A 57,671-nucleotide genomic window follows, 5' to 3' on the forward strand; every position below is an offset into this window, starting at 1 on the left:
GAGCCGTGGGGGTGAGCGGCGCGCCCCCTCACCGGGCGCGGTATCTGCCGCGGCAGTCGCCGGTGACGCCTCCCCTCCGGCGGCTCGCCCGGACGTACGAGCGGCTGCGTACGGTACTCCTGTCCTGCCTTCACTGACCCGGACGGGGCTCGGACGCCGCCCCTTCGGGGGTCAGTGCGTCGGGGTCGTCCTGACGTGTGCGGTAGCCGTTGTGGAAGACGATGGTGTAGACGTCGTCGCCCAGAGCCCGACGGGCCTGCTCCTCGCAGCTCTTTCGGGTGGCGATCCACTCCGAGACGCCGATCTGTGGTGCGCCGAGGGTGTCCCACATCTGCTGGGCGAGGCCGAGCAGATGGGCGGTCCGCCGGGCGTCCTCGGCCGCGGACGCGGCGGCGGCGAGGACGTCCAGGGCGACGGCCATCCCGAGCGAGTCGTCGAGGCGACGCTTGGTGAGCCACGAGGCCCGGCCGTGTTCGAACGCGGCCTCCACCCGGCCGCGGGCCAGCTCGGCCCGCGCGCACATGTAGTCGGCGAAGGCGCGCGACCACTGCTCGCCGTGCCGATCGCAGTCGGCCATGACGTGGTTCAGTACGGCGACGGCCTCGTCGATGCGGCCCTCCCCGATGTACACCAGGCTGCGCACACACGCGGCCGACTGGGTGGGTTGAGCCATCGGGCTGCACCGGTGCCTGTCCAGGACCGCCTGGGACAGGGTGGCGGCGCGTGCGTGGTCGCCGAGCATCACCGCCTCGATCGACGCGAGGGCGTCGGCACGGTCGGCCGCCGCGTCGCAGCCGAACCGGGCGGCCGCCGAAGCAATCTCGGTGACCCGTACCCCGAGCGCCTCCGGGTCTCCCAGCGTCACCAGCACCATGCCCTCGGCCCACAGCGCCTTGCCCCGCTCCGGGCACAGCACGCGGTCCGTGGCGAGGGCCTGGGCCAGGTAGTACTGGCCCTCCCTCGGGAACCCGCAGGCGTGCCAGAAGAACCAGAGATTGCCGACGAGTTCCAGTGCGGCGTGTCCCTCGGGCCGCCGCAGGCTCAGGTCCAGGGCAGCGCGCAGGTTGGTGTACTCCGCGGCCGTACGCGCGTACCAGGCAAGCTGCTCCGGGCCGAGCCACCCGGCGTCCGCCCGGTGGGCGAACGCGCGGTAGTAGGCCAGATGCCGACGGCCCAGGCACTCCTCCTCGCCCAGTGCGCGCAGCCAGTGCGCGCCGTACTCCCGAAGGGTGTCCAGCATCCGGAACCGCTCCGCACCCTCGGAACTGGGCAGCCAGTTGACGATGGAGTTGTCCACGAGCACACCGAGCAGCCGGGGGATGTCCTCCTCGGGCAGGTGCTCGTCGGCGCAGACCGCTACAGCCGCCTCGGTGTCGAAGGAACCCGCGAAGACCGAAAGCCGTGCCCACAGCAGCCGCTCGGTCGGCGTGCACAGTTCGTGACTCCAGCCGATCGTGGTGCGCAGCGCCCGATGCCAGGGTGGGGCCTCCCTGTCCGGGCGCGACCGGGAGGCCGCGCGTGAGCCGCCGTCCGGCGCCGCTTCCGTGTCGTGGAGGACGTCGAAGCGGTCCGGCAGCCGCTTGACCAGTTCACCGACGGGGATCTCGCCCAGCCGGGCCGCAGCGAGTTCGATGGCCAGGGGCAACCCTTCGAGGAGCTGGGAAAGGCGTACGACATCGGCCGTGTCGGCAGCGGACACGGTGAAGCCGGGCACCGTCTCGGAGGCCCGTTCGACCAGCAGCGCCACGGCCTCCGAGTCGTCCATGTCCTCTCGGCCCCGCGGCACCGGCAGCGGCTCCAGGGTGAGCACCTCCTCCGCCATGAGCCCGAGGCGGCGGCGGCTGGTGGCCATGATCCGCAGTCCCGGCGCAGCCCGCAGCAGTGCCTCGGCGACCATCGCGCACGCGTCGGTCAGGTGCTCGCAGGTGTCGAGAACCAGCAACAGTTCCCGGTCGGCCAGATAGTCGGCCACCACGTCGAGCATGGGCCGGGTGGACTGATCGGCCAGGGGCAGCGCCTCCGCGATCGAGTGGGCCAGCAGCGCGCCCTCGTTCAGCCCGGTCAGCTCCACCCACCACACACCGTCCGCGAACCGGCGCCGCAGACAGGCGGCCGCCCGCCGGGCGAGTCGGCTCTTGCCCACGCCGCCCACTCCGGTCACCGTGACCAGCCGGGACCGGCCGCACAGCCGTTCCAGCTCCCGCAGTTCGAGGCCGCGGCCGACCATGCTGGTGGTCTCCGGCGTCAGGTTTCCCGGCCGCCGCTCACTGGGCTCCATCGATGTGCCTTTCTGGCCGCGAGGACGTGACCTGCTCACGGTGACGGTCACCGGCATCGGCCCCGGACGACAGAGGGATCGTGAGTCCTGTCCCGTCGCCCGTGGGCGTCGCGCAGCGCGGTTCACACATGATCAGGGCGAGGTCGTCCTGGAGCGCGCCGCCGGCGTGGGCGGTCGCCAGGGAGAGCAGGGCGTCGAGACACTCCCGCAGAAGGGGCAGGCACGCGGCCTCCCTGACCCGGTCGTCCAGGGGAAGCATCGTCCCTTGCGCGTCACGTGCCTCGCTCAGACCGTCGGTGTAGAGCAGTAGCCGCTCGCCCACGCCCAGCCGGGCCCGCTGCAGCTGGGGGCGGGGGTCGAGCCCCAGCGGAGCCGATGGCCGACTCGGCGCCAGCGGCTCGGCTCGCAGGCCGACGCGCAGCGGTGCCGGATGCCCGCAGTTCACCAGCCTCACCTCGCCCGGCGCGAACTCGGCGAGCAACACGGTGACGAAGTCCTCCGGCCCGAGATCCCCGCTGATCCGGGCGTCGAGATGGGCGGCCAGGTCCACCAGTGCGGGTGAGCGGCAGGCGCCCTCACGGAACGCGCCCACCGTCGCCGCGCACAGCATGGCGGCTTCCGGCCCGTGACCTCGCACGTCTCCGATCAACAGTCGTGGCCCGTGAGGAGTGTGGGCCAGGTCGTACAGATCACCGCCGAGGCCGAATTCCGAGGCGGAGCGGTAAAGGGAGGAGAAGACGACCCCGTCGACCTCCGCTGCCAGGGGGCGCAGTACCGCGTCGCGCGAGCGTTGTGCGACACGGCGCAGCTCGGCTTCCCGTTCGACGCGGCGGCGGGCACCGTAGGCGGCCGCGCCTCCACCGATGACCAGGACGAGGCAGTCGAAGACGACGGCGGCCGGGGAGAGTTCGCTGCTGTGCCTGTCCGCGACGGACAGGGCTACGGACCACGTGACGGACAGCGCGACGGACCAGATCACGACACCCGCGGTGACCCTTGGCCCCTTGCGGGCACTGACCAGAACGGGGCCGATGAGCAGCACACCGGGCGTCAGCCGCCACTCGTTGACGGCGACGTGAGCCGTCAGGACTCCGCCGGTCGCCAGGGCTCCGACGACAGGGAACACCCGAACCTGCGGAGCCCATCGCCCCCTTAACCCTTTCCGCCGAGCCGCGATAGCTTCCGCCCCCCTCGCCCTTTCGCGTGCTGTGAGCGGGACAGTAGCCCTGATCGCCCCCGTTGCCGCGGGCGTTGGCCGCAGATGCCGCGAAATGACAGATCAAGACCGGAAGGTGTCGCCACTTGTCATTGGGATATGCCGGAGGCGACAGAGGGCTCTGGACCTTGGTGACGCCGGTCTCGAAGCCGCTGTCTGCGCTCCGGGGAGTCTGTGCAGGACGAAGAGGATCCCGCACAGGGCTTGCCGGTCCGGCACCCGCGGTCTGCCCTCGACCTGCTTCGGAGCGGGCTTGGGCAGTAACGGCTCGATGAGCGACCACAGTTCGTCCGACACGATCCATGGTCGCGGCTAACGGCTCGCCACAATCAGACCAACAAGCCAACAAGCCAACAGTCACATGATCAACCGCTCTTGTTAGAGCCAGTTAGCGGACCAGCCCATGTCGGACATAATCCTGATGGGCCGTGCCGACCTCGATGCTGTTCTCGTCGAGGCCATTGACGATCCGCAGGCAGCCGCTGGCGAAGACGAACTCCACCGCCACCGTTCCAGCCGCCAGGTCGCGATCTGACGGCCGCCATTCGAGGAGTGCGACCTCGCGCAACTCCACACCGACGAACGGTTCCAGGCGTTCGTCACTGTGAGACCACTCGGGCGTGAACTCGGACTCCTCCCACCCGGTGAGGGTCGCCGCGGTGTCGATCGTGTCCCAGCCGATGGAGAGTTCGTCGAACTTCCAATGGCAGACCTCCACCTGAACACCGTCGAAGTCCAGCACCACCGGGCAGTCGGCGTACCAGTCCCCGTCTTCGGCGAAACGCACGAGTGCGAGCCCCGTCAACCGCCTACCGGCGAGCGCCGCCAGGCGTGGTCCGTGCGCCTGCCGAATCGCGCCGATGCCGCTCAGGAAGCACGGCTCGAAACCAGAGATCCCCATGAGCCTCAGTCCTTATGGGCGACCGGCTCGCGATGGGCGTCGAGCGCATCGAGTACTGCGTCGCCGTTCGTCCTCGCCCACTCGGTCAGCATGTGGATCGGATCGATCAGGGTCTCCCCGAGCGGCGTGAGCTCGTACTCGACGCGGGGCGGCACCGTGACGTAGGCGTGGCGCCGGACGAGTCCGTGCGCCTGGAGCCGTCGGAGCGTCTGGGTGAGCATCTTGCGGGAGATACCGCCGATCAGCTCGATCAGTTCGCCATGGCGCACCGGGCCCTTGCTGAGGCCGTAGAGCACGACGACCGTCCACTTGTCGGCGATCAGATCGACCGCCAGACGCGCTGGACAGTCGGCAAGAAAGGGATCGCCGGGACCGAAACCGCTCATGGCACCCAACGTACCCGCGCTGCAGGTACCTGCTGGTTCCTATCGGAAACCTAGCCTGGGTTCTCTCCCCCCTGCCAAAGCCAGGAGAGTCATGTCCGAAGCCAGGAGAGTCATGCGAGTTGTTACGCAGCAGACGTTCGGCGGTCCCGAAGTGCTCACCATCGTGAACGCGCCCGAGCCCCGGCCCCTCCCGACCGAGGTGCTCGTCCGCGTCAAGGCGATCGGGCTGAACCCGCTGGAGGCGCGCCTGCGTGCCGGCGAGTTCCCGCTGCTCGGCCCGCCGCCGTTCGTCCTCGGCTGGGACATCAGCGGCGTGGTCGAGGAAGGGCCGCAGACGTGGCGGTTCAGGCCCGGGGACGAGGTGTTCGGGATGCCGCTGTTCCCGCGGGCGGCGAGCGCGTACGCCGAGGTCGTGTCGGCGCCCGCGTTGCATCTGGCGCGCAAGCCTGCGTCACTCTCGCACGTCGAGGCGTCGGCGCTGCCGCTCGTCGGGCTGACGGCGTGGCAGGGTCTCGTCGACCTCGGTGGTGTGGGCGAGGGCGACCGTGTCCTGGTCCATGGCGGTGGTGGCGGGGTCGGCCACGTCGCGATCCAGATCGCGAAAGCGTTCGGCGCGCACGTGATCGCGACCGCCAGCGGGAGCAAGCGGGAGTTCGTCGAAGAGCTCGGCGCCGACGAGGTGATCGACTACACGGCGGGCGACTTCACTGCGGCGGTCCGCGACATCGACGTCGTGCTGGACACGATCGGCGGCGACACCGTCGAGCGGTCGCTCGAAGTGCTCCGCCCGGGCGGTCACTTGGTGACGGCGGTCGCCGAGGAGGATCTGGAGCTCATCGCGAAGTTCGAGGCTGCTGGCATGCGCTTCAGCGGCATCGCGGTCGACCCCGATCCTGTCGGCCTGCGAGGTCTCGTCGAACTCGTCGAACAGGGCAGGCTCCGGGTCCACGTGCAGGAGACGCTCCCCTTCGAGCGCGTCGCCGACGCACACCGGCTTCTCGAGAGCGGTCACCTCCAGGGCAAACTCGTCCTCACCCTCTGAACGTCGTGAGGCCTTTCGCGTGACCTTCGCCTGAGCAAGGCAGCGCGGTGACCCGTGCGTCATAAGAACGGGCTCACTCGGATGTACCGAGGGAACGGTCACTCCGGCGATCTGAGGTTTTTGCGCTGGTTGGCATTGAAGCGCGCCTTCTTCTGACGGTTCCCGCACGTGTTCATGTCGCACCATTTGCGGGTGCGGCTCTGGCTGGTGTCGAAGAAGGCGGCTTGGCACGTCGGTGATGCGCACAGGGCCAGTTTTCCGTCGCGTTCGCCCGCGATGATGCTGACCGCGTCGGCGGCGATCACGCTGAGGGCGTCTTCCACGCAGGAAGCGGAGCCGAGCTGCCATCGCCGCTCGCCCTCGGGCGTCAGGATCGCCGCGGCCCGCCCCTGAGCGCTGCGGTCATTGATGACTTGGACGGCAGACGTGGGGAGAGCGTCCTGGATTGCGGCCGCTGTCGCGGCGGCATGAATCGACTCCCTCAGTTCCCGGGCGAGGTCGAGCTGGGCAACGGTGCAGGAGTCCACGGCGAGGCCGTTCACTGCCAGCCAGTCGACCAGTCGGTGCGGCACGGGAATGCGCTCCACGGCATCGCCAAGACGCTCCGACAGAGTCCCCGTGAAGCTGGTCGCCAGCACATTGCCGAGGCGGAAGTCAGGGAACGCAGCACGCATGGAACCACCTTAGCGGGTTGCGGCGCGACTCGAAGGACTGCTAGAACCGCCTTAGCCGGTTCACGATGGATCGTAGCCGGTTCCACGACGGCCAGGAGGTCTCATGTCCCGTCCGCCCAGCGACGTACAAGCGTTTGAAGCCCGCGCAACCGACGCCGACCTCGACGATCTGCGCGCGCGGCTGGCCGCGGCGCGACTGCCGGAGGCCGAGACGGTCCATCGCGCCGCGCCCGGTCCTCGCCGATGGGAACAGGGCGTTCCGCTCGCCGACCTCGTCGATGTCGTGAACTACTGGCGTACCGGGTACGACTGGCGGTCGTTCGAGGAGCGCCTCAATCGCATCGGCCAGTTCCGCACGACCATCGACGATCTGGGAATCCACTTCCTGCACCGCCGGTCCGCGCGTGCGGATGCCACTCCTCTGGTCATGACGCACGGCTGGCCCGGCAGCATTGCCGAGTTCATCGATGTGGTGGACGAGCTGGCAGATCCGAAAGATGCCGACGCGCCCGCGTTCCACGTCGTGGTCCCGTCGCTGCCAGGCTTCGGTTACAGCGACAAGCCGACCGCCACCGGGTGGGGAACCGAAAAGATCGCGGCCGCATGGGTCGAGCTGATGGGAAGGCTCGGCTACAGCAAGTTCGTAGCCCACGGCGGCGACTGGGGAGGCAACATCACCACGGTCCTCGGCGGCAGGTTCCCGGCACACGTTCTCGGCGTCCACACCCTGTTCGCGGAGGCGCCGCCCGGGCTGACGACGGACGGGCTGACGGCGGTCGAACGCAAGTGGACCGAGGAAACCCGCGACTTCTGGCGCCATCGCGCGGCGTACGCGAAGCAGCAGGCGACCCGACCGCAGACCATCGGCTACGCGCTCGTCGACTCGCCTGTCGGGCTTCTTGCCTGGATCCTCGACAAGTTCGCCGAGTGGTCAGACACCGAGGACAGCCCGTTCGAGACGATTTCCATCGACAGGATTCTTGACGACGTCACCCTGTACTGGCTGACGCGGACCGGCGCGTCGGCGGCCCGCATCTACTACGAAAGCCACAATTCTCTCGACCCGGAACTTCGCGTCGACGTGCCGTCGGCAATCAGCATGTATCCCCGCGACATCGAGAAGAGCCCGCGCCCCTGGGCACAGGAGCGGTACCGGCAGATCGTCCGCTGGAGGTCGCCCGAGGCCGGGGGACATTTCCCGTCGCTGGAGTGTCCCGAGTATTTCGTCAAAGATCTGCAAGAGGGGCTCGCGGCAGTACTGGCCGCCAGTCGGTGAACGCGGTTGGGTGACGACACGGTTGATCATGTCCTGCCCCCCCCCCCCCCTCGCCAGAACGAGTAGTGCGTAGTTGATGCCGCGGCGCTCCTGCTGGGCGCCGGGAGGGAACTTGAGCGGGCTGTGCGCAACGATCCGCACCAGCTCTTGGGCGTCCAGCGGTCGTGGCGGTGCCGAAGGACGGCCTCCGGGGTGCTGGGGTCCGGCAGTCCCTGATGATCGGGCAGTCCGCTCGCGTGAGGGGACGTCGGGAGAGCGAAGTCCTGGTCCGTCATCCTGCCGACGGCGTGCGCGACGGGCCAGGTGCCAGTCCGCCGAGCAGTGCCGTGAGCGTGAACTCGAATCGCTCGTGCCCCTCGCCGGAGGTCAGCTCGCGAATGTGGGCGACCGTGCTCGGGAACGTGTCGCCGGGCAACATCCGGTACCGCTCCACGAGAGCGTCCCGGTCCAGGACACGCTGGTCGACTCCACTGCCGGGGTCGTGCCGCAACGACACCTCGAAGCAGTACGCCGATACGTAGAGGAACGCCGCGTCGATCGCCCACGCGGCGGACTGCGGCGGCACCCCGGCCGCCAGCAGGATCGTCAGCATGCCCTCGCTCAGCCGCAGCGCGTCCAGGCTGTTCGGGGCGGCGGCCAGTGCGGCGCGTGAGATGCCGGGGTAGCGCAGGTACTCGTCGCGCAGCGCGCGGCAGATCGCCAGCATCTGCTCCGTCCACTGCGCCGGGTCCGGCTCCGGCACCGGCACCCTGGCGCACAGGTCGCTGATCAGCAGCTCGTCCAGCTCGGCTTTGTTGCGTACGTGCGCGTACAGCGACGCCGGACCGGTCTGGAGCGCGGCGGCGACCCGGCGCATCGTCAGGGCCTCGAAGCCCTCGGTCTCGACGAGCCCGAACGCCGCGTCCATGATCCGCGCGACCGTGATGGGGGCCTTGCCGGACCGGTCACCCCTGCCCGGCTCGCCGCTCAGAGCCGCAACCTTCGCGGCCCACTCGTCACGCATCCCGGCTCGATCCGAAGCCCGCCTGTTGCCCATGGCGACAAGCATAGCTTGACCCGAACACTGTTCCTAGGTAGAACAGTGTTCGTTCAGCGAACGGTGTTCGTGTCGCTCTCCGAGAGGAACTCCATGCCGCCCCCACGCGTGACCCAGGAGCGCCCTGCAGCAGCCGGGCCATCCGGATCGTTCCGTTCCCTGCGCGAGGCGTGGGTGGCCCTGACCGGCCTTTCGGCGATCTTCCTGTTCGAGATGATGAGCACCACCGTCCTCAACGTCGCCCTGCCGACCATCGGCCGCGAGCTCGCGGCCCCGACGGTCGCCCTGCAATGGGTCACGAACAGCTACTCAGTCGTGTTCGGCGCACTGATGCTGGTGTTCGGCGTGGTCGCCGACCGGCTCGGTCGCCGCCGCGTGATGCTCGCCGGGCTGGCCCTGCTCGGCGTCGCGAGCCTGGCGGCGGTGGCCGTCACCGACACGAGCGAGCTGATCGCCGTCCGCGCGGTGATGGGTTTCGCGGCCGCGATGACCACACCGGGGACGATGGCCATGGCCTACCGGCTGTTCGAGGAGGAGGGCCTGCGGGTCCGGGCGATCACCTTGATCTCCACCGTGGGCATGGCCGGTCTCGCGATCGGCCCGACCGTGGGCGGCTTCGTGCTCTCCTTCGCCCCGTGGCAGGTCCTGCTGCTGGTCAACGTGCCGATCGTGGCGCTCGCGATCGTCGGTATACGGAGCGGCGTCCCGGCCGATGACCCCGCCGACCTGCACCGGGCGCCCGCGGATCTGACCGGCGGCGTGCTGGGCACCGCGACGATCGTGCTCGCTCTCGTCGCACCCACCCTGTTCGAGGACCTGGGCGCCGGATCGTGGGCACCGTGGGCCGCTGTCGCCGGGGTCGTCGTGGCGGCGGCCCTGTTCGTCGTACGCGAGCGATCGATTCGGCACCCGCTGCTCGACCTCGCGCTCGTCGCCCGGCCCCAGGTGTCCGGCGGTCTGGCCTACAAGGCGGCAGCGGGCCTTGCGAACGCCGGGCTCGCCTACCTGGTGACGCTGCAACTGCAGCTGGACTGGGGCTGGTCGGCCACGCTCGCGTCCGTCGGCATGCTGCCCCAGGTCGTCGTGCTGATCGCGGGTGGCCCGTTCGTCCACCGGTTCGTCGAGTGGGTCGGCATCGACCGTGCCGCCTGGATCAGCGCAGGCTCGGTCGTGGCCGGGCTCGCGGTCTACACCCTGTTCGGCAACCTCGGCTATCCGTGGGTGGCGGTGGCGCTGGTGTTCGTGGCCGCCGGGATGCGGGTCGTCGGTGCCGCCGCCGCGGTCAACGTGCTCAACGGCCTGCCCCGCAACCGCACCTCCACCGGCGCGGCACTGGTCGACACCGCCACCGAGGTCACCGCCGCGGTCGGGGTCGCCGTGGTCGGCACCGTGCTCGCCGCCGTGTTCGTCGGGAACGTCGCCGCGGGCCACTGGAGCGCGCAGCAGACCGGGCAGTTCCGGGAGGCGGTCACCATCTCGGGGGCAGTCCTCACCCTCGTATCCGCGGCTTTGGTCGGCTGGGCGATGCGCCGCACCCGCCCTGCCGCGGCTGTCCGGGGCGACCAGCCCGACCCCGTGCCCGCCGAGACCCCGGCGACCCACGCCTGACCGAGAACCGGCCGCGCCGCATCACCCGTCCCGTCACCCCTGTTGTCCCGTCACCGCCGTGAGGAGATCCCATGAGCAACCACGTACCGACCCACCCTCGCGATGGCGAGAGCGAAGCCGTGACCCATATGGCCGGGATGGGGAGCGAACTGCCGGTCGAATCCTCGGAGATCGACGTCGACGGGGTGCGCGTGTACGTCGCGCGTGACTCCACCGCGGACGACGATGGCGGCAGAGCGGTCCAGCTGTACTTCCACGGCGGGGCGCTGATCTTCGGTTCGGGCGAGATGTGCCGCTTCGCAGGCGCCATCGCCGCCACGAGCAGCGGACTTCGGACCTACGCCGTCGACTACCGGATGCCGCCCGAGCACCCCTTCCCCGCCGCCCTCGACGACGCGATCACCGTCTACCGCCGCCTCCTCGACGAGGGTCTGCCGATGCCCGCCGCAGCCGCACTGCTCACTCCGGAGGTCGGCCTCCCCGAGTCCGGCGACACGCTGCTCTACGCGGCGGGCCGCCCGCTGGACGAGCCTTACCTGTCACGGCTGTTCGCCGATCTGAGGTACTTCCCGCCCACCTACCCGCAGTCGGGGACGCGGGACATGTCTCTCTCCAGCACGGTACGGATGCACCGCCGACTGCGCGCCGCCGGTGTGCCTGCCGAACTGCACGTGGGAGAGGCGATGCCGCACGGTGGCTTCGGGCAGGCTCCGGAGGACCGGGAACTCGAAGTGGAGGCACGGAGGTTCATCGCCGCGTACCTGCGCCGTTGATGCCGCCAGCCTCGTTCGGGCGCCGCATGGCCGAGGTGACCGATAGCGTTGCTTCGCTCGTGTTAACCCTCACCTCACCGGAGACCTCTGTGAACCGCCCGACCCGGCTCGCGGCGGCCGCGCTCGCGACCTCCGCCGCCCTGTTGTCGACCGCCTGCGGCGGCTCGGACGACGACAAGGACGACAAGAAGACCGCCGGGGCGGACACACGACCGAGTACCAGCCCGTCGGCCTCCGCCTCGCCACCCCGACACCGGAGCGGGCCGCCCCGAGATCACTCTGCCCAAGCACTTCCACGCCGACTTCCAGGGGTGGACGGACTCTGACCCCGAGAAGCAGGCGATCATGAGTGACGGCAGGCAGGAGCTGCTGGCCGAGTACGCCGCGATCATCGAGGGCAACCCGGGCTCCAAGGCAGTCGCCTTCTACACCCGTGAGCCCGCCGGACAATCCGCCCGCAAGTGGATCAAGGGCTTCGTCGACGACGACCTGGTTCTGATCGGCAGCACCACCGTGTCGAAGCCGCAGGTGAGCATCGCCGATGACGGCAGCGGCGTGTTGTCCTACTGCGTCGACGAGAGCAAGGGCTCCACCAAGAACACCAAGACCGGCGAGGTCGAGCGCACGCCCCAGGACTCCAAGGCGCGCGTCCAGTACCGCAATCGGCTCGACAAGACGTCACAGGGCGTGTGGAAGACGCGTTACTCGGAGACCGAGCGGGGAGGCTGCTGAACGCGTCGCAGCGACCGTCGACGGCCCCGGGCATCGACGGCCCTCGTCGTAGATGAGCACGGCAGCCCCTCTCCTTCGAGCTGCCATGCCCACCCCGATCACGGTCGACGACCGTCCCCCAAGCGCCCGATCAGCTCGACCACGCGGCGCGCAGCGCCTTCTTGTCCACCTTGCCGACCTTCGTCGTCGGCAGCTGTTCGAGCAGGATCGTCTTCCGGGGCGTGTACAGGTCTCCCAGCTCGGCGGTGACCGCCGCGCCCACCGCGGCCGGGTCGACGTCCGCGCCCTCGGCGGTGGCCAGGAAGATCTGTACGGCCTCCCCGAACTCCTCGTCCGGCATGCCGAGTGCCGCCGCGTTGCGCACGCCGGGCAGCGTGAGCAGGAAGTCCTCCAGGACGCGTGAGTAGACGTTGTCGCTGGTGCTGCCGGTGACGATGATGTCCTTGGCCCGGTCGACGAGATAGAGGTAGCCCTCGGCGTCGAGGTAGCCCACGTCACCGGTGCGCAGCCAGCCGTCCTGCAGCGCCTCCGCGGTGCGCTCCGGGTCCTCGTAGTAGCCGAGCATCACCGTCTCGCCGCGGACGCACACCTCGCCGACCTGCCTGGCGGGCAGTGCCACCGTGCTGTCCTCGCCGCGGATCTCGATCTCGGTGTCGGTAATCGCGCGACCGCAGCTGCGCCAGAGCTCCGGCCGCCGGGTCCCCTCCGACGCGAGGTCGTCCGCGCCGAACGCGGCGATGCCGAGCGCCTCCGACTGGCCGTAGCCCTGGCTGAGCACGGGCCCGAGGACATCGACCGTCTGCTGCAGCCGACTGGGCGACGAGGCCGCGCCGCCCACGACGACACGCCTCAGCTCGGGGAGGGCGCCGGGCACGCACTCGGGGTGGTCGAGAAGCGCGTACAGCATGGGCGGTACGAACATGGTGGCGGTGATCCGCTCCTCGCGCAGCACCTTCAGCGCCGCGCCCGCCTCAAACTCGGGCAGTACGACGAGGGGTGCCCCGGTCACCAAGGCCTGGATCGAGACGAGGTGGCCGCTGCCGTGGGTGAGCAGTGTGGAGACGAGCACCCGGTCCGCGCTCGGGGCCATCGCCGGGAAGAGCCCTCGGTTGGGGTCCAGCGGGTCGTCGTCCACCAGGCCCACCAGCGCGTCGTAGAGCCGGTTGCTGTGCGCGGCGAGCTTGGGGCGGCCCAGGGTGCCGCCGGTGTAGAGGACGGTGACGGCCTCGTCCGCTGCCGGGGCGCGGATGCCTTCGGGGCGTACCGTCGGGCACTCGGCCTCCAGGGCCAGCAGGTCGGCGCAGTGCTCCTCGCAGGGCCCGAGGCTGAGCAGCACGGGGGCATGGACGCTGCGCCCGGCCGCGTCGGCGGCCCGCTCCGCGAAGAGCGGGTCGGTGACCACGGCACGCGCCTTCGACTGCTCGACCAGCGCGGCGAGTTCGCCGGGCCCCGGCTCCGGCGGCAGGAACACCACGCGGCAGCCGATGAGGTGGACCGCGAGCTGCACCAGCACGGAGTCCACGCGGTTGGCCAGGAACAGTCCGACTCCGTCGCCGGGTTCGAGCCCTTGCCGACGCAGTGCCTGCCCCAGACCGAACAGCCGTCGCCGAGCCTCTCCCCGGGTCAGTCGCTGCGCACCCTGGACGAGCGCCTCGGCGTCCTCGTCCTTGTGCCACTGCTCCAGGATGCGGTCCACGTACGTCCGCGGCTCGGATGTTTGCTGCGCATTAACGATCATGGACATATGCAAACACGGGACTCGGCGGCCGCGGCTGCGCAGGGGGCGCCTTCGGCCATTACCGGGTGTCACACTATGACCCGCTTTGTGTCGGTCATCAGCTCTCGATGCTCTATGTGCGCAGTGCGAGGTGACCCGGGAGGCAAGGAATACTGCCCCTCCGGACCTCACTGAACCCGACCCGAGAGCGCAAGATTCCTTGCATTCCGCTGCGCACAGACACGTGTCCCTGCGTATGAAAGGTTCTCGCCGCAGGTCAGGCCTCTGGGCTCGCCATTCGTCCGAGTCTTCGCGTGTGCACTTTGAGCTGTGCTTTCGCGGGTGCGCTGCGAGCTCTTCCCTCATTCGCGCACTCTGACCGGTTCGATGCGCCGCCCCGGCGCTCCGCGGGCACGAGGGGGCAAGCCGATCGCGCGAACGGGGCCGCCGCCCATGGCGATTCACGTCGCGGTCACCTCACCCCCCTTGCGTCGGATGGTGCCCATGTAGTGCGCTGATCCGCATGGGGAAGAGAAGCATTGCCACGATGACCGCCGCCCTTGTCGCGGGGTCCCTTCTGACGGGCGTACCGAGTGCGGGTGCGCAAGGCGCCGACCGCGGCGCCGACAACGCGTCGCCGCCCGGGTCGATTCGTCTGCCCGGGGTCGACCTCGACACCGTGACCATTCCGCAGTTACAGGCACGCATGGCCAAGGGGGCGCTGACCTCAGAGGCGCTGACCCGGACCTACCTCCGGCGGATCGAGAAGGTGGACCCCAAGATCCACGCGGTCCTGCGCACCAGTCCGACGGCCCTGCGCGAGGCGGCCGCCAGTGATGCCAGACACCGGCAAGGGAAGACTCTCGGGCCGTTGGACGGCATTCCCGTCCTACTCAAGGACAACGTGAACACCCGTGACATGCCGACGACGGGCGGGTCGCTCGCGCTCGCAGGGAGCCCGCCCGACACCGACGCCGCGCTGGTGACTCGCCTGCGCAGGGCGGGGGCGGTGATCCTCGGCAAGACCAACCTGTCCGAGTGGGCCAACTTCCGTTCGGCGAAGCCCACTTCGGGATGGTCGGCGGTGGGCGGCCAGACCAACAACCCCTACGTCCTCGACCGGAATCCGTGCGGATCGTCGTCCGGATCCGCGGCCGCGCTGGCCGCCTCGCTGGCGCAGGTGGCGGTCGGCACCGAGACGGACGGCTCCATCGTGTGCCCGGCCGGGATGAACGGCGTCGTCGGCCACAAGCCCAGCCTCGGTCTGGTCAGCCAGTCGGGCGTGGTCCCGATCTCCGCCGAGCAGGACACCGCCGGGCCCATGGCCCGCAACGTGACCGACACCGCGCTCACGCTGTCCGTGCTGAGCGAGGGAAGGAGCGAGAGCAACGGCCTCGGCTACGGCAGTACGGGCTCGCGCAACGCCGGTACCCAGCCGGGCGACCGCCCCTCCGGGCTGCACGGCAAGCGGATCGGCCTGTGGCGACTGCCCTCGCTCGGAACCGACGTGGACGCACTGATGACGCGCACGGCCGCTAAGCTCCGTAAGGCCGGAGCCGAAGTCGTCGAAGTGACTCCCCCATATCAGGCGCGGCTCGCCGAGCTCGAATTCCCGGCGCTGCTCAGCGAGTTCCACCGGGACATCGACGCGTACCTCGCGACGCGCAAGGGTCCGCGGAACCTCGCCGAACTGATCGAGTTCAACCGTACCCACCCCGAGGAGCAGAGCTGCTTCGCCGGTCAGGAGCTCTTCGAGCAGGCGCTCGCCGCGCCGCCCACCACTGACCCCAAGTACCGAGCGATGCGGGCCGAGTTGAAGGACCTCTCCCAGCGTTCCCTGGACGAGACGATGGCCACCCACCACCTGGACGCCATCGCCGCGCCGACGAACCCGCCCGCCTGGACGACGGACTGCGCACGCGGCGACAACGACGTCATCCCCTCCTCCACCCCCGCGGCGGTCGCCGGATACCCCTCTCTCTCGGTTCCCGCAGGCTCCGTGGGCGAGCTGCCCGTCGGCCTGCTCCTGATGGCCGGTAACCACGAGGACGCCCAGCTGCTGTCCCTGGGGGCCTCGGTGGAGCAGCGGCTGAAGGCCTGGCGAGCCCCGCGCTACCTGCCGACGACGGGGACCGGCACGACACGGTGAGCACGGGTAGCTGAAGTTGTAGGCGGGTGGTGCCGGTGGAGACGTGCCGGTAGGGCGGACGATCCGGCACCCTCGCCTACCACCTCACCCAGGTGAGGCATCGAGCGGGACGACGTACTGCTCGTCAGCAGTTGGACACCGACCGGCCTGCTCGCCCTGCGGGCCGGAGGCAGGCAGCCGCACGCCACCACCGCCGCCTGTCCGATGCCCCCGAAGGCGAAGCGTTCCGGCGGATCTCCCCTCCCCGTCGACACATGCCCCTAGCATCGGCCCATGAGGAACCCCGGGGCGGACGCCTACTTACTCGTGTGGATGTATGAGCGCGGTCGGCAGGGGCATGGTGATCCGGTCAGCCCGAACGACTTCCCTGAGGAATGGAGACACAGCGCCCGCTTCAGACTCCGCAGCGACCTGAACGAGCTGGTCCGCCGGGACCAGCTGAAGCGGGTATTCGCCTTCGGCAAGGGCCACTTGTACTGCCTCACGCACGCAGGCGAGCTGGAAGCGCAGCGGCTCCTGCACCTGCGACGCGATACCGATGGGCGCCAGCAGCACGCCCGCAACGGCCTGGTGGCCACGGCCGCCCAGGCGTCGTTCAGCCCCACGGTCGTCCTGGAAGCGTTCCTCGCGATGCCCCAGTCGTTCACGTACGGCTCCCCTCTCACTCTCGACGAAGTGCGGGCGGCGGCGGTCTACTTGGCGGAACAGGGTCTCGCCACCCTCCATGAAGGGGATGCACAGCATCCGCTCCAAGCCCTCCTGACGCTGACTCAGGTGGGAATCCAGTGCGCCGGCAGTTCACTCTCCGTGAAGGACTTCCTCATGCAGAACGGCCATCACCCGACGTACACCACGAACATCCACGGCGGCACGGCCCAGGTCGGCTCCGGCAACACGCAGAACAACACCTTCGGCTTCGATCCCGCCCAGTTCACGGACTTCGCCCGCCAGGTCCTCGCGGCCGCACCCCGGGTCGGCACCACCGATGAGCTCCGGGACCAGATCGTCCGCGACGCCTCCTCGCTCGAAGCGGAGAGCACCAGCCCCGCCGCCGAACCCGGCCGGGTGCGGCGGGCCCTGGAAGGGCTGATGGGGACCCTGGAGCGGCATGCCACCGACAGCCTCGCGCAGTACCTCTACGACGCGGGCCGCAACCTCCTGCCCTGACCGCCCGAGCACACCGGCGCATCCCGCCCCACCCATGAACTTGTCGATTATCGATATGGCCCCCTAGTGTGAGGCATATCGATAATCGATGGGAAGGGATGCAGTGAACACGCGACTTACGAGGACCTTGGCGACAGTGACCTCCGCTCTGGCCTTGCTCTGCGGGCTCGCCTTCGCCGGTAAGGCGGTCACGCACATGCTCGACGACGGGGCGGTCTGTGCGGAGACGGGCTTCTGGAGCAACGCCTCGCTGGCGGACCCCCTGCTGAACAGCAAGAGCGTGGACGTCTCCAGCAGCGCCGCGCGCCTCTGCCAGGACAGCCCCTCCGTGGCACAGCGCGCCGCCGACCTCGGCGGCGGACTGCCCTGGCTGCTGTTCGGCGCCCTCGCCCTGCTGCTCTTCTCCCGGCTGCTCAATGCCGTCGTACTGCAGGGGCCCTTCACCGACGCGGTGTCGCGACGGCTCACCACCCTCGGCTGGTTCGTCACCGTGGGCACACCGCTCGCCGGTCTCGTCGTCGGCTGGTCGCACTCCTGGCTCGTCTCGAGCATGGCGCCGATCGTGGGTTCGGGGCCGACGGTCTCCGGGCCGCAGGCGCTCATCCTCGCCGGTCTCGCCGCGGTGATCATGGGGAAGATCATGCGTGAGGGCGTACGCATGCGAGAGGATCTCGAAGGGACCATCTGATGCCCGAAGAGGAACTTCACTCGATCCGGATCCACCTCGACCGGCTCCTGGCCGAGCGCGGCATGACGCTCACCGAGCTGTCGGAGAAGGTGGGGATCACCGTCGTCAATCTGTCCGTGCTCAAGAACGGGCGGGCCAAGGCCATCCGCTTCTCGACCCTGTCACGGATCTGCGAGATCCTTGGATGCCAGCCGGGGGACCTGATCACACACGACGGCGAAGAGCGGGCCTGACCACGGGACGTCCGACGGCGACGGGCTCGTCGGCGGCCACCAGGAGGACACGAGCACCGGCCGGGGGCAGGGTGGGCGGGGCGGGCCGGGCCGCCTGCCGACGGTTCCACACCTCGTTCGTCAGGAAGTGCAGGACGTTGACGGTGACGACGGCGGGCGCGACGATCGCCACCGTGCGCGGGAAGGCCGGTTGGAGGGAGAGCGCGAGGACCACCGCCGTCACGCCGTTCTGCTGACCCAGCGCCAAGGACACCCGGTCGGAGCGGTCCAGGTTCCGGGCGATGAACCATCCGACGACCATCTGCGCGCCGAAGGCGGCCGCCCCCAGGGCGATCCCGGGCCCGAGCTCGACACCGTCGACGAGCAGCAGCCCCAACGCGACCAGCGCCAGGTAGTACGCGGTGGCAAGGGCCGGGCCGAGCAGCGGCAGCAGCAGGGGCGGCCGGTAGAACAGGCCGACGATCGCCACACCGAGCATCAGGCCGTACGCGGTGGCCGCGGCGAGGACACCGCCGAGCACCAGCAGGCAGACGACGGCACGCAGCAGTTCCGCTCCCCCGCCCTCCCACCGCTGCGCATGCGGCCGCGGCCGCAGCAGGAGCCAGGCGAGCGCGGCCACGGCGACCAGGACCACGTTCCCCAGCATCGTGAGGACGTACGCGTCCGGGGTGACGGGCAGTGCGGAGGAGTCCGCCGCGCCGTTCAGCGCGCTCAGCGCCACCGGGGCCAGATAGGCCGTGAGCAGGACGGTGACCGGGTCGTCGAAGGACGACCAGACGGACAGCACGGTCTTGCCGCGCTCCGACATACGACTGCGCGAGCGCAGGGCCGCCACCGAGAGCGGGTCGATCTGGGCGACCGCGATCGCCAGAATCAGATACGCCGGTTCCCGGACCGCGAGCCACAGCACCGGCACGATCAGTGCGGCCTTGGCGAGCACCCCGACGGTGACCGCGAGGAGCAGCGTGCGCAGATCGCCGCGCGCCTCGGCGAGGTCGATGCCTGAGGTCGAGCCGTACAGTCCGACGGCGAGGAGCAGCGACACGATCACCGGGTAGGCCGCGGAGTCGGTCAGGAGGTCGGTGCCCGTGAGGGTCGAGAGCGCCCAGCCGAAACCCAGGACGGCCAGCATGATCCATAAGTGACACGCCGCTCTCAGCGTCCTTGCCATGACCCGCTCCCGTCCGGCCGACTGCCTACGCCGACGAGCATCCCAGCAGTGGAGCGCGCGCCGGGACCGAATGCCCGCGGTTCGTACCTGCGCTGTACCCGTGTGAGTGAATGGTCACCCGCCTGTCGCGGCGGAGACGAGGTGCACCAGTTGGTTCATCCGCCGGTCGGCCCGGGCCACTTGGCTCTGGTCGAGGGTGACGCCGAGCAGGAAGTGGTCCTCGGGCCGGTCGACATAGAACAGGGCGCCTTCCTCGACGTCAAGGACCACCCGTGAGAGTCGGCCCGGCATCACCGCGCGCAAGGACTGATTGAGCCGTGCCACGACGTAGTGCAGACGCTCACCGAGCTCGGTGTAGCGGGTGCGCCGCTCGTCCCGGGTGAGGCCGCCGCCGAAGAAGCGGGACAGTTCCGGGTCGTTGAAGACGTCCGCGCTGAGCCGTCCGGTGCCCGGAGCGACGTATCCGGCGTAGTGCAGCCCGTGCGGCGAGACCGCCTCGGCGCAGCGTTCGAGAAGCTCGGGTTCCGTCGTCCCCCAGTGCCCCTCCACGACGCGGTGGGGCTCCTTCCCACTCGACCGCTCCACCACCGGCAGCGACGATTCCGATTCGAAGCCGCCCGGATTCATCAGGGGCAGGCCGATCTCACGGCGGAACGCCCCCACCAGTTCGGCCATGGCGCGGTCGCCCGCGTCCACCGTGTCGGCGCCCAGGGAGACCCCGGTGAGGCAGTCGTCCGTGCGGAAGTAGTAGTGGAAGACGGCGCCGTCGCCGACCTGGAGCACGCTGCGGATCAGCTTGCCGCTGTCGACCGAGCGCAGCACGTGGTCCATCCGGCCCAGGACGTAGTGGAGTTGACGTCCGAGGCGCACGAACCGTTCGCGCCTGGCCTCCTGTTCCTTGCCGCCGGCCCCGCCGAACCCGCCGCCCTGGGCCTCGGGAAGCCGGTCCAGGATGTCCGCCGAGTAGCCGAAGACGCCCCAGCGGTACTGGGCCACGTGATGGAGCCCGGTCTCGCTGAGCGCGTTCGCGCACAGGTCCACGAACGCGTCGCTGTCGTCCGTCACGTGTGTGGCGCGGCGCACCTCCGGCGGCCGGTCGGGTAGCACGGTCCTGTCATCGCTCATCTCGCCCCCATGGCCCCGTCGTTGAGGACGTCCGGCCACAGCGCCAGCATCTGCTCGCACAGTGCCCGGACCAGCGGACTGCCGGGGCCCGGCAGTCGTCCCAGGGCGATCGTGGCCGCGCCGCCCCGGTCGTACGGCAGTCGCATCAGCGCGGGAGGGACCCCCGTGGGTTCGGCCGCCCCGGACCGCGCTCCGTTCGGGGCGTTGCACACCCAGCCAAGGACCTTCTCGCTCAGGTCCCGCTCCGTCAGCCACGTCATGAACTCGGCGGTCTCCACATCGCTCGTCGGCTCCGACTGCCCGACCAGAATGATGTGCTGGACCCGTCGGCACACCTCGAGTGTGACCGGAGTACGGACGACACCGCAGTCGACGAACAGACAGCCCTGAAGTTCCATCAGCCGCTCGACCGCGGCACCGACGGTCTCCTGGAGCGTCCCGTTGGTCGGCAGGTGCTCGCCGGGCTTGTCCCCGGGGCCGAGGGGGAACACGGCCATGTCCTGGCGCCGCGCGTCTCCGGTGTGCACGTGCCGCAGATAGCCGTGCACGGAGCGGTTGGCCAGCTCGATGGGGTCCGTGGCGAACCCGAGGAGGCCGTCGACCCCGGCCTCGGAGGTGGCGTTCCAGTACCGGGTCAGGTCGGTCAGCCCGCCGCCGTCGGTGTCGGCGTCCATCAGGACCACGGTCTGCCCGACGCGGCCGACCTCGTTGTCGACGATCAGACCGGCCGCGGCCGTCAGCAGCGTCGCGCCGCAGCCGCGTGCCGTGGAGAGCACCGCCACCGCGTGCGGGACGCCGATCGACCCCGTCCACGGATACGCCATCGGATCCTCCTTGCTCCGTGCTGTTCGCTCAGATCTTCGGTACGTCCAGTTCGATGCTGATCCGGTGGTCCGGACTCGCGTGGTCCCCGGCGTCGCCCCGCAGCCCCAGATGCGCGGCCACGGTCAGCGTGAGGGGGTGGTCGGGGCCGAACTTCTCCAACAGACCCTGGTGCGTCACCTCGTCGAGCTCCCGTGCCGCCCGTGAATCGCCCGCGAAGACGAGCATGTTGGCGTGGCACAGGGACGCGGTCAGGATCAGCGGATGGTGCGGGTCCACGTAGAGGTTCTCCTTGAGGCCGCGCAGGCCCCTCTCGCTGAGTTCGGCGGCGGTCTCGTCCTCCATGTCGCGAAGCACCAGGGCGAGGTTCACCTCACAGATCCGGGTGAAGAGATGGTCCTCCCCCCACTCACGGAACGCCGCCAGGTGCTCCTCGGCCAGCGCCCTCGCCCCTTGGGGCCCGTCGATCCGGCCCAGGAAGCGCAGGTCGGCCGCGAGTCCCACGCCCGAGACGAGGGCTTCGGGGTGCCGGGGACCGCCGTACACCACGAAGGCGTCCCTCGCCCGTGCGTTCAGCATGCGGGCGGAGTCCGCCTTCGCCCGCCGCGTCTGCAGGGACAGCCCCGGGGACAGCGTGGCGATGTGCCGCAGCGTCGAGGCCAGCGAGCAGGCCGCGAGGAGGGTCGTCATATGGGCCCGGCCGAGCCCGTCGCTCCCCTGGGTGTGCCGGTAGATCTCCTGCAGCCGGGTCAGCGAGTCGTCGTAGCGGCCGATCTCGCGCAGCCTGCTGGCCACGTGCACCGAGCTGCGCAGGGTCAGCTCGTGATGCTCGCCGAGCACCCGCACCCGCCGCTCGTGCACCTCCTGGTGCTGCTCCAGGGAGTCGTTCGGCAGACCGACCATGTCCAGCGAGAGCCCGAGGTTGCTGCCCGCCATGAGGGTGAAGTGGTTCTCCGGGCCGTACTTGGAGCGCAGGATGTCCCGGGTGGACTGGTCCTCGGCGAGCGCGTCCTGAGGACGACCCAGGGCCCGCAGCTCTCCGCCGCGCCCGAGCGCGCTGCGCAACGCGAACTCACCGTCCAGATCCTGCAGCCTGCGCAGCTCCCCCAGCGCCGCGCCGTTGACCCGGTTGGCCTCCGGGTACCGTCCGGCGTCGGTGTGGATGTTGGCCAGTTCCACCCTCAGGCGCAGCAGGAGGAGCTGGCGCTCGTCGTCGGTGGCCGCCCCTGCGGTCCACGCCTGCTCCAGCCGCTGGGCCAGGGTGAACGCGGCTTCCAGGCACTGGGTGCGGCGCCGGTAGCGCACCTGGTTGACCAGCCAGCGGCGCACCTCCGGACTGTCGTCCCGCATCGCTCCCGAGGACTCGACGTGGAGGTCCAGCTCCGCGTAGCGCGGGTACATGTCCTGGTCGTCGACCCGGTCGTCCGGGGGCGCGAACGCGGCAAGGACGCGGCGGACCCCGGCGGCGATCTCCGCCGCCTCCGTCGGCTCCAGCTCCCTGAGCTGCGCCGCGAGGATCATCCGGGACGCCGTCAGCTGCCTGCCGTCCTGACCGCGGCGCGCCTGGGACCTGCTGAGCAGTCCGCGGGCCGCATAGCCGAGCTGTCGCCGCCCCTCCACGCCCGGGGGCAGCCCGAGGAACTCCAGGGAGGCCTGCGACTCCAGCAGGTCCCAGCCCACGCCTTCCGGCGACAGGGCCGTCAGCATCCTCAGGAGATCGAGCGAGGCCGGGCGCTCCTTGCCGAGGTCCTCGACGACGCTCTGCCACACCGCCGAGGGGAGCTCGAGACCCAGGGCCTGCCGGTTGCCGACCTCTTGCACGAACTCGGCCACCGCGGCCTCCGGCGGGCGCGCGGTGCTCTGCAGGTACGCGGCCATCTGGTCGAGGAGTTGCGGCAGGGGATCCCCCAACTCCACCAGCTGTTCGGCGAGTTCACGGGTCAGCTGGGGTGCCTTGCGCCGCAGGTACCGCACGGCTTCCTCGGCGGAGGGCGGCTCGATGCAGATGGGGTGGGCCAGCGTGCCCCAGTCCGGGTTCTCGGACGTGATCAGTACGTGCACCTGGTTGCTGGCGAAGAGCAGGCTCTCGATCTCATCGGGGTGCCGGGCGTCCTCGTAGACGAGAAGGAGCCGCTCGGGTCCGCCGCGCCTGCCCTCAAGGAGCTCGCGGAGCGCGTCCACGGCCCGGGGCGACGCGCGCCGGGAGGCCCCCACTTCCTCGCTCAGAAGCACCAGTTCGCGCACGACGCTCTCGGAGCTGTCTGCGGGCATCCACCACACGATGTCGTAGTCGGCACGGAACCGGTTCAGATACTCCAGGGCGTAGGTCCGCTTGCCCACCCCTGGCGGGCCGTACAGCACGACCGGCTTCCTCGCCGCCTGGCCGGGGGGCAGCGCGTTCCGCACCTCCTGCAGACAGTCCTCCCTGCCGAGGAACTCGCCCTGGCGCAGCGGTGGGACGTGCGAGATCCGGGGGTGCCGGCCGGGGAAGCGCGGCCCGTGGGCGGACCGGTCCGCCCACGGGACACCGCGGCGGTCCCCCGGGAGGAAGTGCGCCAGGAGGGCGTTGCGCGCCGGTTCCTCCTCCAGCGTGTACAGCCGGGGCCCTGGCCGGTCCCGGAACGGCGGATGCACCTCGACGTCCTCGAGCCACGCCACGTCGACCTTCGGCTGACCGACGAGCCCGTCCGGATTCAGGTGTGCCGTCAGACCGGCGAGGCGGGGGGAGCCGACCATGACGGAGGACATCAGGACCAGGTAGGTGACCGTCGTGTCGCCCCGGGCGGCCCGCTCGCCGGATCCGCGGTCGAACTCGCACATCACGCCGTTCGCGAAGAGCTCGGCACGGATCCAGTCCGCCCACCGGCGCTCCTGCGGCTCAAACACGAGCCGTACGACACGGGCGGCCGCCGGTACCCCTGCGAACACCTCGGCATAGGTCTCGCGGACGTGGGCCGCGACGGAGGCGAAGCGCAGTTCGGCGTCGCCGCTGATCTCCTGGCCGAGTCGCTCGTAGGCCTGCTTCTGGAGCGAGGGTTCGTAGTTCTGCAGCGCGAAGGGGATGAGGACTTCCTCGTACGCGATGTTCGGCAGGTGGGCCACCTCGACCTCGCGCCAGTACTGCTCCTCGCTGGTGAGCAGGATCGGGCTGGCCGCGCCCGCGAACTGGTCCCTGGCGCGGGACAGGCGGCGCTCGGCCTGCTCAGGATGGGAGCGGTCCACGCGCATCGGGACCGGCAGGACCCTGATCCGGCCACCGGACTGCTCCCGCACCTGGCGGGCGACGGCGGCGGATCCCTCGATGGACTGGTTGCTGAAGTTGAAGCCGACGACGACCACGTCGGGCAGGAGCAGCGTGCACAGGCTCGCGTTGTCCGAGTGTCCGGTGCGGCTGTCGATGAGCACGTAGTCGTAGTCATCGGCGCGCAGGCTCTCCCGCAGCGCCTCCGCGAAGAGCCGTCCGCTCTGCTCCAGGTAGAACCGGGCCCAGTCGAAGGTCGCGACGCGTCGGCCGTAGAGGCCGTCCTGGCAGCCGGGGCCGAGGAAGTCGATCCTGCCCGCGGGGCTCGTGAAGCGGTAGGCGAGCGAGTCGGTGTGGATGCCCACCTGCGTGTGCCGTTCGAGGAGCTCCGCCAGTCTGGCCTCCTTCTCGGCGTCGGGGAGGTCCTCGGCCGCCAGCGCCTCGACGGCGCGGCCGTAGTCCTGGACCATCTCCACCACACCGGTGGAGTCGGCCAGTTCGGGGTCCCTGAGGAAGGGGCGCAGGTACCGGTGCAGCCCGGGTGATTCCAGGTCCCAGTCGATGACGAGGACGCGGTGTCCCGCGTCGGCCAGCAGCCAGGCGACGTTGGCCAGCGCCATGGAGCGGCCGACTCCGCCCTTGTACGAGTAGAAGGTGACGACGGTCGCCTGGTTTCCACCACGTACGGAACCGGACGGCTCGGCACTGCTCATCGATGTCGCTCCAGCGTGGGTGCGTCAGCTGTGAGGCCCCCGGAGGATGGGCCGCTCGTCGCTCTCCGGAGTGGAGAACCACGAACGGTGAGGGGCTGCCTCCCACCATGCTTCGGCAGGGCGGGACGGTGGTGCGGCGTGCGTTGGCGCCCACGGTACCCGCACCGGCGCGAACTGCCTATCTAGGAATTTCCTGGCCGAGAGCGGAATTCTCGGCATTCCAGAAACACCTGAGGAAACAGTGAAGTACAGGTCTTCAGGCGTCATGACGGGAGGCGAGTGACGTGCGCCGGTGAGGATTCGTTCGACCACCGCCCGCAGCACCTTCAGATAGCCGCCGCGGGCGTGCGGAGCCCTTACGAGTCCCCCGAGGCCGGACCTCGTGTAGTCGCCGACCGGCACGGCCAGGGTGTCGGGTTCCCTGCGCGACGGCAGCCCCTGGGTGTTCCACGGCACCAGCACCAGGGCGGTCGACCGCTCCCCGGTCTGGTGCTGTCCCCACAGCAGCCGCCGTCGGAACACCTCCAGATCGCGCAGGGTGCGGGGCTCCTTGTAGTAGCGCTCGGTGAGCAGGACGAGCAGCGTGCGGCAGCGCATCGCGGGCGTCCAGTCCGGGCCTTCCGCGCCCGCGGGGTCGCGGCAGGGCTCCGACAGCAGGCCCGCGTGGCCGGGGCCGGGGCCCAGGCGGCGGTGCATCTCGGCCTGGACGTCGTTGTGGAACGACCGCAGCCAGGGATCCGACGGCACCGGCAGGGCGTGGCTTATGTAGTAGTAGGGAGCGTCTGGACTGCGGTGCGCGGTCATGCGCTCCACCCCTCTCGGTCAGGGCGCGTCCGCAACGCGCTGACCCCGTGCGTCAGCCGCTCCCGTACGTGGTCGATCAGGAACCGGAGGTCGGCGCAGAAGCACGACGGATTGTCGAAGCCGTTGTCCGGGCGGTGGCGGTGGGCGCGCAGACCGCCACCGCAGATGTCGACGACCGGGCAGGACCGGCACTGCGCGCAGAGCCCGTTCAGCCCGGCTCGCTCGGCGGCGAATCCCGGGTCGGCGGCCGCACGGTCGAAGTCATGGGCCCCGATGTGGAGTACGGACCGGGCGGCCCGCGCACTCACCGTCTTGAGGATGTCGTTGTACTCGATGAGTCCGGACGGCTGGATCACCACGACGTCCGAGCCGTAGGGGCCCCACATCTCACTGGTGCTCGTGCCGCCCAGGTGCAGGTCGAGCAGCGAGTCGAACAGCCGCAGTGAGGTCTCCCGCCGGGGGGCGTCGAACCAGCGGTCGAACACGGCGGCCAGCCAGCGGCCGTACGGCGCACCGTCCGCGTCCGGGGGCCGGGGAGGCGGAAACTGCCAGGTGGCGTGCGGGAGCAGCAGGTCGACGGTGGGCGGCTCGTGTGCGAGCAGCGCCTCGTACGTCTCGACGGGGTCGGCCTCGATGTCCACGACGCACAACAGGCCGCCGTACAGCGCCCGGTAGCGCGGCATGCGCAGCAGGGACAGCGCGCGGGCCACTTCGGTGTACGTGCCCCGGCCGCCCCGGTCGGGGCGCCGTCGGTCGTGCGATCGGGCGGTGCCGTCGAGACTGACGCCGACCGTGACGCCGTACCGGCGGAAGATCTCCAGGAAGGCCCGGTCGAGCCGGGAGGCGTTCGTCTGGACGAGCAGTTCGACCTGGGTGGCGAGGTCCTTGCAGTCGGCGCGCAGGCTGCGGGCGAAGCGCTCCAGGATCGCGGGCCCGGCCAGCAGGGGTTCGCCGCCGTGCAGGACGACTTGGGCCCGCTCCGGGCGGTGGCGGCGCAGGTGTTCGGTGATTCTGCCGGACAGCCGTCTCATCACCGCGGGGCCCATGACCAGGGGCTGATCGGCCCAGCCGCGGTCGCGGTGCTCGTAGATGTAGCAGTCGGGGCACCCGAAGTTGCATCGGCTGTAGAGCTTTACGACGAACTGCGTGAACGTCGCCGCGGGTTCGTCGGGTGGCGATGCGGCGCGGGGTGCGGTCTCACACCGCACTTTCCCACCTCGGCCGCACGGGTCCTGCGGCTCGGCCGGCGTTGCGCAGCAGGGCCTCGACGAGCGCGCTGCGTGGGAGTCGGCTCAGGGCGAGGGAGTCGGGTGGGCCGTGGGGCGAGTGGTCCGCGGACAACTCGACTCCATGTGCCGTGTGCTGTGCCGCGTCACGTCCCATAACGCAGGCTCCCCCCGACTGCTTCGGCTCCGCGACGCGCGGAGGCCGACCAACATGCCACGGTCGAACAGATGTGGTGCCGAGGGGGATCGTGCGGCTCCTGCTACAGTCCGGGGCTCGTGCATCCTCGGACCGGTCGTCCCCCCGCTCGTGAATGCGTCGGTGCGCTCACCGAGCGCTCCCACCAGATGCCTGTGAGTATATCGACCGGGGCCAAGTAAGCCTATCCTCTGGGGTATTGAGGGAGTATGAACCGGCCTCGGAGGAGCCGCCGCTGACCGACCGGCCATCCGTTCTCACCGAGTCTGCGCGAATGTCCATCACGCCGGACCGTTGGCGGAAGTTTGTGAGGGGCGCGTGGATCCAGCCGCTTTCTTCTATACGAGTTGTGTACGTGCTGATGGCTGGCCTGCGCTGACGCGTTTCCACACCCACCTGGAGTACCAGCTGCGGATCCAGGAAGGGTTCGGCGTCAGCGGCGTACTCGGTGCGACGACGGAGCCCGAGTCGGCCCGCGAGGGCGGCGTGACCAGGGCCGGAGTCATGATCGCGCTGTACTCCCCCAGGTACTTCGCCGACCGCGGTGCGGGGCTCGAATGGGCGGTCTTCGACGCCCGGATGAGACACCACGAGGACATCCGGGGCGTCCCGGCGCGTGGCTGTCTCGTCCCGCTGTGCTGGAAGCCGGTGGCCGACGGCCAGGCGCCGGAGGACGTACGCACATCGGTGGAGGGCCCCGGAGCCTTCGACTGGCTGCGGCAGTACGGACTGGAGTCCCTGGCGGCCTCGCCGCGTGCGGAGGACAAAGTACGGTACTACGCGCTGCTCGAACAATTGGCCAAAACCATTGCCGAGGCGGGGCGTACGGAGCTGGAACGACTGGACCTGGCCGACGCCCGGGAGTTGGCTCCGGCGTTCGGCAGCGCGAGCGCGGCGCCGACCGGGCAGTCCGCCGACGTCGGCGGGGAGAGCTGGTCGCGGCGGCGCGAGATCCTGGACACCGAGCCACTGCAGCGCGAGCCCGGCTCGGTCGCCATCAGTTACGTCGGCGCCGACCAGCCCTGGGCCGACTGGATGTCGGAGGTGCTGGGTCAGCGGGGGCACGACGTGCGGTTGCGCCGCTGGCGGGCCAGCCGCGAGAGCCTCCAGGACGCGGTCGCCCAGGCGCGGGCCGCGGCCGAGCGCATGCTCGTCATCTTCTCCCGCAACTACTTCGCCGCCGGGAACACCGACCCCACCGAGTGGGCGGACACGTTCGTCGGCTCCCCCGGCCGACCGTCCCAGGCCGTCCTGGTGCAGATCGACGCGGCCCCTCGGCCCCTGCTCGTCCGTGACGCGAACGTCGTCGTACTGGCCGGGGCGGACCCGGCGGAGGCCGAGCACCTGATCGAACAGGTACTGCCCGAGACCCCGCAGCAGTCGGCGGATCGTGGGAGCGGCCGGTGAGTCCTTCACGGCGCCCGCCCCGGGACCTGCCGCCGATAAACAACCTCCCTCCGCTGCCGGCACCCTTCGTCGGCAGGGACGAGGAGATCGCGGAGGCCCACCGGCTGCTCATGGACCACCGCGCCGTGCTCGTGCACGACCCGGAGGACCGTCGGTACGGGTACGGGACATCGCAGTTGGCCATCTCCTACGGCCATCTCTACACCCAGCACTACGAACTGATGTGGGTCTTCGACTGCGGCAAGGCCCCGGCCCCGGACCCGCTCGCGGACCGCGTCGCGGAGGAGACGGAGCGGCTGCGCGAGGCGTTTCAGCAGGCACTGGGGCGGCCGTTGGAGGGACCTACGGCGGCCAACTGGCTCTATGTCTTCGACAATGCGGAGGATCCTGACGGCCTCCGGCGGCACTTCCCGGAGGGCAACGCCCGCATTCTGGTCACGTCGCGCAGGACCGGTGGGTGGGAGGCGAACGCCCGGGTCCGTGTCGGCCCGTTGGCCCGCCCTGACGCGGTCGGGCTCCTCATGGAGAACATGGGCCTCGACCAGCGACAGGCCGCACGGCTCGCGGACACCTTCGACGGGCATCCGCATCAGATCGTGCGCGCCGGCGAAGCCGTCCTGGCGGGCAGGGTCACCGTGGAACAGGTCGCCACCGTGACGGAGATAGCCCGCATGGCGCCTCCGCCGCCCGAGCGGCCCGCGCCGTCGCCCGCGCTCCCCGCGCAGTCCCGGGTCGACGTGCCCGACAGGGCGCGCACGACTCTGCGGTCCAGTCTGCTGCGTTCGACGGTGTGCAGGGACTCCGGCAGTTACCGGCGCTGGATGGCGGCGCTGCGGTTGCGGCATGCAGCGACCGTGCTGCCCGAAGCCGCGACCGTGCACCTGACCATGGCGGAGCGCGTCGACCTGCTGCTCGACACCGTGTTCGAGCAGGAGGATCCCGAATTCGTGCGGGCGCTGGCCGGCTCGGTGGCGGCGGAGACAGATGCGGCAGGGACCGGTCGTCAAATGGCGGACAGCGTACGAGGGATCGCCGAGGAGCTGGCCGGGCGCTGGCAGCGAGCAGCCCCGCAGGCGCCGCCGACGGAAGCGGCCGAGGCGCCTTCCTGCTTCTTCTTCACCAGCTGGCACAACCGCGAGGTCGACTTCGACGAGGCGCTCAAGTTCCACACCCTGCTCGAGCGGCGGGTGACCGCCAAGCTCGGGGGGCGAGTGACGAAGTCCGGCTTCTTCGACAAGATGATGCAGCACGGGGCGACGTGGGAGCCCAAGCTGATCGAGGCGATCCGCACCACGCGTCTGATGGTGCCCCTGATCACGGAGGGGTACTTCCAGCGGGAGTGGTGCAGGCGCGAGTGGGCCGTCATGGTCCGGCGCATGGCGGACCTCAACGCCGCCCCGGGCCAGGAGCCCATCGCCATCCTGCCCGTGTTCTGGGTCAGGCCCCTCCAGGGCTGGGCGATGCCGGACGACTTCGGGCCGTACCAGCACTCGGTGCACTCGGAGGGCAAGCCGCAGTACGACGGGGACGTCTACGACCTGGTGGCGGACAACAAGGAGACCGAGCTCAACAACTACGTGTCCACGCTCGCCCAGTCCATGGTCGCCGAGTACCGCACGCACCTGCCCCACCTCGACAGGGACCTGGTGAAGCGGCTCCCGCTGGCATTCCGCGACGTCAACGACCGCGGCGCCTGAGGGAGAGACCGCCCCGCGCGCCTATCGTTCGCCCCATGAGTGCCGAACACCACGATCCCGACTGCGTCTTCTGCGGGGTCGACGCAGGGGCCCGACCGGCCCGCATCGTCGCCGGGACCGCGGACACCGTGACCTTCCTGCCCCTCAATCCGGTCCACCCCGGGCACGTCCTGGTCGTGCCCCGGCGTCATGTCGCGGACATCTGGGAACTGGACGAGGCGACGGCGGCGGCCGTCGGGACGGCGGTGCTCAGGGCCGCCCACGCGGTCCGGGCGGCCCACCGCCCCGAGGGACTGAACGTCATCCAGTCGTCCGGCGCGGTCGCCACCCAGTCCGTGTTCCACCTGCACGTCCACGTCGTGCCGCGCTACACGGGCGACAGGATGCCGCGGCTGTGGCCCGAGGCGGCCGAGACGGACGCGGATCTCCTCGACGACTCGGTACGGCGCCTGCGTACGGCACTGGAGTCACAGCACGAATAGCAGTGCGAACGCCTGGGCCAGGGCGAGGCCTCCGTAGAAGCCGGACACGGTGAAGGAGGCGGCGGCTTTCAGTACGCCTGCCTTCTCTCGGCCCGGTGCCACGTCCATGGCGAACGGTTCGATCGCGGTCGCGGGAGTGGCCCGGCGCACCCGATCGTAGAGGCGCCTGAACAGCCGCTCCTGGTAAAGGAAGTAGCCGTCCAGGGCCCAGAAGGCCAGCACCGGTACGAACCCCACCACCGCGATCGCGCTCTTGTCGTTCCCGACGGCGTAGGCGAGCAGGGCGCCCGTGACCGTCAGCGACCATCCCTTTATCAGGAAGGAGTTGTTGCCCATCCGGGTCACGATCGTCTGGATCAGCTCCAGATGCCGCATCCGGCCCTCGTCCAGCCCCGCCGACATGTGTCCCCCCGTGACAACTGGCCTTCTGGGGATCCTAGTCAGTGCTTCCGGTCGGGCCAACGGCGTTCATGCCACTTCACGCCGCTCCACTCCGGTTCACGCCAGCGGCTCGTGGTTCGCCCAGCCGACCTTGTACGGGTGCCGCGCCTGCCAGTGGTCGATGACCTCGTGCAGTCCGGGTGCGTCGAACGCCTTCGCCAGTGCGTCGGTGTCGGCCACGGCGACCTGGACGACCGCGGTCGCGATGAGCGCCGGAATGGCCTCCTCGCCGGGGACGGGGATGTGGTGCCGGACCGCGACCGACTGCACCGCGTCGGAGTCGAGCATGACCCGTTCGATGTCTTTGCGGTATTGGTCGAGCTCTCCGGCGGGCAGGGGCTGGTCGAAGGAGACGATCATCGTGTGGTGAATCATGCGGCAATTCTCGAAGGAGACCGCCCTTCGCGTCCAAGACCCGTTCGGCATCCGGCGATAACCTGAAGGCATGGTCGAACTGGAAACACGCGAGCTCGAGTACTTCATCGCACTCGCCGACGAGCTGCACTTCGGCCGGGCCGCCGTCCGGCTCTCGATCGCCCAGCCCGCGCTCTCGAAGGCGATCAGGCGGATGGAGACCCGGCTCGGGGTGCCCCTGTTCGTCCGCTCCAGTCGGCACGTCGAGCTCACCCCCGCCGGGGAGGCGTTGCGCGAACACGGGCGGCATGCGCTCAACGCCGTCGGCGCCGCCGTCCGGCACGCGAGGCGCGCCGGAGACACCCACGACCACCTGCGGCTGGTGCTCAAACCGGGCGGCGACGCCGGGCTGCTGTCCGGGATCCTCGCCGAGTACGCCCGGCGGCCCGACGCCCGCCGGGTGGACATCCTGTTCAGCGGTCCGGCCGACCGCGCCGACTTCCTGCACGACGGCCGGGCCGACGTCGGCCTGCTCTACGCGCCGTTCGACGACCTCGAAGGGCTGGCCCACGAGACGCTGCACGCCGAGGACCGCGTGGCGATCGTCCCGTCCGGGCACCGGCTGGCCGGGCGCGCCTCCGTGCGCATGGCCGACCTGGCGGGTGAGGCGCTGCCCCGTTGGAAAGGGGTGCCCGGGGGCGACGGCACCGGCCCGGAGGTCGCGGGCGTTACCCAGATGCTTCACATGATCACGGTGAGCCGGATGGTCGGGGTGCTGCCCCGTTCGCTGGTCGAACCGGTCCCGGAGGGCCTGGTCTGCATACCGGTGACCGACGCGCCGCCCAGCCGCCTGGTGCTCGCCTGGAACGAGCAGGAACGGCGGCCGCTGGTCGCTTCGTTCGTGGCTGCGGCGCTGGAGTCGAAGCCCTCGGACTCCTGACGGAGATAATTCCCGGCGCCGTCGACGATCGTCCGGGATGCTGGTCGCCATGGATGAGGTCAAGGTCGTAGTCGCCCATTCCGAGCGGGCGACCCTGCGCGTCGGCGACGTGTTTCTGAAGGTCGACGCCGATCAGGCGCGCATCGACGTCGAGGTCGAGGCGATGGCCATGGCGCCGGTCCCGACCCCGGAGGTCCTGTGGCGCAAGCCGCCCGTGCTTGCGATCGCCGCGGTGCCGGGGGCGACGCTCGGCCGACTCGGCGAGCCGTCGACCGCGTCACCGGCCGCGTGGGCCGCGGCGGGCGCCGCCCTCCGGAAGTTGCACGACGCGCCGCTGCCGTCCCGCCCCGGCAGGGCCGGACGGAGCCTCGACGAGTTGGCGGCGGAACTCGACGGCGAGTGCGAGTGGCTCGTGACGAGCGGTGCCCTCCCCGCCGACCTGGTCACCCGCAACCGCCAGGTCGCCGAGGCCGCGTTCCGTCCCTGGACCCCGGCGTTCACACACGGCGACCTGCAGATCGCCCACGTCTTCGCCGACGGCGACGAGATCACGGGCATCATCGACTGGTCCGAAGCGGGACAGGGGGACGCCCTGTACGACCTCGCCACCTTCACCCTCGGACACGAGAAGCACCTCGGCGACGTCATCGCAGGCTACGGCGCAGACGTCGACCTCGACGTGATCCACGCATGGTGGTCCCTTCGAAGCCTGCTGGGAGTCCGCTGGCTGGTCGAGCACGGCTTCGACGCGTTCGCGCCGGGCTGTGAGGTCGACGTGCTCAAATCCCGGATGTGAGGAGCCGGTGCCCGACTGCCGGTGGCGAATGAGTGCCCCGTTCCGACTGGAGCGATAAATTCCAGGCAAAGCCGCACCGGCCTCACCATGGAACTATTCAAACCGTGTCGCATTCGCTCTTCTGTTGATCTGGGGGCGGTGGGAGGATCGGAATCCTTCGCCGTCCGGAAGATCGATCGACGGGAGCGATCATGGCGAGTACGGTTCCCATCACTGCGGATCTTCCGGTGTTTCCGCACCTTGATCTGCATCTCGTGCTTACCGGCAATCTCCCGCTCAAGATTCAGGTGTTCAGCCGCACTTTCACCGAGGCCGCACCCAAGCCGTTCGTGCTGACGGACCGAACCAACGGCAGCGTCTTCCATTTCTTCGCGCCGTATCACGCGACGGGGAGTCGGCTCGCGAATCTTCCTTCGGTCAGCAATTCCGGAATCGTGACAGCCACGGAGCCCGGTGTCTATCTCTTCCAGCTCACCGTCAGCGGCGGATTCGGGGTGGTGGTGGGCAGGCTCCAGGTGCACGAGAAGATCGAGGACTGGTGGTTCGGAAACAAATCCATCACGACGACGAAGGACAGTAATTTCGCACACGCACAGCCTTCGCTGTACGCCCGGTTCAGCGAACACCCGGCCGCAGGCACCGACGCGGTCGGCGACATCACGGGCCACGAATACATCGATCTGACGTCGCCGAGTCCGAGCGTCGTGATCGCTCCGCGGGGAAGGCTGCAGGGCACGGCGGAGACGGCGGCTCCCGTGGTCGTCTCCGGAACGCTCAAGGGCACGGCCATCAGCAACACCCTGCCGGTGCGCGTGGTGGACCACGCGAAGTCGCGGACCACGCTCACCCGGGTCAGGGCCACGGACGTGGTGAACCACGAGGACCAGGTCAACATGGTCTTCGTCGCGGAGGGGTTCGAGGCCAAGGACGCCCAGCTGTTCGACAACATCGTCCAGCGCACCGTGCGCGACATGTTCGAGAAGCCGCGGCACCAGCCGTACGGGCTGCTGAGCAAGAGCTTCAACGTGTTCACCGCGTTCGAGGCGTCCGAGCAGCAGCTCGTCACCTGCGGCCCCCGCGTCGTGGACAAGGCCGGACAGGCGGGACGCGACTTCATCGGCCGACGTATTCCCGAGTCGGATACGAGCGGATTTCCGGAGAACAGCTACAGCGTCCAGCAACTGGTCGAGCGCGTGGGCCTTCCCCAGCGTGGAGAGAGCCGGAATCCACAGCAGTTGAGGGACCTCTGGAAGGGCCAGGGCCTGACCGACTTCGTCGAGGGCAAGGCGAGCGACCTGGTGATCGCGACCTGGAAGGAGCACCAGGCGGAGGGATTCATCGAGGCGTCGGACACCTTCTACGGACTGTATCTGGGACGCCGCCGGGCCGACCGGAGCAGGTTCAACGGCCAGGGAGAGCCCGCGGTCCAGCCTCCCGCGAGCGATACGCCGAACGCGCCGAACCTGAAGCAATTCATCGACCGGGTCTATGAGTTCTACCGGGTCGACGGGCATCAGACACTGGAACTCGATCCGCGCAGGCACGCTCCCGAGGTGTACGCGAACAGCAACGCGACGAACCCGGGAAACTTGATTCTCGGATATCTGGACGGTCTCCGTCTTTCCGAGCCGCCGAACCTTCCCATCGGGAAGAACTGGACACCCGACGACACCAAATTCCGCAAGAGCCGTGGGATGGTCGCGATCATCACGTACGACCCGCTCCTGGGCGGTACGGCCTTCAACCAGGGCACTCTGACGGCCTCAACGGTGGGTCGGCAGGGGAAAGTCGAGTTTTCCGCCGTGCCGGGGGCCAGGCCGGTGCGGACAAGGACCCCGCCGCCGCCCGCCCTGCCGAAGAATCCCCTGGGCGTCACCGACATCGACCACCTCGTCAACAAGGTGGCCCATGAGTTCGCCCACTCCTTCAACCTGGGAGACGAGTACGAGGACTTCGGGGGCGACCGGCAGGGGGACAACGACCCCACTCACGACCTGCCGTTCGACAATCTGGCGAAGCTCAGCTTCCTGCACCAGGGAGCGCCCCCGCAGGACCGCAAGCTCAACCCCGACAAGATCAAATGGTTCGGCGTGCCGCGGGCGCGCGTGTCCGGGAAACTCCTGGTGCCCTCGGTGCCGCTGGTGTCCGACATCTTCGAAGTCACGGTCGGCACCGCCGACATCGCGAAATGGGTCCAGGCGTGGAAGGACAACGCCAAGGTGACCGTGCGCGGCTTCTCGACGGGTGCCGACAACCGGCAGCTTCCGCTGAAGACGACACCCAGTGATGTGCTGACCAACCTGACCATCGCCACCAGGCCCGACGAGAAGCTGGGCACCCTCTTCCTGCAGACCCCGGGAGCCGTCCCGCAGCTCCCGGTCTTCAAGAAGGGCTCGGTGGTCTTCGTCCAGCGGACCGACCTCTCGGGGCTTCCGGTCTTCGTGGTGGACAAGGCGGTACGGGACTTCGTCGCCGACCCCTCCCCCGCGAACCAGCGCAGCCACGGCCCGCTGAACAGGAACCGGGACACCACGAAGCCGTTCGGGAAGCGGGAGGAGGAGACGGACCTGCCCATCGGCGTACCGGGCTTCGTGCCACCGAAGTTCGCGTACCAGATGGTGGGGATCTTTGAAGGCGGCAACCACTTCGCAGGCGGCTTCTACCGGGCGTCGGGCGAGTGCAAGATGCGCGGCCAGGACAAGGGCACGACCAACGACGCGGACCTCCGGGGCATGTTCTGCTTCCTCTGCAAGTGGCTGATCGTCAACCTCATCGATCCCGCCCAGCACGCCCCGCTCGACGCTCACCAGTACCCGAGGGCGTGACATGGCTGAACAGGGCACCTTCGACAAGCTCGTCGCCGAGGTCGGGCAGGCACTGCTGCCCCTGCGCGAGGCGGTCGCCTCCCCCCAGGCCTTCGTGGGCCTCCTCAGCGAACTCGGCTGGACGGCAGCCGAACCCCCGGCCCCGCTGCGCGCGCTCGGCACCAGCGTGGACACGCTCTTCGACGGCCTGCGCCGACTCCTCGGCGACGGCGGGCTCAACGAGGGCGCGCCCGGACTCCGCGCCTCGGCGCCCGCCAAGCCGGAGAGCGACGCCGATGTCTCCGCCGACGACGCGGCCCGCGTACTCGCCGCCGTCCAGGGCCTGGTGACCGCCATCCGCGCCATCGCCGACGCCCCCGACTCGGCCATCCCGGCCCATCTGCGGGCCGACGGGTTCCGTGAGAAGTTCCCGCGGCAGCTCCTCGACCATCTGGTCATCACCTACCTCCAGCGCTTCCACCCCTCCGTGGGCTTCGGGCTGCGCGCGTTCGGGGTCATCAAGGCGGCCTACGTGCCGCCCACGGGCAGCCGCCCTTCCCACACCCGCATGACGCTCGATGTGACCGACGTGCCCAAGGTGCTCGACGATCCGTCGCTCGTGCTGAAGAACGCGTACGGTTGGGGCGGGCCCGACCTCGACTTCGACGAGCTGGCCTCCCAGCTCGACAACCTCTTCCTGGCCATGGGCTTCGACGTGCGCATCGCGGCGCTGTCCGACGGCGCGGAGACCGCGGTGCAGGGGCCGCGCCAGGACCCGCTGGGCCCCACGGCGACCGCGCTCACCTTCGCCGCCTTCGACCAGTCCGTGGGAGGCGACGAGGGCGAGGGGCGGGCGCGCGGCGCGGTCCGGCTCGTACGGGTGCCGCCCGCCGTTGCGGGCGGGGCGCCGGGGCTCGCTCTGCTCCCCTCGCTGACCGGCTCGCTCGGGCTCCGCTTCGAGCTGGCGTGCGGCATCGCCGTCACGGTCCGCAGCGGGCTCGACCTCCAGGGTGGCGTGGCGCTCCTCGCCAGGCCCGGCGAGGGTGTGGACGTGCTCACCGGCTTCGAGTCGGGCGGCGCTCCCGTGCACGCGAAGGGCGCGATCGAGGTCACGGCCGAGAGCATGGCCGCCGACGGGCAGCCCGTGCTGCTCCTGGGCACGCCGGACGGCACGCGGCTCCAGTTCCGTGCGCTCTCCGGCACGGGCGGCGTCCGGATCGACGCCGGTCAGGGCGACCCGGTGGACGTCTTCGCCGAATTCGACCTGCAAGGCCTTGAGTTCGTGTTCAAGGCGGGTCAGGACGCGGACGGATTCCTCACCGCCGTCCTGCCCGCCGACGGGTTCCGCATCGGCGGCGACCTGACCCTCGGCGTCTCGCACCGCGACGGCCTGTACTTCCGCGGCACCTCGAATCTGGAGCTCCAGATCCCGGTGGGGCAACGGATCGGTCCTGTCGAGGTCCAGAGCCTGAGCATCTCCGTGTCGCCCTCGGGCGGTGCCGTGCCGGTCAGTCTCGGCGCGACGTTCAAGGCACAACTCGGCCCCGTCACGGCCGTGGTGGACAAGGTCGGCCTCACTGCCCTGTTCGAGGGGCGCCCGGCGCAGGACGGGAACCTCGGCCCGCTCGACGTCTCGCTCGGCTTCAAACCGCCCGGCGGCGCGGGCCTCTCGATCGACGCGGGCGTGGTGCGCGGTGGCGGCTTCCTCGCCTTCGACTCCGCGCGCGGCGAGTACGCGGGCGCGATGGAGCTGGAGTTCGCCGACTTCCTGGCGCTGAAGGCGATCGGCCTGGTCAGCACCAGGATGCCGGACGGCTCGAAGGGGTTCTCGCTCCTCGTCGTGCTCACCGCCGACTTCGGCGAGGGCATCCAGCTCGGCTACGGCTTCACCCTGCTCGCGGTCGGCGGCCTGATCGGGCTGAACCGGGGCATGAACCTCCAGGCACTCGCGGAGGGCATCCGGACGGGCTCGATCGAGTCCGTGATGTTCCCGCGCGACGTGATCGCCAACGCGCCCCGCATCCTGTCGGACCTCAACGCGTTCTTCCCGCCCGAGCAGGGCACGTTCCTCATCGGCCCCATGGCCAAGATCGGCTGGGCCACCCCGACGCTGGTGAGCATCTCCCTCGGGCTGATCATCGAGATCCCCGGCAACATCGCCGTCCTCGGCACCCTGCGCGCCACACTGCCGAACCTGAAGCTGCCCCTCCTCGACCTCCGCGTCGACTTCTTCGGCGCCCTCGAACCGGGCAAGAACCGGCTGTGGTTCGAGGCACGGCTCGTGGACTCGCACGTACTGACCATGCCTCTCGACGGCGGCATGGGCATCCTGGTCGCGTGGGGCGACAACCCCGACCTGGTGCTGACGGTCGGTGGCTTCCACCCCTCGTACAAGGCACCGCCACTGCCCTTCGCCATACCCGAGCGGGTGTCCGTCGACATCCTGCACCGTGACAAGCAACTGATCAGGATCTCGGGCTACTTCGCCATCACCAGCAACACCGTCCAGTTCGGCTCGAAGGCGGAACTCCGTCTCGGCTTCGGCAGTTTCGGCATCGAGGGTCACCTCAGCTTCGACGCGCTGTTCCAGTTCAACCCGTTCCGGTTCGACATCGCCATCAGCGCCTCGGTCTCGCTCAAGGCATTCGGGGTCGGCGTGTTCAGCATCGACCTGCGGTTCCAGCTCGAAGGCCCAGCACCCTGGCGGGCGCACGGAAGGGGATCCATCGGGTTCCTGTTCTTCTCCATCTCCGCCAACTTCGACATCACCTGGGGCGAGAGCCTCACCACCACGCTCCCGCCCGTCCTGGTCCTGCCGCTGCTCGCCGACGAGCTGCGCAAGACCGAGGGCTGGCAGACCCGTCTGCCCACCGGCAGCGGCAAGCCCCTGGTCAGCCTCCGCCAACTCCCCCCGTCCGACGACCTCGTGCTGCATCCGCTGGGCACGCTGTCCGTCCAGCAACGGGCGCTGCCGCTCAACGTCCGCCTCGACAAGGTCGGTACGCGGCGCACGGCCGACGGCAGGCGGTTCACCGTCGCGCCCGCGCCCGGCAGCGGGCTCGTGCGCGTCTCCGACACCGGCGACAAGTTCGCCATGGCCCAGTACCAGGACATGAGCGACGCGGCGAAGCTGTCGAGCCCCGCGTACGAGACCCAGGACACCGGTCTCGAACTCACCGCCGCCGCGGGCACGTTGGCGTCCGCGCGCGTCGTGCGCCGCAGCGCCCGCTACGAGCTGCACGTCCTCGACAGCGCGCCCGCCGCGAGCGGTGTGCGGGGGGCGGACCGCGCCGAAAGCCAGAGCGCCCAGCCGCCCGCGCGGCTGTCCGCCGGGCGCACCAAGCGGTTCCACAGCGTCAGCCCCGCCGTCTTCGACGGGCTGCTCCAGGGCAGCAGTACGAGCAGGTCACCGCTGTCCCGGCGGGAGGCGCTGCTGCGCCAGCCGTTCGCGACGGCCGACACCGTGCGCGTCGCCGACCAGCGGTTCGTCGTCGCGTACGTACGCAGCAACGTGCCCGCGCTGCCGCCGCGCACGCTCGGCCGGGGGCCCGCGGGCGCCCCGGTGGACTTCCGGAACCAGGCCACGGCCGCCGACGCGCTCGCCGACTTCGTCGCCGCCGACCCGAGCCTTGACGGGCTGCTGCACGTCATCCCCGCCTCCGAGGCGGCGGTCGCGCCCTTCGTCCCCGGCACCTGGGCGGACACGGGGACGCTGCCCACCCCGGTGGCGCAGGTGGACTCGGTGCTCCTCGCCACGGGCAAGGCGCTGATCGCCGGGGGAACCGGCGCCACGGGTACGGCAGTTGCCGCGACGGCGCTCTTCGACCCCACGGCCGGTGTGTGGACCGCGTCGGTCGCGATGGCGGCGGCCCGCCGTCTGCACACCACCACGCGGCTCTCCGACGGCAGGGTCCTCGCCGCAGGAGGGCGGGGCGCGGACGGCACTCCCCTGGCCTCCACCGAGGTGTTCGACGCGCCCGCCGTGACGTGGACGCAGTCGGGGCCGATGGGCACGGCCAGGTTCGCGCACTCCGCGACGCCGCTGCCCGGCGGCCGGGTGCTTGCGGCCGGTGGCAGTGCCGCCCGGGGCGGGCAGGGCTTCGGCGCGCTCCGCTCCGCCGAGCTGTTCGACCCCTCGACCCGCGCCTGGACGGCCACGGCTCCGATGAACGACGCCCGTACCGGCCATCAGGCCGTTCTCCTGCGCGACGGCCGGGTCCTGGTCGTGGGCGGCGCGCTGCCCACGGGCGCCCCTGGCGACGCGGCGCTCGCGTACTGCGAGCTGTACGACCCGGCCAGTGGCGCCTGGAGCCCCACCGGAAGCCTGCACACGGCCCGCAAGGGCCACCAGGCGACGCTGCTGCCCGACGGCCGGGTGCTGGTGACGGGCGGCGAGGCGGTCACCGCGGCGGACGGCACGTTCAGTCCGCGCGCCCTGGCCTCCGCCGAGCTGTACGACCCGCTCTCCGGCACCTGGACTCCCGCGGCCCCGATGCCCGGCGGTCGCGCCCGGCACCGTGCGCTGCTCACCCGCGCGGGGGACGTCCTGGTCATCGGCGGCACCACGGGCCCCGGCTTCACGGCGGGTTTCCGGAGCGTGCTCGCGTACGACCCGGCAGCGGGCACCTGGACCAGGCTCGCGGGCCTCTCCCAGGGCCGGTGGTCCATCGCGGTGGCCGAACTCGCCGACGACCGCGTGCTGGTGACCGGCGGCATCGCGGCGGCAGGCGCTGCGGCGGCAGGACCTGGGCCGCTCCAGCTCGCAGCCACCGGGGAGGCGCTGATCCCATGACCTCCCGGATCCGGCCCGGGGAGCGCCCCGCCCCCGCAGACACCACCACCCGTACGACGGACGGCGTACCCGAGGAGCTTCGATGACCACCATCTCCACCCGGGCCACCCGGTCCTGGACGTCCGCGCCGGGCCTGCCCGAGGCCGTCACCTGGTACGGGCAGCACGACAACGCCGTCCCCCTCTCCAACGCAGGCGCCCTGCTGGTCGCGGGAGGTGCCGACAGCACCGGTGCAGCCGTCAGCCAGACCGCCGTCCGCGACGCCACCGCCGGGACGTGGGCCCTGGTCGGAGCCCTGAACACCCCCCGGAGGCTGCACACCCTGACCCTTCTCGCCAACGGGAAGGTCCTCGCCACCGGGGGCACAAGCGGCGCCTCGCGGGGCGCGCCCTCGCTCGCGACGACCGAGCTGTACGACCCGGCGACGCACGCCTGGGCCCCCAGCGGCAGCATGGCGGGGCCCCGCGCGGGCCACAGCGCGGTCCTGCTCGCCGACGGCAAGGTACTCGTCGCCGGGGGCACCACCGTCCGGTCGGCGCAGACCACCAAGGCCCTGCACACGGCCGAGTTGTACGACCCGGCGGCGGGCACGTGGTCGGCGGCGGGCGACATGACGGAGGCCCGTACGGGACACACCGCCGTGCCCCTCGCGGGCGGTGCGGTGCTGGTCTGCGGCGGAACCGCGCCGGTCGGCGGCGCCGACGACCCGTCCCTCGCCTTCTGCGAGCTGTACGACTCCGGCACGAAGAAATGGGCACCGACCGGCAGCCTGCGCGCGCCCCGCAGCCACCACCAGGCCACGAAGCTCTCGGACACCAAGGTCCTGGTCACCGGCGGCACCGCGCTCGGAGCACCGGGCGGCGGCCCGTTCGACCCGTTCAGCCAGCGCACCGCCGAGCTGTACGACCTCACCTCCGGGACGTGGAGCCCGGCGACCGACATGCCGTCGGGGCGGGCCCTGCACCGCGCGCTCCCGTTCGGCCAGCACGGAGTCCTCGTCATCGGAGGCGCCGCCGATGACAAGGACGAGACCGGCTACCGCAGCGCGGTCCTCTACGACGCCGACGCGGACGCCTGGACCCCGGCCGCTGGCCTCACCGAGGGCCGGTGGGCCTTCGCCGCCGCCCCGCTGCCCGGCGGGAAAGTCCTCGTCACGGGCGGCACGGCCCGCACCGGGTCGGCGGCCGCCGACCCCGACCTGCCCGAACTGACGGCGAGCACGGAGATCTTCACCGCGGGTGGCGCCTCGTGACCGCGAACGCGTACTCGTTCCTGCCCTGGCTGCGTGCCGGGATCGCCACCCGCATCACGGGTGACCCCGGCACCTCGGCGCGCGCCGCCGTCCCGGTCCGGCTCCGCGTCTCGGGCGAGCCCCTCAAGGGCGGGCCGCTGGTGCAGGAGATCGAACGGGACGTGCAGCTGTACGGCCCCGGGGACGTCACCGGCATCGACCCGCGTGCCGTCTCCCGTACGGAACCGCGGCCCGCCACCACCAACTACGAGCCGAACTACCTCGCCCACATCGAGTTCTGCGACGAGGACTTCCCCTGGCGCTACAGCCCGGCCCCGCCCGACGACGCCACCAAACGCCTTGCCCCCTGGCTCGCCCTCGTCGTGCTCACCGCCGGAACCGGTGCGGCGAACGGCGCGGCCCCGGAGTTCACCGAGAGCCCGCAGGGCAGCGGGCCGCTGCCCGTGATCGCCGTACGGGACACCGCCGCGACCCTGCCCCGGCCCGAACAGCTCGGCGCCTGGGCGCACGTGCACGTCAACGGCTCGCTGACGGGGCCGGTCGCCTCCGACAGCACGGCGCCCGCCCTTGCCGCGCTCGCCGATGTGCTCCGCGCCAACGCGGACAATGCCTGCTCTCGGCTGATGTGTCCGCGCAGGCTGCGCCCGGACACGGCGTACGAGGCCTTCCTCGTACCGGCGTTTGAGACCGGCCGTCTTGCCGGGCTCGGCCTCGATCCCACGGGCTCGCCCGGCGCCGTGTACCTGGCGTGGGGCCCGCCCTACGCGGGCCGACCGGCCTCGGGGCACCTGCCGTACTACCACCGCTGGCAGTTCACCACGGGCAGCTCCGGCGACTTCGAGGCCCTCGTGCGCCTGCTGCGTCCCCAGCGGCCCGACCCGCGCGTGGGGCGCAGGGACATCGACGTACACCGCTCGCCCGGCCTCGGCCTGCCCGGGATCCTGACACCGGCCGCACTCGGCGGCGTCCTGCCGATGGGAGGCGCCCTCAAGGTGCCGCAGCCGCCGGGCGCGCCGCCCGACGACGCGGAGAACTGGGACAACTTCCACGACCGGCCACCGCCCGCGGCCCCGTACCCACACCCCTTCCAGAGCGCCCTGGCCGCGCTGATCAACCTGGCGGACGACTACCAGCGCCACACACCGGCCGCGGCGCACGCCACGCTCGAAACGCCGCCGATCGCCGCCCTGCCCCTTGCAGCGGCGTCCGACCCCCTCCTCACGCCCTCGCTGTACGGCAGGTGGCACGCGCTCACGCCGAGGCTGCTGACCCGTCAGGACGGCACACCCGTCCCCTCGCCGGAGAACCGCAACTGGGTCCACAGGCTCAACCTCGACCCGCGCTTCCGCGTCGCCGCACAGCTGGGCACGCAGGCCGTCCGGGCACGTCAGGAAGAGCTGATGGCCGCGGCCTGGGCGCAGGTCGGCGACGTGCTGGCCGCCAACGCGCGGATCCGCGCCGCGCAACTGGCCCGCGAGGTCGGACACGTACTGCAGACCAAGCACCTGGATCCGGCGGGCGGCACCTCCGTGGCACAGTTGGCCGCCGCGCCGTCGGGGCGCTCGCTCCGGCTGACGGCGCCCGCGCACTCGCGGGTGACGGCCGCCGTGGCCGGGGCCCCCGCCGAGGCGGTCGCCGCGCTCAACGGTCAGGCGGAGAAGGTCGCGATCGGGTTCCGGGTGGCCGCCAGCCAGGTGGCGGGTGCGCCGCTCTCCCCGGCGATGCGGCGGATCACCCGGCCCGGATCGCGGCTGATGCGGACGCTGCCCTTCACCGCGGAGCGGCCGCCGGATGCGCTCGTGCCCCGGATGGACGACCCTTCGGCGGCGGTGACGGCCGCGCCCGCCAAGGCCACCCCGGTCGGGATCGTCACGGTGGAACGGCTCGCCGAAGAGCTGCACCCCGGGGCTCCCGCCGCGGACCCGGTCGACAGCCTGCCGCACAGCCCCGACTTCCGGCTGCGGGAGCTGGGCGACCCGGTGGTGCCCAGGCAGGGCACCACCGACAGCCCCGAGGCGGCCCGCTTCAAGGGTGCGCTGCGCGAGCTGTACCAGGGCTTGAACATCGCCACGTCCGTCGGAAGGACCCCGCCACGCGCGCGGCTCGAAGTCGCCCTCGCCACCGGGTCGGTGCTGACCGCGCTGCGCGCCGACACGACGGTGCCCAGGACGCTGCTGGGGTCGGTCGGACTGCCCGAGCGGCTGCGCCCGTTCGCCGACGACTTCATCGAGGCGATGGCGTACCCGGTCTTCGACCTGCCCACCTATCAGGCGATCCTCGACCAGTCGGTGGACGCGTTCGTCCCGAACCTCGGCCTCCTTCCACAGAACTCGATCACCCTGCTCGCCAACAACCGCGAGTTCATCGAGTCCTACCTCGCAGGACTCAACCACGAGATGGCGCGCGAGCTGCTCTGGCGGGAGTACCCCACCGACCAGCGGGGCAGCCCCTTCCGGCAGTTCTGGGACCCCAGGACCGCGCAGCTCAGGCCGGGCGAGAGCGCCGAACGCCGACGCGAGCGGTGCTACGACATCCCGCCGCTGCACACCTGGCCGACCACCGCACGGCTCGGCCAGAACGCCAACCACCCCGTCGGCGCGGGCCCTCAGAAGGAGGACCTGGTCCTGGTCGTGCGGGGCGAGCTGCTCAAGCGGTATCCGACGGCCGCCGTCTACGCGCAGCGGGCCGAGTGGCCGACCGGCGCCGACGGGCTGCCCGACCGCACCCAGGAACGGGTGCCGGTCACCCTCCCCGACGAGGACAGGCCACCCCACTCACTGGTGCGGCTTCCGCTGTACGAGGCGAAGATCGACCCCGACATCACGCTCCTGGGGTTCGACCTCGACGCCGACGAGGCGCGCGGTGATCCGCCCGCCGACGCGGGCTGGTTCTTCGTCCTCAAGGAACGCCCCGGAGATCCGAGGTTCGGGGTCGACGACGCGGCGCCCACCCCGGTGGAGGTGTGGAACGACCTGTCGTGGACCGACGTGGACCCGCACGCACGCGGGTTCCTCGAACTCGATCCCCAAGTCACCGTTCCCCTGGTCGGCTTCGACGGCTCCGAGGACGACCAGGAGAAGCGGGAACAGCGCGCCGAGGACGAGAACCTGCCGCTCTGGCACGCGGGGCTCAGCTCCGCCGACCTCGCCTACATCCTCTTCCAGGTGCCGGTCCTGGTGGCCGTCCACGCACAGGAAATGCTGCCGCGATGACGCACTCGACAACGCCCCCGGCCACGTCGGCCCCGCTGGCCACGACGCAGCTCAGCGACGACTTTCCCGTCCTCCTCGCTCCCTTACGGATCGAGACCCGCTTCACCCCGACCGAGCTCCTGATCCGGGTGTTCCCCGACGAATGGGCCGTCGACAAGTTCGAACCCCGGCCCACACCGGCCGAGATCGCCGCCCTCGACGCCTACTGGACGGCGCGCTGGGCCGCGGCGCGGGACCCCGCGGCGCTCCGTGCCGCCCGGCAGGAACTGGCCGGTCGGATCGCCCCGGGACGCGCCGCTTGGCTCCTCGGCCAGCGGGTTCCTGCCAACCCGGCCGACGAGCCGGTCGCCGTCCCCGCGGGCACGACGGTGCTCGTGGCCGTCGGCCCCAAGCCGGTGGCCGCCGCGGACCGCCTGCCGACGGTGACGTACTGGACCGCCGTCTGGCGCGCGCACGGTGACCGTCGCCTCCTCCGGCAGGCCGACGCCGCGCTGCAGACCGCGACCGGCACCACCCGGGCGGCCGCCATCCGGGCCCTGCGCCCCGCCGGTGTCGAAGGAGCGCCCGTCGCCACGGGCGACGCCGTACAAGTGGCCTTCCTGGTGCTTCCGCCGCCCGCGGCCGGTGCCACGGACCCCGACTCCTGGACCCGTGCCGCGCGCGCCCGACTGCTGCCCGACCGCTTCCAGGCACTGGGCTACGTCGGTGGAACTCAGGTGCTGTCCGCGACCGGTGCGGCCGTGCCCGAGACGCTGCCCGTGAGCCCCGACCCCGCCGCGACCGACCAGGTCTCCGTGGACCCGGTCACCGGGGCCCTGCACGTCCCCGACGAACTGCGCTGGCTCACGGACTTCGACCGCGCCGTCGCCGTCGGAATGGGACTGCGCGTCCCGCTGGACGACCGTACGCGCGGTGGCCTCGACCAGCTGCTCGTCCTCGGCCTGCGCGCACAGCCCGACCCGGTCAAGTCCGCACAGCAGTTCTCCGCCCTGATCACGCAGCAACTGCGCGGCCCCGACGGCTATGCGCTGCTGCCGCAGGGCACCCCGACCAACAACACCGAACGGCTGCCCGCGGGACAGAGCGACACCGACGAGGCGGAATCGGCCCTGCGCCCCCGGGCGGCACAGGCCGCACAGGCCACCGACTGGACCACCGGGACCGATGGGCGGCGCTTCGCCGACCTGCTCGGCCTGCCGCCCGCCGTCGTCGACGGAATGCCGCACGCGGACGGCACCGACCAGCGCGAGGCACGCGCCGCCAACACCGCGCTGTGGCCGGTGACTTGGGGTTCCTTCCTCCCGACCGCCCTGCACCCGGTCCTCGACGCCGAGACCGTTCGCAAAACCAGGGACTTCTTCCTGCGCTACGTCTCCGGGCGTGGCCCCGTCCCGGCCGTCCGGGTCGGCAGCCAGCCCTACGGCATCCTGCCCACCACCGCGTTCTCCCGCCTCACCTGGCCCGAATCGGCCGTCCACCTGCGCGGCCTGAACCAGCTGTTGAGCGCGGCGGCGCAGGACTGGCGGGCAGCGTCCGACAAGGTCGCCCGTCTCGGCAGGACCTCTCTATCCGGTGCGGATGCCGAGGACCCGCACCAGCTCCTCCTGGACATCCTCGCCCTGCACCCCACCTCGGCCGAGTACCACCAGCGGTACGCGCAGAGCGTCGAGGACATCTTCAACCGCGAGAACCTCGGCGGCCGGGGCGCCGCCGTGCTGCCTGCCCTGGACCGGCTGAACATGCCGGGACCGCTGCGCGCGCTCCTTGCCAGGCTCGGGCACCACAACGGCAGCCCGGACCACGACCCCGACCTGCTGCGCAAACTGTTCACCGACTTCCAACAGCCGCTCCTCGCACCGCTGGTCGACGACCGGCCCCTGTCGGAGACCGACCCCGTGCACGCCAGCACCCCCGACGGCCGCAACTACCTGCGCTGGCTCGCCCAGGAAGCGGCCCACGGCCTGGACACGGTCCGACTCGAACTCGGCTTCACCGACGACACCCCGCCCTCCGCGCTGCTGTACCTGCTGCTGCGGCACGCGGTGCTCGTCGGCTGGGCCGACGCCGCCCGCAACCTCGCCGTCGCCGCCGGGGTGGCCGCCCCCGACGAGCTCACGGCCGACCCGCCGTTCGTACACGTACGCCTACCGGAACCCGGGCAGGCCCTGCCCAGCGAAAGCCGCTTCCGCAGGCTGTACTCGCCGGAGCGCGCCGTGACGGGCAGCCCCGACCAGCTCCTGGCCGACTTCATCCCGGGCACGATCGGCAGCACCCCCGCCACCGCCGAACTCGCCGAACAGATCACGGCACTCGGCATCCTCGCCGACCTGCCCACGGCCCGCCTCGAGCGGCTGCTCGCAGAACACCTCGACCTGGCCACCTACCGGCTCGACGCCTGGCGCACCGGCCTGGCCACCGCACGCCTGGAAGAGCTGCGGTTCGGCGCGAACGGCGGCACGGTGCCCCGTCCGGGCCTGCACCTCGGCGCGTACGGCTGGCTGGAGGACGTCCGGCCCCGGGCGGCCCAGCTCACCCCGGTCGAGCTGACCGGCAAGCTCGCGGAGATCTTCAGCGGCGGCGCGCCGCTCCTGCACGACCCGGACAATGCAGGCTTCGTCCACGCCCCCTCGCCAGGCCACGCCAGGACCGCCGCCGTCCTGCGCGCCGGATACACGGCCAACGCGGCCCCCGAAAGCCCCAGCACCTTCGCCGTGGACCTCAGCTCGCAGCGGGTGCGGATCGCGCTGAGCCTCCTCGACGGGCTTCGACAGGGCCAGCCGCTGGGCGCGCTGCTCGGCTACCGCCTGGAGCGCGGCCTGCACGACCGGCACGAAGAGGCGGAGGTCGACCGGTTCATCACCGCGCTGCGCGAACGGTTCCCGCTGCGCGCGGGGAAGATCGCGCAGACGGCCACCGACCCCTCCGATGCCGTCCCCATCGAGCAGGTCGAGGCACGCAACGTCGTCGACGGCCTCGCCCTGGTCCGGCACGTGACCCGCTCCGGAGTGCCGGACACCTACCCGTTCGGCCTCGGTGACGTGCTGCCGCCCGCCACTCCTGGCCAGGCCGCGGCCATCACCGCCGAGGTCCACGCGCTGCTCGACGTGCACGACGCGCTCGCCGACCTCGCCGTGGCCGAGAGCGCCCACCAGGCACTGGCCGGGAACACCGAGCGCGCCTCCGCGACTCTCGACGCCTACGCCAAGGCAGGCTTCCCGCCTGAGCCCTCCGTGATCGAGACGCCGCGCAGCGGCACCACCCTCACCCACCGCTTCGGACTGCGGCTGCGGCCCGGGCTGCGCCCGGACAGCCACGCCACGCCGAGGGCACAGGCCGAACCCGCCGTCGACGACTGGCTGGAGGGGCTGCTTCCCGACACCGACGACGTCGTCGCGCGCGTCACCTGGACCGACCCGGTGAACGGGCAGGCCCGAAGCCGCGTCGTCGCCCTCGACGACCTCGGACTCGACCCGATCGGCCTGCTGTGGACGGTCCGTTCGACGGGCGCCGAGGCGATGACCGACCTGGAGGACCGGATCATCGGCGCCGTGCTCGACAAGGACCATCCGCGCCCCGACGTCGCCCTCACCATCGGCCACACCGTCCGTGTCCCCGGCAAGGTCACCTTCTTCGAACTCTCCCCGCTCATCGGCGCGTTGCGCACCCTGCTGACCACCTCGCGTCCCCTGCGCACCAGCGACCTCATGCCCGCCGCGGGCACCGCGACCGTGGACCGCGCCGCCGACGACGCGGTGTCCCTGTCCCGCGCACGGCCCGCCGCCGTCCGTGACTCCCTCACCGACCTCGACGACGAGGCCGCCGACTTCGTCCACGACCTCTCCCCCCTCTACCCGGACCCACCCGCGCAGCCGTCACGGGCCGCGGTGCTCGCCGCCATCGACGGATTCCTCACCCGTTATGCCGAACTCGCCACCACAGCAAGCGGGTTCGGGATGGTGCGCAGCGGCTGGGGCGAACTCGTCCAGTGGCGCGGCAGCGCGTACGCCGACGTGCTTGCCGCCGTCGCCGCCACCGCGGCACGCATGACGAGGGCACTGGCCGATGCCGACGCGCTGCTCGCCCAGTACGACACGCTGCCCTCCAACACCCCCGTCAGCGAGCGCTTCCGCGTGCTCCAGCAGGCCGAACGGCTCCTCACCACCACACCGACGGTCACTCTCCCCAACAGTCCCGGGCAACTGCGCAGCATCGTCGGCAACCGCCGCACCAGCTTCCGCAACCGCCTCCAGGCACTGAACCAGCAGGCGCGGACGACGCGGAGCACGCTCGGCGCGCTGCTCGACGATGTCAGCGACCTGCTGCCGCTCACCGGCTTCGACCCCGGCGGGCTCGACCTGACGCCCGTCGAGGACCGGGTCGTCGCCTTCGGCAGGCAACTCCTGGACCGGGCACGCGCGTTGCGCGCCGACATCGCCGTCCGGCTCGCCTCGGCCGATGCCGCGCTCGCCGAGTACGACCAGGCGATCACCGGCCCCGACCGGGTCGCGGCGGCCACCGAGGCGCTCCGGGCGATGCTCGGCCCCGAAGTCCTCGCCGTGCCCGAGTTCACGCCGCCCGACGCGCTCATCGCCGAGTGGACCAAGGCGCGCAGGGACAGCGACAAGCTCGTCGAGCACCTGACCCGGGCGCCCGTGAAGCGGGACTTCCCGCTGGACGACTGGATCCACGGGCTCGCCCGGGTCCGCGAGATGCCGCGGCTGTGGGAGCGTGCCGTGCTGCTCAGCTCCGCGCTGCGCGACGACGAGGAGGAGCCCGAGCTGACCCCCGTCCAGCTCCCGTTCCGCCAGAACGACCACTGGCTCGGCATGGAGTTCGCCCCCGGCGCCGCGATCACCGAGGACAGGCTGCTGTTCACGGCGCACTACGCCCGCGGCGCGGACGAGGACGAGCCGCACTGCGGACTGCTGCTCGACGAGTGGACCGAGGTGATTCCCGCCGATCTGGAGACCACCGCGATCACCGCCGACGTGGACCGTCCCGACTCCGAACCGCCCCAGGCGATGCTGCTCGTCGTACCGCCCGTACGGACCGGCACCTGGGACACCTCCGACCTGGTGGCAGCGGTCCACGAGACCTTCGACATGGCAAGGTCCCGCGCCGTGGAGCCCGTACATCTGGAGGACAGCGCGTACGGGCACCTGCTGCCCGCCACGCTCATGTCGGCGACCACGCAGCCGATCACCATCAGCACCGATCTCTCGATCGCCAACGTGCGCTGGAAGGCCGACCATGACTGAGCCACGCATCGCGGATCTGGCCGGAGCGCTCCGGGACCGCGCGCACCCCGCCGTCGGCGTCTGGAACCGGCTCGAAGGCAGGCCGCGCACCACCGACTTCGACCGCGCGCTGCGGGCGGAGGTACGGGACGCGCTGTGGCTGCTGACCCGGCAGTGGCAGCTCGGCGAGTTCCAGGGCGCCGACGCGGGCTCGCCCGTGACCGCGCGGTACGCCGTGACGACCAGCGCGCCGGGCCGGTTCCGTCCGGAGGGCGGGCCGTCCGAGCCGCTGCCCGCCGACCGGCCCCTGGAGACGGTCGCCGAACGCCGTCCGCTGCCCTTCGTGTCCGGCGCCGAGCGGACCTCCTTCGATCTGCGTCTGGCGCTGGGCCGCCGCTGGCGCAAGCTGGTGTCCGACCCGCCGGTCTTCCGCGCGCACGACGTACCGGAGCAGTTCACCGCGCGCTACCCGGTGGCGCTGCCCGACCCCGCCGACGAGGCCGACAGCGCGCTGGTCGCGCACCCGGAGGTCTGGGCGACGATGCAGGCGCTCGCCGGGCGCCGCATGGACGGCTACCTGCTCTACCAGCACCTCAAGGCGGGCGGACGCGCCTCGGACGGCATCGATCTGCCCGGCCCGCACCGCGCGGCCCTCGACGCGCTCGCGCCCCGGCTGACGTCCTGGTTCGACCAGTTGATCGACCAGCCGACCGGAGCGACCACGGAGCGGCCCGACGGCGACGCCACCTGGAACGCCAGGCGCCTCGAACACTCCTTCGCCGTCTCCGCACCCGCCCCCGGCGGCGGCGAGCAGGTCCTCACGGCCGCCGAGTACCCGGGCGGTGAGCTCGACTGGTACGCCTTCTCCACCGATCCCGGCGGCTCGCTAGGCGGTACGGGCCCGACGCCCGTACCGGCGGGACGCACCGTGTTCCCGGCACCCGTCACCTACGCCGGGATGCCCCTGCCGCGCTGGTGGGCGCTGGAGGACGGGAACACGAACTTCGCCGCCGTCACCCCGGACAGCACCGACCTCGCCCGGCTGATCTTCCTGGAGTTCGCACTCGTCTTCAGCAACGACTGGTACCAGCTCCCCTGCGACGTGCCCGCCGGAACGCTCGCCACCATCCAGGGGCTCGCGGTCACCGACGTCTTCGGACAGCGCCGCTGGATCACCCCGGCGGGCACGGGCGAGCGGCAGGACTGGCAGCGCTGGTCGATGTTCACGCTCGGCGCCGACGGCGGGACCGGCCTGCTCCTGCCGCCCGGCACCCCGAAGGTCGCCACGGGCCCCGCGCTGCAGGACGTGGCGCTCGTACGGGACGAGAACGCCAACCTCGTCTGGGGCATCGAGCAGACGGTCCAACTGGCGGACGGCGGACGGCGCAACGGCGACGAGGCAGCCGCCGAGCACCTCGCCCAGCGGCGCAGGCTGCACCCGCCGGGTCCCGTCGACGAACCGCACGCCGACGTCGCCTACAAGATCGCGAGCCCCGTCCCGGAGAACTGGATCCCCTTCATCCCCGTACACGTGCCCGGGGACACCCGGAGCGTGCAGCTCCAGCGCGCCGCGATGCCCAGCGAGGTGGACGGCACCCCGGTCCGGCCACGCACGGCTCTGCTGCGCGAGGGGCTGGACGCGGGGCGGCCGTACTTCGTCAACGAGGAGGAGGTCGCACGCACCGGCACGCGGGTCACCGTCGCCTTCAACAGGACCCGGTGGCGGGACGGCCGTGTCGTCGTCTGGCTCTCGGCGCAGCGCGGCACCGGCCACGGCGAGCGTTCCAGCGGCCTCACGTTCGACGTTCTGACCGACACCTCCACCTGATCAGCTATTGGTCATCGCCTGTCGGCCTCACTGGAAGACCCGCTCCACGAACGCGTCGAGGTTGCCGCACAGGCGCTCGATCTGCTGCTCGACGGTGAGGGACTCCTCCATGCGCCCGCCCGGTGCCGCCTTCTTCTTCCCCCGCACGTACAGCGAGCAGTCCAGGTCGGAGCAGATGTAGAGGCCCACCGAGTTGCCTTGGCGACCGGCCGGGCCTGCCTTGGGGGCGGTCATGAGGGAGACGCCGCTGCCGGGATGCGTGGTCAGGCACAGCGAGCAGAGGCTGCGGCGCAGGAAGCCGCGGTTGCCGGAGGCGGAGCGCAGGGACAGGCCGACAAGTTCACCGGCGCGTTCGACGACGAGATACTTCCGATCGGCCGCGGAGAGATCGAACCAGCCCAGGAAGTCCAGGTCGTCCCAGTGGTCGAGGTCCGCCAGGTTCTTGGGCAGGGGGAGGCGTTTGGCCTCGCCTTTGGAGCAGTTGACGAACGAGGTACGGATGTCGTGCTCGGTCAGGGGCTTCATGAAGGATCCTTCGAGGGGTGAGGTGGACGGTGGCGGGGCACGAGCCCGGCTCGCTAGGCCGGTGCGTCGTTTCCGGCGAGCTTCGGCGTCTTGTGCCGCACGGTGAGGCCCGCCACCAGGGCGGCGAGCAGCAGGACGCCCGCCGAGCACCAGTAGGCGACGGAGAAGCCGTGCACCATGCCTTCGTCGAGGGTCGCGTCGCCGTGGGCCGGATCGTGCGCGTGCGCGTGGACGTAACGGCTGGTGGCGCCGGTGGCGATGGTGTTGAGCAGTACGGTGCCCAGCGAAGCGCCCATCTGCTGAACGGTGTTGAGGACGGCCGAGGCCACACCGGCGTCCTGCGCGGGCACGCCCGCGGTGGCCGTCGCGTAGACGGGCATGAAGGTCAGGCCCATGCCCAGACCGAGCAGCAGCAGGGCGGGCAGCACGTGCGGGACGTACTGCGCATGCACGGTCAGGCGGCTGAGCAGCACCATGCCGACGGCGGCAAGCACCATGCCGGACGACATCAAGACGCGCGGCGCCGTGCGTGGCAGCAGACGGGCCGCGATCTGGGTCGCGCCGATGACGATCCCGGCCGAAATCGGCACGAAGGCCAGGCCCGTCCGCACCGGCGGGTAGCCGAGGACGACCTGCAGGTAGTACGTCAGGAACAGGAAGACGCCGAACATGCCGATGGTGGCCAGGCCCATCGTCGCGAGCGATCCGGCCCGGACGCGGTCCTTGACGATGCGCAGCGGCAGCAGCGGGCTCGCCGCGCGGCTCTGCCACCCCACGAAGGCGGCGAGCAGGATCACCCCGGCCACGAGCAGCGTGAGCACCGACGGGCTGGTCCAGCCGCGAGGTTCGGCCTCGCTGAAGCCGTACACGAGGGCGACGAGCCCGCCGCAGCCAAGGAGCGCGCCCGGCATGTCCAGGTGCCCGCCCCGGCGGCCTGAGCGGTCGCGCAGGAAGGCCGGTGCGCCGAGCAGGGCGGCCAGCGCGATGGGCACGTTGACGTACAGGGACCAGCGCCAGTTCAGGTACTCGGTCAGCAGACCGCCCACGATCAGCCCGACCGCGCTGCCGCCGCCGGCCAGCGCGCCGTAGACCCCGAACGCCCTGGCCCGCTCCTTGGGGTCGGTGAACGTCGTCGTCAGCAGCGACAGGGCCGAGGGCGCAAGGAGCGCCGCGAACGCGCCTTGCAGGGCCCGTGCCGCGAACAGCATCCCGGGACCGGCCGCCGCACCGCCCAGTGCGGAGGCCGCGGCGAACCCGGCCAGGCCGATGACGAAGGTGCGCTTGCGGCCCACCAGATCGGCGATCCGGCCGCCGAGCAGCAGCAGCCCGCCGAAGGCCAGCGTGTAGGCGGTGATCACCCACTGCCGGTCGGCGTCCGACATGCCGAGGGCGTGCTGGGCGGAGGGCAGCGCGATGTTCACGATGGTGCCGTCAAGGATCACCATCAGCTGGGCGAGGGAGATGACGGCCAGCGCCCACCAGCGCTTCGGATCTGGTGCCGGTGCCGATGCCGAACGGTCGGTGGCCGTGGAAGGGGCGGACGGGAGTGATTCCCCTCCGGGACGTTTCTTGCTCATGGAGATCACGCATGTTTCGTGTCGAAGTGCTGTCGAGACAGCCGGCCGGGGACGGTCGCAGTGGTGACGACGGGCCGGTGTACGCAGCACGGGGACACGGCATGGCGGCGCTCTTGCCGGTCGTGCGGCGGAGAGTGCCGAGATCACGGTGACCAGCAAGAGAAGGGCCCGTCTTCGGGCACGCGCCCCCGCCACCCGCGCGGCGACGAACCGCGCAGGCCAGGACGTCTCGTGACGCGGCATCTCAGGAAGATGCCGAAGACAAGAAACAGGAAGGGGGAAGAGTTACCGCGCGCCGCAGAGGAGGGAGGGCACACGGCCGGAGGCAACTATGGCCGCAACGCATTCAGCACGGTCCATGTCTCTCGCCTCCTTCCGGGCAGGGCACGCGGTGCGTGTCGACGCCGAGCGCGCCGAACGGGGCGGCAGAGGACCTGCCGCGCGAAATCCCGGACAGGCTATCCCATCACCGCCACCGCGCGACCGGATTTTCCGACCGCACGGGTCTCGCCGAACCCGGCGGTTCCGACCGTGCCGCTACGGCCGAAAGATCGGAACCGATACCGGGAATCAGACCGCGACCAGCTCCCGCTCGCGGTCCGGCGTCTTGGCCTTGCCATTGACCTTGGGCTTCTTGTTCGGCAGCGAGAGCCGGAAGACCTTGTGCCACGCGGAGAACACCTGCTTGGGCAGCGGCCCGGTGACGTACTCCAGCTCGTACTTCTCGAAGAGCGCGCGCACCTTCACCGCGACCTCGGCGTACCGGTTGCTGGGCAGGTCCGGGAACAGGTGGTGCTCGATCTGGTGCGACAGGTTGCCGGTCATGAAGTGCATGGCCTTGCTGCCGCTGATGTTCGCCGAGCCCATCATCTGGCGCAGGTACCACTGGCCGCGCGTCTCGCCCCTGATCGACCGGCGCTCGAAGACCTGCACGCCCTCGGGGAAGTGCCCGCACATGATCACCGAGTGGGTCCAGATGTTGCGGACCAGGTTCGCGGTGAACGTCGCGCCGAGCGTGGGGAGGAACGACGGGCCCGAGAGGAGCGGGTGGATCACGTAGTCCTTGAGCACCTGCTTGCGGATCTTGCGGCCCACGGCCTTGGCCCGCGCGCGGAACTCCGGGCTCTTGCGGCGGCGCTTGTCCAGGTTCTTGCCGAGCTCCAGGTCGTACGCCGCGATGCCGTACTCGAAGAAGCAGGCGTTGATGAAGTTCCACAGCGGCTGGCCGAGGTGGAGCGGGTGCCACTTCTGGTCCTCGTCGACGCGCATGATGCCGTAGCCGAGGTCGTTGTCCTTGCCGATCACGTTGGTGTACGTGTGGTGCAGCTCGTTGTGCGAGTGCTTCCACTGCTCGGACGGCGAGACGTGGTCCCACTCCCAGGTGGTGGAGTGGATCTTCGGGTCCCGCATCCAGTCCCACTGGCCGTGCAGGATGTTGTGGCCGATCTCCATGTTGTCCATGATCTTCGCCACGGACAGACCGGCGGTGCCGATCAGCCAGGCGGGCGGGAAGATCGAGAACAGCAGCACGCCCCGGCTGGCCAGCTCGAGCTTGCGCTGCGCCGAGATGACCTTGCGGATGTAGGCGGCATCCTTCTCGCCGCGGTCGGCGATCACCTCGTCGCGGATCGCGTCCAGCTCGCGGCCGAGCTCCTCGATCTGCTCCGCGGTCAGGTGGGCGGTGGGGTCGATGGCGGTCAAGGTGCTCCTACCGTTCGATGTCGCAGGGGCCCGCCGCGGCGGACACGCAGGTCTGGATGAGGACACCCGGCTCGGCCTCGGTGATCTCGCCGGTGCGCAGGTCGCGGACGGCGCCCGCCTTGAGCGGCGTGACACAGCCGAAGCAGATGCCCATGCGGCACCCGGAGGGCATGAGCACGCCGCTCTCCTCGCCGACGTCCAGCAACGGCGTGGCGCCGTCCGCGTCGACGGTCTTGCCGGTGGCGCTGAACGTGACCTCGCCGCCGTCACCGGCGACAACGATGCTGGGGCGGAAGCGTTCGGTGTGCAGGCGCTCCAGTACGCCGTGCCCGGTCCAGTGCTCTTCGGCGGCGTCGAGCAGGCCCGCGGGCCCGCAGGCCCAGGTCTCGCGCTCGGTCCAGTCGGGCACGAGTTCGTCGAGACGGGCGATGTCGAACATGCCGTCCGTGTCGGTGTGCACCTCGGTGAGCCGCAGCTTCTTGTCCGCGACCAGGTCGTGCAGTTCGTTGCGGAAGATCACGTCCTGCGGCCGTGGCGCGCAATGGATCATGACGACGTCGTCGAACTCGGTGTTTCTCAGCATACCCATCACAGGAGTGATGCCGCTGCCCGCCGTCAGGTAGAGCACCTTGGCGGGCTTGGCCTGCGGCAGCACGAAGTCACCGGTCGGCTGGTCGAGCTGGATCAGCGTGCCCGGTTTCGCCCTGCGGACCAGGTGGTTGCTGACCTTGCCGTCCGGGATCGCCTTCACGGTGATCGTGACGCGGCCGTCCTGGCGGTGTGTCGGCGAGGTGAGGGAGTAGGCACGCCACAGGCGCACCCCGTCGATGTCGACCCCGATCCGCACGTACTGACCGGCCGTGTGGCCGCGCCAGCCCCGGCCGGGCCTGATCACGATGGTCGCGGCGTCACCCGTCTCGGGGTGCACGGCCTCGATGCGCCCACGCAGGTCAGCGCCCGCGCGCAGCGGGCTGACCAGGTCGAGGTAGTCCGACGGCAGCAGCGGCGTCGTGACCATCTCCAGTAGTTTCCACGCCCTGCTGCGGAGGGCTGTACTCGTCATGGCTACAGCTTGCTGTGCCTCAAGGCGTAAAGTCCTGACCGCAGGACGTAAATCTGGTCGACCGAATTGTTCGCAGGGAACAAAAACGTGAGCCATGCAATCCGGAGGGCCAGCGAGCTGACCCTGGATGAGACGACGGTCACCGTGCTTCGGGCCGCGCTGAGGACCACCGCCGACGAGATCGTCCAGGCGATCATCGACGAGGTCCCTCCCTACGCCAACGCCCTTTCGGGCCGCATGGGCGCCACCATCCGCCGAGCCGTCCGCACCGCCCTGGGGCACTACCTGGACCTCGCGAGCGGGCAGGCCACGGGCGGCGACGCCGGTGACGCGGCCTACGAGCTGGGCCGCGGCGAGGTGCGCGACGGCCGTTCGATGGACGCCCTGCT

At 70.8% G+C, this 57,671-nt stretch carries 40 protein-coding genes and 1 pseudogene (1 of these 41 cut by a window edge); 21 read left to right on the top strand and 20 right to left on the bottom strand.

The window, feature by feature from the left end; all coding sequences use genetic code 11:
• Positions 1–130: 130 nt before the first annotated feature.
• The 5 genes and pseudogenes from AC068B_RS23930 to AC068B_RS23950 all read right to left on the bottom strand — a co-directional run bounded on the left by AC068B_RS23930 (position 131) and on the right by AC068B_RS23950 (position 4,781).
• Complete coding sequence (locus tag AC068B_RS23930) at positions 131–2,278, bottom strand: ATP-binding protein (RefSeq protein WP_478673702.1); 2,148 nt, start codon at positions 2,276–2,278, stop codon at positions 131–133.
• A complete protein-coding gene (locus AC068B_RS23935) occupies positions 2,265–3,404 on the bottom strand; it encodes a PP2C family protein-serine/threonine phosphatase (RefSeq protein ID WP_478673703.1) in 1,140 nt (379 codons plus the stop codon). Before AC068B_RS23935 ends, AC068B_RS23930 begins: the two co-directional genes overlap by 14 nt.
• Before the next feature lie 267 nt (positions 3,405–3,671).
• Positions 3,672–3,794, bottom strand: a pseudogene (locus AC068B_RS23940) (transposase); the annotation flags it as partial.
• Between the two features lie 88 nt (positions 3,795–3,882).
• A complete protein-coding gene (locus AC068B_RS23945) occupies positions 3,883–4,395 on the bottom strand; it encodes a hypothetical protein (protein WP_478673704.1) in 513 nt (170 codons plus the stop codon).
• Positions 4,396–4,400: 5 nt separating this feature from the next.
• A complete protein-coding gene (locus tag AC068B_RS23950; protein WP_478673705.1) occupies positions 4,401–4,781 on the bottom strand; it encodes a winged helix-turn-helix transcriptional regulator in 381 nt (126 codons plus the stop codon).
• Between the two features lie 112 nt (positions 4,782–4,893).
• Here AC068B_RS23950 and AC068B_RS23955 point away from each other — a divergent pair, with 112 nt between their 5' ends.
• Positions 4,894–5,823 carry an NADP-dependent oxidoreductase gene (locus tag AC068B_RS23955; RefSeq protein WP_478673706.1) on the top strand — a complete coding sequence of 310 codons (930 nt, stop codon included), beginning with the start codon at positions 4,894–4,896 and terminating at the stop codon, positions 5,821–5,823.
• Between the two features lie 98 nt (positions 5,824–5,921).
• On the opposite strand, the gene AC068B_RS23960 is transcribed toward AC068B_RS23955, so the two are convergent.
• Positions 5,922–6,497 (bottom strand): CGNR zinc finger domain-containing protein, encoded by a 576-nt coding sequence (locus AC068B_RS23960; RefSeq protein ID WP_478673707.1) that lies wholly within the window; start codon positions 6,495–6,497, stop codon positions 5,922–5,924.
• A 103-nt stretch (positions 6,498–6,600) separates the two neighbouring features.
• Between AC068B_RS23960 and AC068B_RS23965 the strand changes: the two genes are divergently transcribed.
• Entirely contained in the window at positions 6,601–7,773 is a 1,173-nt protein-coding gene (locus AC068B_RS23965) for an epoxide hydrolase family protein (protein WP_478673708.1), read from the top strand.
• Positions 7,774–8,044: 271 nt separating this feature from the next.
• On the opposite strand, the gene AC068B_RS23970 is transcribed toward AC068B_RS23965, so the two are convergent.
• Entirely contained in the window at positions 8,045–8,776 is a 732-nt protein-coding gene (locus AC068B_RS23970) for a TetR/AcrR family transcriptional regulator (RefSeq protein WP_478673709.1), read from the bottom strand.
• Positions 8,777–8,902: 126 nt separating this feature from the next.
• Between AC068B_RS23970 and AC068B_RS23975 the strand changes: the two genes are divergently transcribed.
• The 3 genes from AC068B_RS23975 to AC068B_RS23985 all read left to right on the top strand — a co-directional run bounded on the left by AC068B_RS23975 (position 8,903) and on the right by AC068B_RS23985 (position 11,922).
• Positions 8,903–10,417, top strand: coding sequence for an MFS transporter (locus AC068B_RS23975; RefSeq protein ID WP_478673710.1), 1,515 nt, complete (start codon positions 8,903–8,905; stop codon positions 10,415–10,417).
• Between the two features lie 71 nt (positions 10,418–10,488).
• Positions 10,489–11,190, top strand: a complete 702-nt coding sequence (locus AC068B_RS23980; protein WP_478673711.1) for an alpha/beta hydrolase fold domain-containing protein — start codon at positions 10,489–10,491, stop codon at positions 11,188–11,190.
• A gap of 345 nt (positions 11,191–11,535) precedes the next feature.
• A complete protein-coding gene (locus tag AC068B_RS23985) occupies positions 11,536–11,922 on the top strand; it encodes a hypothetical protein (RefSeq protein WP_478673712.1) in 387 nt (128 codons plus the stop codon).
• A 130-nt stretch (positions 11,923–12,052) separates the two neighbouring features.
• Here AC068B_RS23985 and AC068B_RS23990 read toward each other — a convergent pair whose 3' ends face one another.
• Positions 12,053–13,660, bottom strand: coding sequence for a class I adenylate-forming enzyme family protein (locus AC068B_RS23990; protein ID WP_478673713.1), 1,608 nt, complete (start codon positions 13,658–13,660; stop codon positions 12,053–12,055).
• Between the two features lie 502 nt (positions 13,661–14,162).
• Between AC068B_RS23990 and AC068B_RS23995 the strand changes: the two genes are divergently transcribed.
• The 4 genes from AC068B_RS23995 to AC068B_RS24010 all read left to right on the top strand — a co-directional run bounded on the left by AC068B_RS23995 (position 14,163) and on the right by AC068B_RS24010 (position 17,876).
• Positions 14,163–15,788: an amidase gene (locus AC068B_RS23995; RefSeq protein ID WP_478673714.1), complete on the top strand. Its 1,626-nt coding sequence runs from the start codon at positions 14,163–14,165 to the stop codon at positions 15,786–15,788.
• A gap of 273 nt (positions 15,789–16,061) precedes the next feature.
• Positions 16,062–16,955: a hypothetical protein gene (locus AC068B_RS24000; protein ID WP_478673715.1), complete on the top strand. Its 894-nt coding sequence runs from the start codon at positions 16,062–16,064 to the stop codon at positions 16,953–16,955.
• Positions 16,956–17,091: 136 nt separating this feature from the next.
• Complete coding sequence (locus AC068B_RS24005; protein WP_478673716.1) at positions 17,092–17,643, top strand: DUF2975 domain-containing protein; 552 nt, start codon at positions 17,092–17,094, stop codon at positions 17,641–17,643.
• A complete protein-coding gene (locus tag AC068B_RS24010) occupies positions 17,643–17,876 on the top strand; it encodes a helix-turn-helix domain-containing protein (protein ID WP_478673717.1) in 234 nt (77 codons plus the stop codon). Before AC068B_RS24005 ends, AC068B_RS24010 begins: the two co-directional genes overlap by 1 nt.
• Here the strand turns inward: AC068B_RS24010 and AC068B_RS24015 are convergent.
• The 6 genes from AC068B_RS24015 to AC068B_RS24040 form a co-directional block, all read right to left on the bottom strand.
• Entirely contained in the window at positions 17,848–19,047 is a 1,200-nt protein-coding gene (locus AC068B_RS24015; RefSeq protein WP_478673718.1) for a hypothetical protein, read from the bottom strand. The genes AC068B_RS24010 and AC068B_RS24015 overlap by 29 nt on opposite strands.
• Positions 19,048–19,161: 114 nt before the next feature.
• Complete coding sequence (locus AC068B_RS24020) at positions 19,162–20,172, bottom strand: hypothetical protein (protein WP_478673719.1); 1,011 nt, start codon at positions 20,170–20,172, stop codon at positions 19,162–19,164.
• Complete coding sequence (locus tag AC068B_RS24025; protein WP_478673720.1) at positions 20,169–20,996, bottom strand: CpaE/TadZ family protein; 828 nt, start codon at positions 20,994–20,996, stop codon at positions 20,169–20,171. Before AC068B_RS24025 ends, AC068B_RS24020 begins: the two co-directional genes overlap by 4 nt.
• Positions 20,997–21,024: 28 nt before the next feature.
• A complete protein-coding gene (fxsT, locus tag AC068B_RS24030; RefSeq protein ID WP_478673721.1) occupies positions 21,025–24,948 on the bottom strand; it encodes an FxSxx-COOH system tetratricopeptide repeat protein in 3,924 nt (1,307 codons plus the stop codon).
• 24 nt (positions 24,949–24,972) lie between these two features.
• Complete coding sequence (locus tag AC068B_RS24035; RefSeq protein ID WP_478673722.1) at positions 24,973–25,752, bottom strand: hypothetical protein; 780 nt, start codon at positions 25,750–25,752, stop codon at positions 24,973–24,975.
• Positions 25,749–26,960, bottom strand: coding sequence for an FxsB family cyclophane-forming radical SAM/SPASM peptide maturase (locus AC068B_RS24040; protein WP_478673723.1), 1,212 nt, complete (start codon positions 26,958–26,960; stop codon positions 25,749–25,751). The genes AC068B_RS24035 and AC068B_RS24040 overlap by 4 nt, the downstream gene beginning before the upstream one ends.
• Before the next feature lie 532 nt (positions 26,961–27,492).
• Between AC068B_RS24040 and AC068B_RS24045 the strand changes: the two genes are divergently transcribed.
• From AC068B_RS24045 to AC068B_RS24055, 3 genes are read left to right on the top strand one after another with little or no spacing between them, the layout of a single operon-like run.
• A complete protein-coding gene (locus AC068B_RS24045; RefSeq protein WP_478673724.1) occupies positions 27,493–28,581 on the top strand; it encodes a TIR domain-containing protein in 1,089 nt (362 codons plus the stop codon).
• Positions 28,578–30,278 (top strand): hypothetical protein, encoded by a 1,701-nt coding sequence (locus AC068B_RS24050; protein WP_478673725.1) that lies wholly within the window; start codon positions 28,578–28,580, stop codon positions 30,276–30,278. Before AC068B_RS24045 ends, AC068B_RS24050 begins: the two co-directional genes overlap by 4 nt.
• A gap of 35 nt (positions 30,279–30,313) precedes the next feature.
• Positions 30,314–30,760, top strand: a complete 447-nt coding sequence (locus AC068B_RS24055) for an HIT family protein (RefSeq protein ID WP_478673726.1) — start codon at positions 30,314–30,316, stop codon at positions 30,758–30,760.
• Here AC068B_RS24055 and AC068B_RS24060 read toward each other — a convergent pair.
• Together AC068B_RS24060 and AC068B_RS24065 are read right to left on the bottom strand one after the other, a co-directional pair.
• Positions 30,746–31,162, bottom strand: a complete 417-nt coding sequence (locus tag AC068B_RS24060; RefSeq protein WP_478673727.1) for a hypothetical protein — start codon at positions 31,160–31,162, stop codon at positions 30,746–30,748. The two genes, AC068B_RS24055 and AC068B_RS24060, sit on opposite strands and share 15 nt — an antisense overlap.
• 96 nt (positions 31,163–31,258) lie before the next feature.
• Positions 31,259–31,576, bottom strand: a complete 318-nt coding sequence (locus tag AC068B_RS24065; RefSeq protein WP_478673728.1) for a hypothetical protein — start codon at positions 31,574–31,576, stop codon at positions 31,259–31,261.
• A 70-nt stretch (positions 31,577–31,646) separates the two neighbouring features.
• Here AC068B_RS24065 and AC068B_RS24070 point away from each other — a divergent pair, with 70 nt between their 5' ends.
• The 8 genes from AC068B_RS24070 (at position 31,647) to AC068B_RS24105 (ending at position 52,416) form a co-directional block, all read left to right on the top strand.
• Positions 31,647–32,495 (top strand): LysR family transcriptional regulator, encoded by an 849-nt coding sequence (locus AC068B_RS24070; RefSeq protein WP_478673729.1) that lies wholly within the window; start codon positions 31,647–31,649, stop codon positions 32,493–32,495.
• A gap of 49 nt (positions 32,496–32,544) precedes the next feature.
• A complete protein-coding gene (locus AC068B_RS24075; protein ID WP_478673730.1) occupies positions 32,545–33,291 on the top strand; it encodes a phosphotransferase family protein in 747 nt (248 codons plus the stop codon).
• A gap of 434 nt (positions 33,292–33,725) precedes the next feature.
• Positions 33,726–36,116 (top strand): hypothetical protein, encoded by a 2,391-nt coding sequence (locus AC068B_RS24080; RefSeq protein ID WP_478673731.1) that lies wholly within the window; start codon positions 33,726–33,728, stop codon positions 36,114–36,116.
• 1 nt (position 36,117) lies between these two features.
• Entirely contained in the window at positions 36,118–40,887 is a 4,770-nt protein-coding gene (locus tag AC068B_RS24085) for a DUF6603 domain-containing protein (protein WP_478673732.1), read from the top strand.
• A gap of 82 nt (positions 40,888–40,969) precedes the next feature.
• Positions 40,970–42,139 carry a Kelch repeat-containing protein gene (locus AC068B_RS24090; RefSeq protein ID WP_478673733.1) on the top strand — a complete coding sequence of 390 codons (1,170 nt, stop codon included), beginning with the start codon at positions 40,970–40,972 and terminating at the stop codon, positions 42,137–42,139.
• The gene (locus tag AC068B_RS24095; RefSeq protein ID WP_478673734.1) at positions 42,136–45,351 is read left to right on the top strand and encodes a hypothetical protein; all 3,216 of its coding nucleotides are present in this window, start codon (positions 42,136–42,138) and stop codon (positions 45,349–45,351) included. The genes AC068B_RS24090 and AC068B_RS24095 overlap by 4 nt, the downstream gene beginning before the upstream one ends.
• Positions 45,348–50,609 carry a hypothetical protein gene (locus AC068B_RS24100; RefSeq protein WP_478673735.1) on the top strand — a complete coding sequence of 1,754 codons (5,262 nt, stop codon included), beginning with the start codon at positions 45,348–45,350 and terminating at the stop codon, positions 50,607–50,609. Before AC068B_RS24095 ends, AC068B_RS24100 begins: the two co-directional genes overlap by 4 nt.
• Positions 50,602–52,416, top strand: a complete 1,815-nt coding sequence (locus AC068B_RS24105) for a hypothetical protein (RefSeq protein ID WP_478673736.1) — start codon at positions 50,602–50,604, stop codon at positions 52,414–52,416. Before AC068B_RS24100 ends, AC068B_RS24105 begins: the two co-directional genes overlap by 8 nt.
• A gap of 27 nt (positions 52,417–52,443) precedes the next feature.
• Here the strand turns inward: AC068B_RS24105 and AC068B_RS24110 are convergent, their stop codons facing one another.
• The 4 genes from AC068B_RS24110 to AC068B_RS24125 form a co-directional block, all read right to left on the bottom strand.
• Entirely contained in the window at positions 52,444–52,941 is a 498-nt protein-coding gene (locus tag AC068B_RS24110; protein ID WP_478673737.1) for an FBP domain-containing protein, read from the bottom strand.
• A gap of 53 nt (positions 52,942–52,994) precedes the next feature.
• Positions 52,995–54,518 carry an MFS transporter gene (locus AC068B_RS24115; RefSeq protein WP_478673738.1) on the bottom strand — a complete coding sequence of 508 codons (1,524 nt, stop codon included), beginning with the start codon at positions 54,516–54,518 and terminating at the stop codon, positions 52,995–52,997.
• Between the two features lie 570 nt (positions 54,519–55,088).
• Positions 55,089–56,219, bottom strand: coding sequence for a fatty acid desaturase family protein (locus AC068B_RS24120; RefSeq protein WP_478673739.1), 1,131 nt, complete (start codon positions 56,217–56,219; stop codon positions 55,089–55,091).
• A gap of 7 nt (positions 56,220–56,226) precedes the next feature.
• Entirely contained in the window at positions 56,227–57,282 is a 1,056-nt protein-coding gene (locus AC068B_RS24125; protein ID WP_478673740.1) for a ferredoxin reductase, read from the bottom strand.
• Between the two features lie 87 nt (positions 57,283–57,369).
• Between AC068B_RS24125 and AC068B_RS24130 the strand changes: the two genes are divergently transcribed.
• Positions 57,370–57,671 carry the start of a PucR family transcriptional regulator gene (locus AC068B_RS24130; RefSeq protein WP_478673741.1) on the top strand. 838 nt of this gene lie beyond the right edge of the window, so the window shows 302 of its 1,140 coding nt (coding positions 1–302); the start codon lies at positions 57,370–57,372; its stop codon lies beyond the right edge, outside the window.

This window comes from Streptomyces sp. NPDC042371, from assembly GCF_056437465.1.

Bases quoted from the DNA above. Each gene is read 5' to 3' on its own strand.
- AC068B_RS23930 (WP_478673702.1), bottom strand. From the start codon at position 2,278: ATGGAGCCCAGTGAGCGGCGGCCGGGAAACCTGACGCCGGAGACCACC.
- AC068B_RS23945 (WP_478673704.1), bottom strand. From the start codon at position 4,395: ATGGGGATCTCTGGTTTCGAGCCGTGCTTCCTGAGCGGCATCGGCGCG.
- AC068B_RS23950 (WP_478673705.1), bottom strand. From the start codon at position 4,781: ATGAGCGGTTTCGGTCCCGGCGATCCCTTTCTTGCCGACTGTCCAGCG.
- AC068B_RS23955 (WP_478673706.1), top strand. From the start codon at position 4,894: ATGCGAGTTGTTACGCAGCAGACGTTCGGCGGTCCCGAAGTGCTCACC.
- AC068B_RS23960 (WP_478673707.1), bottom strand. From the start codon at position 6,497: ATGCGTGCTGCGTTCCCTGACTTCCGCCTCGGCAATGTGCTGGCGACC.
- AC068B_RS23965 (WP_478673708.1), top strand. From the start codon at position 6,601: ATGTCCCGTCCGCCCAGCGACGTACAAGCGTTTGAAGCCCGCGCAACC.
- AC068B_RS23970 (WP_478673709.1), bottom strand. From the start codon at position 8,776: ATGCGTGACGAGTGGGCCGCGAAGGTTGCGGCTCTGAGCGGCGAGCCG.
- AC068B_RS23975 (WP_478673710.1), top strand. From the start codon at position 8,903: ATGCCGCCCCCACGCGTGACCCAGGAGCGCCCTGCAGCAGCCGGGCCA.
- AC068B_RS23980 (WP_478673711.1), top strand. From the start codon at position 10,489: ATGAGCAACCACGTACCGACCCACCCTCGCGATGGCGAGAGCGAAGCC.
- AC068B_RS23985 (WP_478673712.1), top strand. From the start codon at position 11,536: ATGAGTGACGGCAGGCAGGAGCTGCTGGCCGAGTACGCCGCGATCATC.
- AC068B_RS23990 (WP_478673713.1), bottom strand. From the start codon at position 13,660: ATGATCGTTAATGCGCAGCAAACATCCGAGCCGCGGACGTACGTGGAC.
- AC068B_RS23995 (WP_478673714.1), top strand. From the start codon at position 14,163: ATGGGGAAGAGAAGCATTGCCACGATGACCGCCGCCCTTGTCGCGGGG.
- AC068B_RS24000 (WP_478673715.1), top strand. From the start codon at position 16,062: ATGAGGAACCCCGGGGCGGACGCCTACTTACTCGTGTGGATGTATGAG.
- AC068B_RS24010 (WP_478673717.1), top strand. From the start codon at position 17,643: ATGCCCGAAGAGGAACTTCACTCGATCCGGATCCACCTCGACCGGCTC.
- AC068B_RS24015 (WP_478673718.1), bottom strand. From the start codon at position 19,047: ATGGCAAGGACGCTGAGAGCGGCGTGTCACTTATGGATCATGCTGGCC.
- AC068B_RS24020 (WP_478673719.1), bottom strand. From the start codon at position 20,172: ATGAGCGATGACAGGACCGTGCTACCCGACCGGCCGCCGGAGGTGCGC.
- AC068B_RS24025 (WP_478673720.1), bottom strand. From the start codon at position 20,996: ATGGCGTATCCGTGGACGGGGTCGATCGGCGTCCCGCACGCGGTGGCG.
- fxsT (WP_478673721.1), bottom strand. From the start codon at position 24,948: ATGAGCAGTGCCGAGCCGTCCGGTTCCGTACGTGGTGGAAACCAGGCG.
- AC068B_RS24035 (WP_478673722.1), bottom strand. From the start codon at position 25,752: ATGACCGCGCACCGCAGTCCAGACGCTCCCTACTACTACATAAGCCAC.
- AC068B_RS24055 (WP_478673726.1), top strand. From the start codon at position 30,314: ATGAGTGCCGAACACCACGATCCCGACTGCGTCTTCTGCGGGGTCGAC.
- AC068B_RS24060 (WP_478673727.1), bottom strand. From the start codon at position 31,162: ATGTCGGCGGGGCTGGACGAGGGCCGGATGCGGCATCTGGAGCTGATC.
- AC068B_RS24065 (WP_478673728.1), bottom strand. From the start codon at position 31,576: ATGATTCACCACACGATGATCGTCTCCTTCGACCAGCCCCTGCCCGCC.
- AC068B_RS24070 (WP_478673729.1), top strand. From the start codon at position 31,647: ATGGTCGAACTGGAAACACGCGAGCTCGAGTACTTCATCGCACTCGCC.
- AC068B_RS24075 (WP_478673730.1), top strand. From the start codon at position 32,545: ATGGATGAGGTCAAGGTCGTAGTCGCCCATTCCGAGCGGGCGACCCTG.
- AC068B_RS24085 (WP_478673732.1), top strand. From the start codon at position 36,118: ATGGCTGAACAGGGCACCTTCGACAAGCTCGTCGCCGAGGTCGGGCAG.
- AC068B_RS24090 (WP_478673733.1), top strand. From the start codon at position 40,970: ATGACCACCATCTCCACCCGGGCCACCCGGTCCTGGACGTCCGCGCCG.
- AC068B_RS24100 (WP_478673735.1), top strand. From the start codon at position 45,348: ATGACGCACTCGACAACGCCCCCGGCCACGTCGGCCCCGCTGGCCACG.
- AC068B_RS24105 (WP_478673736.1), top strand. From the start codon at position 50,602: ATGACTGAGCCACGCATCGCGGATCTGGCCGGAGCGCTCCGGGACCGC.
- AC068B_RS24110 (WP_478673737.1), bottom strand. From the start codon at position 52,941: ATGAAGCCCCTGACCGAGCACGACATCCGTACCTCGTTCGTCAACTGC.
- AC068B_RS24115 (WP_478673738.1), bottom strand. From the start codon at position 54,518: ATGAGCAAGAAACGTCCCGGAGGGGAATCACTCCCGTCCGCCCCTTCC.
- AC068B_RS24125 (WP_478673740.1), bottom strand. From the start codon at position 57,282: ATGACGAGTACAGCCCTCCGCAGCAGGGCGTGGAAACTACTGGAGATG.